Raw genomic sequence first — 56,287 nt, forward strand, 5'->3', positions numbered from 1 at the left:
TCAGGACGAGGAGACCCGCTGGCAGGCGGAGCTGCGCGAGCAGTTCCCCATCCTCACGGCCCACCCGGACCTCGCCTACCTCGACAGCGCCGCCACCTCCCAGAAACCGCGCGCCGTCCTGGACGCCGTACAGACCTACCTCACCACGTCCAACGCCAACGCGGGCCGTGGCACCTACCCCTGGGCCAACCGCACCACGGAACTCATGGAGGCCACCCGGCAGCGGGTCAAGGAGTTCCTGCACGACCCCGGACCCGACCGCTCCGCCGTCCACTTCACCGGCGGCACCACCGAGGGCCTGCGCACGGTCGCCCGGGACTGGCTCACCGCGTACCTGCGCGACGGCGACGAGATCCTCGTACCGTTCACCGACCACCGGGCCAACCTCGACCCCTGGCTGGAGGCACGGCAACTGCTCGCCGAACGCGGCGTCGACGTCCGTGTCCGCGCCCTGCCGACGCAGGCGGCCTCGGGCGACTACGACCACCGCGCCCTCGCGTGGGCCGTCGGCCCCCGGACCCGGTTCGTCGCCGCCACCCATGTCCACCACGTCTACGGCGGCGACATGAACGTGCACCGCCTGCGCGCCGCGGTCGGCCCGGACGTACCGATCTGCCTGGACGCCGCGCAGAGCGTCGGTCATCTGCCGGTCCGCGTGGACGACCCGGCGCTGGACGTCGACTTCGTGGTCTTCTCGGGGCACAAGGCGATGGCCCTGCCCGGCTCGGGAGCGGTCTGGGCGCGCAACGCCCGTGGCCCCGTGCTGCGGCCGGGCGGCTGGCAGGGCACCCCCAACACGGTGGGCATCGTGTCCCTGCGGGCCGCGCTGGACTGGCTGGACACGGTCGGCCCGGACCGGATCGCGCGCTGGACCGCCGCCCTGACCACCCGGCTCACCGACCGGCTCCGGCATCTGGCGCCCTACGAGGTCCTCGGCTGCCGGGACAGTCTGGCCGCCGACTCGGCGTTGCCCGCCGCCCAGCGCCGCCACGGCATCGTCACCTTCCGGCACCGCGACATCCCCTCCGACGACCTGGGGTTCATCCTCTACAGCCACGGCTTCATGGTGCGGGCGGACAGCCTCTGCCAGGCGGGCGCCGCCGAGAAGGACGGCTCCGTCCGGGTGAGTCTGCACGTGTACAACACGGTGTCGGAGATCGATCGGCTGTCGACCGTTCTGGCATCACTTGTGTGAAGCGCCGCCGCCGCTGGGCAAGTGATAACCGTTTCCACCTGTAGATTCGGCCCTGTCGACGGACGACACAGCCGAGACGGAAGAGGTGGCGCGACCAGATGGGCCTGAGCATGGCGGCGGCCAAGGAGTGGGTGGACCGCTGGGAGAGGCAGCAGCGGCGGTACGCGGTCGACCGCGAGGAACGCTTCACCGTGATCGCCGACGTCGTGGAGTGCGGCACGGCCGGCCGTGCCCGGCCCCTCCTCCTCGACCTCGGCTGCGGCCCCGGCTCCCTGGCCGCCCGGCTCGCCACCCGCCTGCCGGACGCGGAGATCGTCGCCGTCGACATGGACCCCCTGCTGCTGGAACTGGGGCGCACCCACCACGCCGACGCCGCCCGCTACGTCGACGCCGTGATCGGCGCCGAGGGCTGGACCGACGCCCTCGGCCTGCGACGCCCCGTGGACGCGGCCGTGTCGACGACCGCCCTGCACTACCTCCCCGAACCGGCGCTGGAGCACACCTACCGGGGGCTCGCGGCCCTGCTGCGCCCCGGCGGCGTGCTCGTCAACGGCGACCACTTCCCGCCGGACGCGGGACCGTGCGCGAAGCTCACCGCCCACGTCGGCCGCCGCCGCGCCGAGCGGACCGGCGGCCACGCCCACGAGGACTGGGGCGCCTGGTGGACCGCCGCCGCCCGGGACCCCGAACTGGCCGACCTGGTCGACGAACGCGAGCGCCGACTGGCGGCCTTCGAGAACGGTGGGAGCGGTGGGAGCGGCGGGGGAGGCGGGGGGCTGACGGTGCGCCACCATGCGCGGCTGCTGCGCCGGGCGGGTTTCGGCCACGTCGCGCCGGTCTGGCAGTTCGGGGACAGTGTGGTCCTGGTGGCGGTGAAGGGTGACGCCGGGCGACCGTGAGCGCATCGCGGACGGTCGACGTCGTTGACATGTGCATAACCGGTCAGGATGCTGAGGAGGAACCCCCTCCATCGATGTAAAACCCGTCCGTGTGACGCGCGCGGCACTCCACGGCCAAGCCGCCCCCGCGCTGCCACCCTGACGGCATGCCGGCTCCTCACCCGCGCCCCTCCGCCACCGGCGGAGACCGACCATGGAACGAGGACCATGAAGCCCTCCCGCCCGCTGCCCCGCGCCCTCGCCACCAGGCTCTCCGGCGCCCTCGCCGTCGTGCTCTCCGGCATTCTCGCCGCCGTCCTCTCCCTGACGTCCGCCGAGCCCGCCCGGGCGGAGCAGACGAGTCTCCGCGCGGCCGACCCGAGCGTCATCCGGGTCGGCGGCACCTACGTGGCGGTGCAGTCGACCGGCGGCGGCATCGCCGTACGCCAGGCCTCCTCCACGGCCGGGCTGGCCGCGGCGCCCGCCCGGCAGGTCTGGTCCGACACCGCGGGCCGCGGCGAGGTCTGGGCCCCGGAGATCGTGATGGACGGCGGCCGTTACTACATCTACTTCACGGCCGGAACCGGACCGGCCCACCGGATGTACGTGATCAGCTCGGCGAGCCCGGACAGCGGCTACACCGCCGAGACGAAACTCGCCCTGCCCGACGACAAGTGGGCCATCGACGGCACCCTGTTCACCTTCAACGGGCAGCGCTGGTTCGTCTGGTCCGGCTGGGCCGGGGACACCAACGTCGAGCAGAACCTGTACATCGCCCGGATGAGCAGCCCCACCACGCCGACCGGCGCGCGGTACGTCATCTCGCAGCCCCGGGAGAGCTGGGAGCGGGTGGTGGGCAACCCGTTCATCAACGAGTCCCCGGAGGCCGTCAAGGACCCCAACGGGCAACTGCACATCGTGTACTCCGCCAACGGCAGCTGGAGCGACCAGTACTGTCTGGCAGACCTGCGGCTGCGGGCCGGGGGCGACCCGACGTACGTGTGGGACTGGTACAAGTCCAACGGCTGTCTGTTCGGCTCGAACCGGGCCACGATGATGCCCGGCTGGGACCCCACCCTGTACGTCGACGGCCCCGGTCACCACAGCTTCGTCCTGCTGCGCGGCGACATCGGCACCAGCCCGCCCGCCGGGCCGCGGTTCCCGCTGATGTTCCACGCGGTGCCGAAGGGGACGCCGTACTCCTGGGCGAACCGGTACTGGTACACCGGTACGTTCTGCTGGTGGGGGAACACCACCTACGGCCGCGCCAACGTTCCCGGGCCGAACACGGACACCGGGTGGGGGCTGAAGTTCTTCGAGTGACGCCGGGTGACGCCGCGTGGCAGCGGTGACTTGTCAGTGCGGCGCAACGAATGTATAACGTTGTAAAAAATGGCGCGTGCCAGAGGTCAGAAAGGGATTGACGTGCGAGTCAGCCTCAAGGACGTCGCCGCCCATGCGGGGGTCTCCATCAAGACCGTCTCCAACGTGGTGAACAACTACCAGCACGTCACCCCCGCGATGCGCGAACGCGTCCAGCGCTCCATCGACGCGCTCGGCTACCGGCCCAACCTGGCCGCGCGGCACCTGCGCAAGGGGCGCACGGGCATCATCGCGCTCGCCCTGCCCGAGCTGGGCAACCCCTACTTCGCCGAACTCGCCGCCGCCGTCATCGACGCCGCCGCCGAGCACGACTACATCGTGCTGCTCGACCACACCGGTGGCCGCCGCGAACAGGAGATCCTGGTCAGCCAGGGCTTCAGGGCGCGGGTCATCGACGGGCTGATCCTCAGCCCCATCGAGCTGGAGACCGAGGACCTGCGCGACCGCGCCGACGTGCCGCTGGTGCTGATCGGCGAGCGGGACTACGACCTGCCCTACGACCACATCGCCATCGACAACGTCGCCGCGGCCCGGGACGCCGTACGGCATCTGATCGACCTGGGGCGCCGGGAGGTGGCGTTCATCGGCGCCCGGCGCGGGCGCAGCGAACCCGCGCAGCTGCGGGTGCGCGGCTGGCGCGAGGAGCTGACCGCCGCCGGACTGCCCGCCGACGAGGGGCTGGTGGCCGCCACCGACGGCTGGGGGCACGCCGACGGCGCGGCGGCCATGTCCCGCCTCCTGGACGCGGGGCGCCGCCCCGACGCCGTGTTCGCCTACAACGACCCCATGGCCATCGGCGCGATGCGCGTCCTGCACGAACGCGGGCTCAGGGTGCCCGAGGACATCGCGGTGGTCGGTTTCGACGACGTCATCGAGGGCCGTTTCGGCGCGGTGACGCTGACCTCCGTGTCCCCGGACAAGGAGGCCATCGGCCGTCTCGCGGTGGCGTCCGTGCTGGCCAGACTGGGTGGCACGGCCCCCGAGCCGCGCCGTGTCCGGGCCGACTACCGGCTGGTAGAACGCGAGAGCACACTGGGCCGCCGCCCGGCCCGCTGACCCCCGCGGCTTTCGGCATCCCGAACAGACCTCGTGCAGAAGGGGTTTACAGCATCCTTCCAACGATGTAAAAACCTCATGCGGCGGACCTGACAACGTTCGCACCGAGGGAGGAGCACCACCTCAGCACGGCCACCACCTCCCCAGTTCCCTGCCAGCGTCACCCGGATCGGGGTCACCATGCAGCGCAACCGCACTCACCGTCCTCAGCTCCTCGCCCGTCCCGTGGTGGTGGCACTCGCCGCCGCCGTGGCCCTGACCGCCACCGCCTGCGCCAAGTCCGAGGACGACGCCGCCGCGGACCAGCAGCCGTCCTCCACGGCCACCGCCGACACCGAGCAGAAGGTCCTCGACCCCAAGCCCGGCAGCGAGAACTGCACCATCGACGCCTACGGCGGCGAGAAGCTCGACCTCGCCAGTGCCACGGTCGGCTTCTCCCAGTCCGAGAAGGAAGCCAACCCCTTCCGCATCGCCGAGACCCAGTCGATCAAGGACGAGGCGAAGAAGAGAGGCGTCAAGCTCCTCACGGCCAACGCCCAGTCGCAGTTCTCCAAGCAGATCAGCGACGTCCAGGACCTGCTCGCCAAGGGCGCCGACCTGCTGGTCATCGCCCCGCTGAACTCCGACGGCTGGGACCCCGTCCTCAAGGCCGCCGCCGCCAAGAAGGTCCCCATCGTCACCATCGACCGCAAGATCAACGCCGAGGCCTGCAAGGACTACGTCTCCTTCATCGCCTCCGACTTCGTCGAGCAGGGCCGCCGCGCCGCCGACCAGATGATCGAGGCCACCGGCGGCAAGGGCGAGGTCGCCATCCTGCTCGGCTCCGCCGGGAACAACGTCACCACCGAGCGCACCCAGGGCTTCAAGGAGCGCATCGCCGAGAAGGCCCCCGACCTCAAGGTGGTCTTCGAGCAGACCGGTGACTTCGCCCGCGAGAAGGGCCAGCAGGTCACCGAGCAGCTCATCCAGTCCCAGCCCGGCATCAAGGGCATCTACGCCGAGAACGACGAGATGGGCCTCGGTGCCGTCGCCGCCCTCAAGGGCGCCGGGAAGAAGGCGGGCGACGTCAAGATCGTCACCGTCGACGGCACCCGCAACGCCGTCCAGGGCATCGTCGACGGCTGGATCAGCGGCGTCATCGAGTCCAACCCGCGCTTCGGACCGCTGGCCTTCCAGACCCTGGACACCTTCACCCGGGGCGAGGCGGTCCCGCAGGACGTCATCATCGAGGACGGTGCCTACACCGCCGACAACGCCGAACAGGACCTCGGCAAGGCCTACTGAGCCGCGTACCCCTGACTGACCTTCACTTTCCCTTCGAGGAGGCACAGTTGGCTCCGACGGCCGAAGTCCTCGCCGTCCGCGGACTGAGCAAGACCTTCCCCGGCGTCCGGGCCCTGGACGACGTGGACCTCACCCTGCACGCCGGTGAGGTCCACGCCCTGATCGGCGAGAACGGCGCCGGCAAGTCCACCCTCATCAAACTGCTCACCGGCGTCCACCGCCCCGACCACGGCACCGTCACCTTCCAGGGCCGCGAGGTCTCCTTCGGCACCCCGCTGGAGGCCCAGAAGGCCGGGATCTCCACCATCTACCAGGAGGTCAACCTCATCCCGCTGCTGAGCGTGGCCCGCAACCTGTTCCTGGGCCGCGAGCCACGCACCCGCCTCGGGCTGCTCGACTTCACCCGCATGCACCGCGAGGCCGAACAGACCCTTGGGACCTACGGCGTCCAGGTCGACGTCCGGCAGCCGCTGCGCACCCTCGGCGTCGGCGCCCAGCAGATGGTCGCCCTCGCCCGCGCGGTGGCGACCGACGCCCGCGTCGTCGTCATGGACGAACCGACCTCCTCCCTCGAACCGCGGGAGGTGGAGACCCTGTTCTCGGTGATCCGCCGCCTGCGCGACGACGGCATCGCCGTCATCTACGTCAGCCACCGCCTCGACGAGCTGTACGCCGTGTGCGACACGGTCACCGTGCTGCGCGACGGCCGCCGCGTCCACCACGGCCGCCTCGCCGACCTCGACCGGCTCGCCCTGGTCTCCACCATGCTGGGCCGGGAACTGGGCGAGGTCCGCCGGGAGGGCCTGACCAAGTTCAGCGGCGGCCATCACGACACCGGGGACCGACCGGTGCTGGAGGCCACCGATCTGACCGTCCCCCACCAACTGCACGGCGTCTCCCTGCGCATCCGCCCCGGCGAGGTCGTCGGCCTCGGCGGGCTCCTCGGCTCCGGCCGCACCGAGACCGCCAAGGCCGTCTCCGGCGCCCTGCCCCTGCGGTCCGGCCGGGTCACCGTCGCCGGTGTCCCGCTGCGCGGCGGCTCCACCCCCGCCGCCATCCGGGCGGGCATCAGCCTGCTGCCCGAGGACCGCAAGAGCGAGGGCATCGTCCCCGGCCTCTCGGTCCGCGAGAACATCGCCCTCGCCGTGCTGCCCCGGCTCTCCCGGTTCGGACTGGTCTCCGAGACCCGCGTCGACAGCGTCGTGGACACCTTCGTCAAGAGGCTGCGCATCAAGGCCTCCTCACCCCACCAGAAGGTCGGCGAACTCTCCGGCGGCAACCAGCAGAAGGTGCTCCTCGCCCGCTGGCTGGCCATGAACCCCAAGGTCCTGCTGCTCGACGAACCCACCCGGGGCATCGACGTCGGCGCCAAGGCCGAGGTGCAAAAGCTCGTGGACGAACTCGCCGCCGACGGCCTGGGCGTCCTGCTCATCTCCTCCGACCTGGAGGAACTGATCGAAGGGTCCGACCGCGTGGTCGTACTGAAGGACGGTGCGGTCGTCGGCGAACTCACCGGCGACGACGTCACCGAGGACAACCTGATGCGCACCATCGCCGGGGACGACACGACGGAGCCCGTCAAGGAGGTGGCCGCCGATGGCTGAAGCCACCCTGCGCACCGCCCCGCTGGACAAGACCCGGGTCCTGAACTGGCTCCAGACCTACGGCGTCTACGCGGGCGTCGCCGCCCTGCTGATCGTCAACACCGTCATCACCCCGCACTTCCTGTCCACCGAGAACTTCCGCACCCAGGCCGTCCAGGTCGCCCCCGTCATCATCGTCGCCCTGGGCATGGCCCTGGTCATCGGCACCGAGGGCGTCGACCTGTCGGTGGGCGCGGTGATGGCGCTCGCGGCCTCCGTGACCGCCCTCTACCTCGGCTACGGGCTGCTGCCCGCCCTGCTGGTGGTGGCCCTCTTCGCGGCCGGTGTGGGCCTCGCCAACGGGGCGCTGGTCGCGTTCATCGGCGTACAGCCCATCGTCGCCACCCTCGCCCTGATGGTCGGCGGCCGGGGCCTCGCCCTGGTGCTCCTGCCGCAGTTGGAGGACCTGCGCAACCCGGCGCTCGCCTCCCTGGGCTCCGGCGACGTCCTCGGCATCCCCTACCTGATCCTGATCGCCGCCGCCCTCGCCCTGCTGGTGGCCTTCGTGGTCCGCCGCACCACCTTCGGCCGCCAGCTCCTCGCCATCGGCGACAGCCGCCCGGCCGCCCAGCTCGCGGGCCTGCCGGTGCGCCGCGTACTGATCATCGTCTACGTCGTCTGCGCGCTGCTCGCCGCGGTCGCCGGGGTGCTCGCCACCGCCCGGCTCCAGGCCAGCGACCCGACCTCGCTCGGCAACCTCATGGAACTGTCCGCGATCACCGCGGTCGTCGTCGGCGGCACCCCGCTGACCGGCGGCCGGGTCAACATCGCGGGCACGGTGGCGGGTGCCGTCCTCATCCAACTGCTCACCGCCACCCTCATCAAGCACGATCTGCCGCCCTCATGGACCCAGATCGCCCAGGCCGTAGTGATCGTGTGCGCCGTCTACGCCGCACGGGGACGGGGGAAGCGATGACCGTGACCGAACCGGACACCCCCGTGACCACCGCCGGCAAGACGGCCGAGGACACCGCGCCGGTCGGCTCGGCCCGCACCGAGCGGATCAGCGCGCTCGTCCAGCAGCACGGCGCGCTCGCCGTCCTGCTGATCGTGTCGGTCGTCGCCTCGTTCACCTTCGACTCCTTCGCCACCGGCGACAACGTCACCAACATGGCGACCAGTTCGGCGTTCCTCGCGATCGTCGCGCTCGGCATGACCTTCGTCATCATCACCGGCGGCATCGACCTGTCCGTGGGCTCCCTGTTCGCCCTCGGCGGGGTGCTGGCCGCCTGGGGCTCCCGGCACGGCACCCTGGTGGCTCTGCTGCTGCCGCTGGTGGTCTGCGGGGCGATCGGCGTCGTCAACGGACTCCTCGTCGCCCGCTCCCGGCTCGCCCCCTTCATCGTCACCCTCGCCGCCATGCTCGGCGCCCGCGGCCTGATGCTCGCCCTCACCGACGAGGGCGCCGAAACCTACCTCGTCGCCAAGGGCTCCCTCCTCGCCGAACTCGGCCAGGGCACCACCCTCGGCCTCGGCAACCCCGTGTGGATCACGCTGGCGCTGTTCGTCGCGGGCGCCGTCGTGCTGCGCCGCACCCGCTTCGGCCAGCACGTGTACGCGGTCGGCGGCAACGAGGACGCCGCGGCGCTGATGGGCGCCCCGGTGGCCCGCACGAAGATCCTGGTCTACACCCTCTCCGGTGTCCTCGCCGGACTCGCCGGGGCGCTCAACGCCGCCTGGCTCGCCTCCGGCGTGACGATCCTGGGCAACGGCATGGAACTGGAGGCGATCTCCGCCGTGGTCATCGGCGGCACCCTGCTCACCGGCGGGCTCGGCTACGTCAGCGGCTCACTGGTCGGCGTCCTGCTGCTGAAGGTGATCCAGAACGTCATCAACCAGATCGGCTCCCTGGACTCCTCCTACCAGCAGGTCGTCAGCGGCGCCTTCCTGGCCCTCGTCGTCATCGCCCAGACCTGGCTGGGCAGAAGACGGCAGCTCATGTAGCGGGGCGAGGGCCCGGCGCCGCACGCACACGCACGTCTCCCACCCCCCTCTCCTAGGAGGCACGATGCGTAGCTCACCCGCACGGCAACCCTTACGGGCCCTCGGACGGCTCATCCGCCCCCTGGCCGTACTGGCGCTCCTCGCCGGTACGGCCCTCGGCGCGTCCGGCGTCCCCGCGCACGCCGAGCCCCAGGCGTGGACGCCCAAGCCCGCGCCCATGACCACCCCGTGGACCAACCAGGTCCCCGTCGACAACCCCCACCCCGAGTACCCGCGGCCCCAGCTCACCCGCGCCGACTGGGCCAACCTCAACGGCATATGGGACTTCGCGGTCACCCCGGCCGACGCCGGTCAGCCCGCGTCGTTCACCGAACAGATCCGCGTCCCCTTCCCCGCCGAGTCCGCGCTCTCCGGCGTACAGCGCCGCATCACCCAGAACGACAAGCTCTGGTACAAGCGCACCTTCACCGTGCCGTCGAACTGGAACGGCCGCCGCGTCCAGCTCAACTTCGGCGCCAGTGACTGGCGTACCACGGTGTGGGTCAACGGCCGCCAGGCCGGGGCCGCCCACTCCGGCGGCTACGACGCCTTCTCCTACGACATCACCGACCTGCTGGCCGGCGGCGGCACTCACACGATCGTCGTCTCCGTGTGGGATCCCACCGAGACCGGCAGCCAGGCCGTCGGCAAACAGCGCATCCGCGACGTCGCTCCGCACCCCGGCGGCGGCATCTTCTACACCGCCGCGTCCGGCATCTGGCAGACCGTCTGGCTGGAACCGGTGAACGCCGCGCACATCGGCCGCCTCGACCTGGTGCCCGACCCGGCGAACAACCGGCTCAGGGTCACCGTCCGGGGCAGCGGCACCAGCGGTCACCAGGCCCGCGTCACCGTCTCCACCGGCGGCACCACCATCGGCACCGCCACCGGCCCCGTCGGCACCGAGTTCAGCGTGCCGGTGCCGAACCCACGCCTGTGGACCCCCGACGACCCGTTCCTCTACGACGTCCGCGCCGACCTGCTCTCCGGCACGTCGACCGTCGACTCCGCCGACAGCTACACCGGCATGCGCACCGTCGGCCTCGCCCGCGTCGACGGCGTGCTGCGCCCCGTCCTCAACGGGCGGTTCGTCTTCCAGACCGGCACCCTCGACCAGGGCTACTGGCCGGACGGCATCTACACCGCGCCCACCGACGCCGCCCTGCGCCACGACCTCCAGAAGCACAAGGACCTCGGCTTCAACATGGTCCGCAAGCACATCAAGGTCGAACCGCAGCGCTGGTTCTACTGGGCCGACCGGCTCGGCCTGCTGGTCTGGCAGGACATGCCGTCGATGGACCTGCGTACCCCCGACGCCGCGGCCCGGGTGCAGTGGGAGGCCGAGTACGACCGCGTCATCGACCAGCACCGCAGCTCCCCGTCGGTGATCATGTGGGTCAACCAGAACGAGGGCTGGGGCCAGTACGACCAGGCCCGCATCGCCAACGAGGTCAAGGCCTACGACCCCACCCGCCTCGTCAACAACATGAGCGGCGTCAACTGCTGCGGCGCCGTCGACGGCGGCAACGGCGACGTCGTCGACCACCATGTCTACGTCGGCCCCGGCACCACCGTGCCCAGCGCCACCCGCGCCGCCGTCCTCGGCGAGTACGGCGGCCTCGGCTACAAGGTCCCCGGCCACGAGTGGTACCCCGGCGGCGGCTTCAGCTACGAGGACCAGCCCACCCTCACCCACCTGAACAACCGCTTCGTCGGTCTGCTCGACGGCATCCGCGAGGTCCGGATGCCCAGGGGCCTGTCCGCCGCCGTCTACACCGAGATCACCGACGTCGAGAACGAGGCCAACGGCCTGCTCACCTACGACCGGCAGGTCGTCAAGGTCGACGAGGCCCGGGTCCGGGCCGCCAACCGGGCCCTCATCGACGCCTCACGCTCCCCGCAGACACCCGTCACCCTGCCCACCGGGCAGTACCGCTCCCTGCGGGTGACCACCCCCGGCCACACCGACCGCTACCTCCGGCACCGGGACGGCGCCGCCTTCACGGACATCGTCACCAGCGGCAGCCCCGCGCTGCTGAAGAACGACGCGACCTGGCGGATCGTTCCCGGACTCGCCGAAGCCTCCTGCTACTCCTTCGAGTCGCGCAACTACCCCGGCGAGTACCTGCGCCACCGCGACTACCGCGTGTACAAGGAAGGCGGCAGCGGCGACCTGTTCCGCGCCGACGCCACCTTCTGTCCCGTCCGGGGCGCGAACGGCGGGGTGCGGCTGTCGGCGTACAACTTCCCCGAGCAGTACCTGCGGCACTACAACGCCGAGTTGTGGCTGGCCACCCCGGGCGGCACCCACACCTGGGACAACCCCGCCCTGTTCACGGAGGACACCACCTGGGCGGTGGAGGCGCCGTGGGCTCCCTGAGATGACGGCGACAGCGGGCGGCGCCTGAGCGCCGCCCGCCGCGAACCACCGGGGGCGTCTACGGCCGTTCCCCGGCGTGCAGGGCGCTCACCTCCTCTGCGGTGAGCGCCTTGTCGTAGGCGTGCACCTCGTCGACGGCGCCGTTCCAGAAGTCGGTGTCGTTGCCCTCCCACTGGGCGCGGCCCACGGCCAGCGGGCCGGTGCTCACATAGTTGGGGCCGCTGGTGGCGGTCGCCGCGAGCTTTCCGTCGACGTACAGCTTGATCTGGTGGGTGGCGTCGTCGCGCACACCGACCAGGTGGTACCAGCGGCCCGTCTCCGGGGTGGTGACCAGCCGGGCCCGCTGTCCGCCGGGCAGGCTGAAGGCGAAGGCGCCCTGGCCGTACTGGAGGTAGAACGGGCTCGCCTGGCGGCGGCCGTCCTGGCTGACCGCGGTGGCGTAGTTGCCGGGGAGCGCGTCCAGACGCACCCACGCGGCCACCGAGTAACTGCCGGTGGTGTCGAGCACCGGCCCGTCGGTGGCGGCGTACTGCCCCCGGCCGTCGAACTTCAGCGCGCTGCCGCTGACTCCGGGGGTCCAGGCGGTGCCCTCGGACAGGGTGAGCGGCCGGTCGTTCGGGCCCTCGTCCGCGGCGGTGGTGCCGGTGCCCTCGTCGAGGGTCCAGTGGCCGCCGCCGGTCAGCGGCTCGCGGTCACCGGCGGCGGCTCCGGCCGCGATGACCTCACGGTTGATCTCCCGCACCGCGGCCGGGTCGACCTTGATGTCCCGGCGGTCGTAGGTGTAGAGGCCGTTGAGTTCGTTCTCCAGGTCGGTGATCTGGGTGTACACCGAGCCGGACAGCTCGGCCCTGGCCTGGTCGAGGTAGTACCGCTCGGTGTTCTCGACGTACCGGCGGGTCAGCTCCTCCTTGGTGTTCACCCCGCTGTAGATCACCGTCGGGGCGCCCGGCCACATGTGACCCGGGGTGCGCAGGGTGAAGCCGCCGTGCTCACCGTCCATCGCGGCGCGGGTGGCGTCCGGGAAGGGCGGGTCGGTGTTGTTGTAGTCGTGGTGGTCGATGATGTCGCCCTTGCCCGAGTCGCCCTTGGAGTTGCAGCAGTTGACCCCGCTGTGGGCGTTGACGATCCGGGACGGGTCGGCCGCCTGGACGGCCTCGGTGATCTGGCCGGTCTCCTCGCGGTCCCACTCGCCCCAGCCCTCGTTGAAGACGATCCAGCCGATCACCGAGGGGGAGTTGTGGTGCTCACGGGTGATCTCCATGCCCTGGTCGACGAAGGCCTGGTGGCCGGTGTCGGTGCGCAGGTCACCGGAGACGAAGTCCTGCCAGACCAGCAGCCCGAGCCGGTCGGCGTGGTAGAACCACCGCGCGGGCTCCACCTTGATGTGCTTGCGCACGGCGTTGAAGCCCAGTTCCTTGTGCGCCTCGAGGTCGAAGGCGAGGGCCGCGTCGCTGGGCGCGGTGTAGAGCCCGTCGGGCCAGAAGCCCTGGTCGAGCGTGGCGAGGGAGAAGACCGGCTCCCCGTTGAGGACGAGCTTCTGGTAGCCGCCCACCTCCTCGATGCCGACCTCGCGCATCCCGAAGTAGCTGCCGATCCGGTCGGTGGACTTCCCGTCGGTGAGGCGGACGTCGAGGTCGTACAGGTAGGGGTCGTCCGGGGTCCACAGGTGCTGCCTGGCCACCGGCAGCCGCAGTTCGCGGCCCGCGGGTCCGCTGACCCTGCCGACGATCCGGCCCCGGGTGTCGCGGGCGACGGCCTCCACCCGGGCCCGCGCGGAGGCGGTGCCGGACTCCACGGTGACGGCGAGGCTGCTCGAGTCGATGTCGGGCGTCATGACGACGTTGTCAACGGAGACGTCGGCGACGGGCTCCATCCACACCGTCTGCCAGATGCCCGACGACTGGGTGTAGAAGATGCCGCCCGGGTTCCGGGACTGCTTGCCCGTCGGCTGGTCGGCGCCACCGGTGTCGGTGACCGCGACCACGATCTCCTGGGGCCCGCGTCGCTTCAGCGCGTCGGTGATGTCGGCGCTGAACGCGTCGTAACCGCCGGTGTGTTCGGCCACCTTCTTGCCGTTGACCCAGACCCGGGCCTGGTAGTCCACGGCGCCGAAGTTGAGCTTCAGCCGGTTGCCCTTGCCGACGTTCCAGTTCTTCGGCACGTCGACGAGCCTGCGGTAGAACATGTGGTCCTCGTGCCGTTCGAGGCCCGACAGCTGGGACTCGACCGGGAACGGCACGATGATCTTCTCGTCCAGGTCCTTGCCGAAGACGGGCTGTTCACCCGCGGCGGCACCGCTGAACTGCCAGGGACCGTTGAGGTTCTTCCACTTGTCGCGCACCTGCTGCGGACGCGGGTACTCCGGCAGCGGGTTCTTGGTGTCGACCTTGTCGCCCCACGGGGTGGTGAGCCGGTGCGCGGAGTCGTTCCGCGCCCAGCGGGCGATCTTCGGCACGCTCTCGCCGCCGGAGGTGAGGCCGCCCTCGCCGTCGTAGCCGAACCGGACCTGCTGGCCCCGCTGGACGGGCTCGGCGAGCGTGATCAGCAGGGTGTCGGGCGCGCCGGGGTCGACGACGGCCGACTCCACGGGCATCGCGGTGGTGTCGGCCTCGACCTTCAGATGGCCAGCGACCGACCCGGAGCCGCCGACGGGTCCCTCGAACCGGGCCCGCACCCGCCGTCCGTCCTCGCCGACGGTCGGCTCCACCGGGTACACCTCGAAACCGGCGGGCGGGGTGAACGCCGACATCGGCACGATCTGCTTGGGCAGCGTCGGCGTGGACCAGCGCAGGAACATGTTCGCCCCGCCGAAGTCCTGGAACATCTCCAGGCGGAAGTCGTGCTTCTCCCCGGCGTTCAGCCTGACCGGCGCGCTGGTCTGCTCGCGGTCCCAGTCCGGTTCCCAGTGGTCGATGACCGGCTCGCCGTCGATGAACAGCCGGAAGCCGTTGTCGCCGATGGCGTAGAACGTGTAGTCACCGGTCTCCGGCGCCTCGATCTGCCCCGTCCAGCGGGCGGTGGTGTGCTCCGTCCGCCCGGTCAGCTCCTCGAAGGTACTGGTCAGACCGGAGAAGTTGATCTGCGGGTCGAGCAGGGTGCCGCCGAGTTCGGCGAAGTCCCGCGCACCCGGCGCCGACATGCGGAAGTACTCGCCCTTCAGGCCGTTCACCTGGACGGGCCCCTGCTCGGCCGAGAGCGCGGACGCGCCCACGACGGCGGTCTCGGCGGCCGACGCGGCGGGCGTCAGCGCGGTGGTGGGCAGCACCAGGGCTGCGGCGGTCAGCAGGGCCCACGCTCCGGCGCGTGGGCGGCTCGGTCGTCCGGTTCTCGTCGCTGTCGTTCCTGGCCTTGCTGTTCTTGTCCTTCTCATGACCCTTCCTCGCGCAGAGGGCTTGGACCGGGACCGGGATCAATCGGCGGACAGCACCGACACGGGTACGGGGGTACGGCTCGTCCAGCGGCTATTCCAACGTTGGAAACCCGGTGCCAGCGGAATGACAACACGCCCCCCGGCGACTGTCCAGACCTCCTGCACGGCCGAGTTGATCCGCCATCAGCGCGCCACGCCCGGTCTCGGCCCACCCGGGTGACACCCGACGGCGCCGACGGGCGGCTCCCGCGGGCCGCCCCTACCGTGGGACCCGCGGGCTGTCCGCCGCCTCCCGTCGGCGCAGCCGCGCCCGTCCGCGAAGGCGAAGGAACGATGGCCGTCCCAGCACAGCAGACGCCCGCCCCGGGGCCGGGCCCGGCGACGCGACTGCTGCTCACCACCGCCGCGGGCGGGGTGAACGCCATCGGGTACCTGGCACTCGGCGGGGTCTTCACGAGTGTGATGACCGCGAACCTCGCACTCCTCGGACTGGCCCTCGGCGGCGGCTCGCTCACCGTCGCCCGGCTCGCGGCCGTCGCGATCGCCGCGTACCTGGCGGGCGCGGCCGTGGGCGGCAGGGTGGCCGTGCGGGGGCTGTGGGCCGCGCTGGCCGTGGAGAGCGTGGCGCTGTGGGCGTCGTGGGTGCTCTGGCTGACGGCCGACGGCACACCGGGCGCGGCACGGCAGGCCGTGCTGCTCGCCGCCGGGGCCCTGGCCATGGGATGCCAGAGCGGGGGCGTCCAGGCGGCCTCCGGGGGCACCGCGACGACGACCGCCTATCTGACCGGCGCCCTCACCGGGGTGGTCGTGCACGCGGTGACGGCCGGGCGGCTCCAACGGCGTACCCTCGCGGCGCTCGTGCTGCTGCCGCTGGGCGCGGCGGCGGGCGGCCTGGCGGTGGAGTACGTACGCCTGGCGGCTCCGGCGCTGCCCGCGCTGCTGGTGACGGGGGCGCTGGGGGTGGCGTGGGCGGGGCGGGGGAAGGGCTGAAGGGCCGCCCTTTGTTCGCGTGCAGCGCTCCGCATGGACGCGCGCTCAAGAAACCGGGACGGCCGCGCATGTTCACCCTCCGGTCCCGTCCATAGGCTCGAACTCCCGGCGCGCGGACTCCCGTAGCGCTCGCCTCCGCCACCATGCCGCAGGGTTCCCCATGCCCAGTAAGGGTTCTTCATGTCCCGTGCAGACAGCAGCAGGTCCACGATCCTCCTCGTCCACGGCGCCTGGCACGGCGCCTGGGCCTGGGAGAAGTTCGTCCCCGAGCTGACGGCGCTCGGCCGGCGGGTGGAGACCGTCGACCTGCCGAGCGCCTCGGCCGACGAGAACAACACCGCCGGGATGTACGACGACGCGCGCGTCGTCCGCGAGCGGCTCGCCGCCCTCGACGGTCCCGTGACCGTCCTGGCCCACTCCTACGGCGGCATCCCGGCCACGGAGGCCGTCATCGGCGCGGCCAACGTCTCCCGGCTCATCTACGTCGCCGCCTTCATGCTCGACGCGGGCGAGTCCATCGACACCCTGAGCGGCGGGCAGATCTCCGGCAGCGGCGCCGTGACCCTGTCCGCGTACGGGCAGTACGAGGACCCCAGGGCCGCCTTCTACCCGGACGCCGCGCCCGAGGACGCCGACCGTGCCGCCGAGCGGCTGGTCCTCCAGTCGGCGAGGTCGTTCTGCGAACCGCTCACCGAGGCCGCCTGGAAGACCGTCCCGGCCAGCTATGTCATCGCCGAGCACGACACCGCGCTGGTCACGGACCTCCAGGTCGGCATGGCCGGCCGGGCGGAGCGCACCTATCGGGTGGCTTCCGGGCACTCCCCGTTCCTGTCGGTGCCCGCCGAACTGGCCCGGCTGGTCGACGGCGACGCGAAGGAGTGAGGGCCCGGCGGGACGGGCGGCGCGGGGCGCGCCGTCAGGGGTGCGTCAAGGCCGGATGAGCCGCCGTAAGGGGACCGCTAAGGGCGTGGGAAGGCGGTCGGACGGCGGGTTCCCTGGACTGGTCCGATCCGTTCTCGAACCTTCAGGGAGCTTGCGATGGCCGACGTGGCCTTCGTTGTCGCCACCGTCGCGGTGTTCGCGCTGGTGGCCCTCATCGCCCGAGGGGTGAGCCGGCTGTGAGCGGCGAGTACGTCGCCGGGCTCGTGGTGGCCGTCGCCCTGCTGGGCTACCTCGTGGCCGCCCTCGTCTTCCCCGAGAGGTTCTGAGCCCCGAGATGAGCCCCGTCCTTGCTGATGTGCTCCTCGTGACCGCGCTGATCGGCGCGCTCGCCCTGGCGCACCGTCCCTTCGGCGACTACATGGCCGCCGTCTTCTCCTCCCGGAGACATCTGCGGGTGGAGAAGTGGATCTACCGCTGTGTCGGCGCCGACCCGGACACGGAGATGCGCTGGCCCGCCTATCTGCGGGCGGTGCTGGCCTTCTCCGCGGTCGGCGTGCTGTTCCTGTACCTGCTGACGCGGGTGCAGGACAGGCTGCCGCTCTCCCTCGGGTTCGCGCCCATCACCCCCGACCAGGCGTTCAACACGGCCGCGTCGTTCGTGTCCAACACCAACTGGCAGTCGTACTCGGGTGAGTCGGCGATGAGCCATGTCACCCAGACCATGGGCCTGGCCGTGCAGAACTTCGTCTCCGCGGCCGTCGGTATCGCCGTCGCGGTGGCGCTCGTCCGCGGCTTCGCCCGCTCCCGCACCGGGGAGCTGGGGAACTTCTGGGCCGACCTGGTGCGTGGCGTCGTACGCGTCCTCATCCCGGTCTCGGTCGTCGCCGCCCTGGTCCTGATCGCCTGCGGCGCCGTCCAGAACTTCGGCGACATCCACACGGTCACCACGCTGACCGGAGACAAGCAGGCGATCAGCCCCGGCGCGGTGGCCTCGCAGGAGGCCATCAAGGACCTGGGCACGAACGGGGGCGGCTACTTCAACGCCAACTCCTCCCATCCGTTCGAGAACCCGAACGGCTTCACCAACTGGCTGGAGATCTTCCTGCTGCTGGTGATCCCCTTCTCGCTGCCGCGCACCTTCGGGAAGATGGTCGGCTCGGTGCGGCAGGGCTGTGCGATCGTCGGCGCGATGGCGGCCATCTGGTTCCTCGGCGTGATCGCCGTGACCTGGATCGAGTACGCCCACCCCGGTACCGCCTCGCAGCTGGCGGGCGGCGCGATGGAGGGCAAGGAGCAGCGCTTCGGCGAGGGCCCGTCCTCGCTGTTCGCGGTGTCGACGACGATGACCTCGACCGGGTCGGTGAACTCCTTCCACGACTCCTACAGCGGTCTGTCGGGCGGTGTGCTGCTGCTGGGCATGATGCTCGGCGAGATCGCGCCCGGCGGGGTCGGCTCCGGTCTCTACGGCATGCTCGTCATGGCGGTCATCGCGGTGTTCCTCGCCGGTCTGATGGTCGGCCGCACCCCGGAGTACCTGGGCAAGAAGATCGGCGGCCGTGAGATCAAGCTGGCCGCCTGCTCCATCCTCGTCACCCCGGCGCTGGTCCTGGTCGGCACCGCGCTGGCGATGGCGCTGGGCAGGGGCGAGCCGTCGATGACCAACGCCGACGCGCACGGCTTCTCCGAGGTGCTCTACGCCTACACCTCGGCCGGCAACAACAACGGCTCGGCGTTCGCCGGGTTCGGTGCGGACACCGAGTACCACAACACCATGCTCGGGCTGTGCATGCTGCTGGGCCGCTTCCTGCCGATGGTGTTCGTCCTGGCACTGGCCGGTTCGCTCGCCGGGCAGCAGCCGGTCCCCGCGACCGCGGGCACCCTGCGCACCGAGAAACCGCTGTTCACCGGTCTGCTGGTCGGGGCGATCCTGATCATCACCGGTCTGACGTTCTTCCCGGCGCTCGCGCTGGGCCCGCTCGCCGAGGGGCTGGCGGCATGACCCCTCACACGAAGAAGCACGAGGACTCGATGTCCACTCCCGCTCTCGCGCCCCACCAGGAGGCACCGACCGGGCACAAGGCGCACGAGGGCCGGGTCGGCGCGGGCCTGTTCGACCCGAAGCAGCTGGTCAGGTCGTTGCCGGACGCGCTGCGCAAGCTCGACCCACGGGTCATGGTCAAGTCGCCGGTGATGTTCGTGGTGTGGGTCGGGTCCGTCCTGACCACCGTCTTCGCCGTCACCGACCCCGGCGACCGGTTCGGCTGGACCATCGCCGTCTGGCTGTGGCTGACGGTGGTCTTCGCCAACCTCGCGGAGGCGGTCGCCGAGGGCCGTGGCAAGGCGCAGGCCGACACCCTGCGCAGGGCCAGGACCGACACGGTGGCCCGCAGGGCCGACGGGACCGTGGTCCCCGGCACCGAGCTGAAGGTCGGCGACCTGGTCGTCTGCGAGGCGGGCGACATCATCCCCGGCGACGGGGACGTGGTCGAGGGCGTCGCCTCCGTCGACGAGTCGGCGATCACCGGCGAGTCGGCCCCGGTCATCCGGGAGTCCGGCGGCGACCGGTCCGCGGTGACGGGCGGTACGAAGGTGCTGTCCGACCGGGTCGTCGTCCGGATCACCACCAGGCCGGGCGAGACGTTCATCGACCGCATGATCGGCCTGGTCGAGGGCGCGGCGCGGCAGCGGACGCCGAACGAGATCGCGCTGAACATCCTGCTCGCCTCGCTGACGGTCGTCTTCCTGCTGGCGGTGGCGACGCTGCCGCCGTTCGCCCACTACGCGGGCACCGAGCTGACGATGATCGTGCTGGTGGCGCTGCTGGTCTGTCTGATCCCGACCACGATCGGCGCGCTGCTGTCCGCGATCGGCATCGCGGGCATGGACCGGCTGGTGCAGCGCAACGTCCTGGCGATGTCCGGGCGCGCCGTCGAGGCGGCCGGTGACGTCTCCACGCTGCTGCTGGACAAGACCGGCACCATCACCCTGGGCAACCGGCGGGCCGCCGAGTTCGTCCCCGTGCGCGGCACCACCGAGGCCGAGGTCGCGGACGCCGCGCAGCTCTCCTCACTGGCGGACGAGACCCCGGAGGGCCGGTCCGTCGTCGTCCTGGCCAAGGAGGCGTACGGGCTGCGGGAGCGGCACCAGGGGGAGCTGGACCACGCCGAGTGGATCACCTTCACCGCGCAGACCCGGATGTCGGGTGTGGACGTGGACGGGCGCAGGGTCCGCAAGGGCGCGGCCGGTTCGGTCGTCGCATGGGTACGTGAGCAGCGCGGCGAGGTCGCCCCGGACGCGCACCGGATCGCCGACCGGATCTCCGAGGCGGGCGGCACCCCGCTGCTGGTCGCCGTCCAGGACGGCCGCGGCGCCCGGATCCTCGGGGTCGTCCACCTCAAGGACGTCGTCAAGGACGGCATGCGCGAACGGTTCGGGGAACTGCGCCGCATGGGCATCCGGACGATCATGATCACGGGGGACAACCCGCTCACCGCCAAGGCGATCGCGGACGAGGCCGGGGTCGACGACTTCCTCGCGGAGGCCACCCCCGAGGACAAGATGGCGCTGATCAAACGGGAGCAGGCGGGCGGCAAGCTGGTCGCCATGACCGGCGACGGCACCAACGACGCCCCGGCCCTCGCCCAGGCGGACGTCGGCGTCGCGATGAACACCGGCACCTCGGCCGCGAAAGAGGCCGGGAACATGGTCGACCTCGACTCCGACCCGACCAAGCTGATCGAGATCGTCGAGATCGGCAAGCAACTCCTCATCACCCGGGGCGCGTTGACGACGTTCTCCATCGCCAACGACGTCGCGAAGTATTTCGCGATCATCCCGGCGCTGTTCGCCGCCGCCTACCCGTCGCTGGACCGGCTCAACATCATGCAGCTGTCCTCGCCGCAGTCCGCGATCCTCTCGGCCGTCGTCTTCAACGCGCTGATCATCGTCGCGCTGGTCCCGCTGTCCCTGAAGGGCGTGCGCTACCGGCCCGGCGGCGCCGACCAGATGCTGCGCCGCAACCTCACCGTCTACGGACTGGGCGGGCTGATCGCCCCGTTCCTCGGCATCAAGACCATCGACCTGCTGCTCTCCCTCGTTCCCGGAATCGGCTGATCGGCATGAACACCTCTCTCGCCACCACCGGCCGCATGGCCTGGGCCGCACTGCGCATGCTGCTCGTCCTGACCGTCGTGACCGGCGTCCTCTACCCGCTCGCCGTGACCGGCGTCGGCCAGGCCCTCTTCCGTGACCAGGCCAATGGCTCGGTCGTCAAGGCCGACGGCAGGGAAGTCGGCTCGAAGCTGATCGGGCAGAGCTGGTACCTGCCCGGGACCGACCAGCCGGACCCGAAGTGGTTCCAGGGACGGCCCTCCAACAGCGGCTACGACCCCCTGTCCACCGGCTCCGGCCAGCTCGGCGCCAGCGACCCCACCCTCGTCGAGGACGTCCGGGCGGCGCTGAAGCAGGTCGCCGCCTTCAACGGCGTACCGGAGTCCGAGGTGCCCAAGGACGCCGTCACCGGCTCCGCCTCCGCCATCGACCCGCACATCTCGCCGCAGTATGCGGACATCCAGGTCAAGCGGGTCGCCGAGGCCAACAACCTGAGCGTCGCCCAGGTCCGGAAGCTGGTCGACGACCACACCGACGGCCGCACCCTCGGCTTCATGGGCGAACCGCACGTCAACGTCCTCGAACTCAACATCGCGGTGAGGGGCCTCGCGGCGACATCGCGGTGAGGGGCCTCGCGGCGACATCGCGGTGAGGGGCCTCGCGGCGACACGCTGACGCCCCCGCCAGGCGCCCAGTGGACCACCCCACCGGGTGCCGAGCGCGTTGTGGGCGGCCCGCCTAGCATGGACGGAGCGATCGAGGAGGGCCCCCATGACCGCACCTGACGACACCACCGGGCAGGACGCGGACAGGACGGCCCCGCCGACGGACGTGAGCGCCGCACGCGCCTCCGTCACCCTGCTGGAACGCATGGCCGACAAGCTCGGCGCACGGGCCTCGGTGACCGCCGTCTTCGGTGAGCCGGTGACCCGGGGGAACGTCACGGTCATCCCGGTCGCCGAGGTCGCCTTCGGCTTCGGCGGCGGCACCGGACGCGAAACCGGCACCGCCAGGTCCGGCGACGGCGGGGGAGGCGGCGGGGGAGCCGGGGCCCGGCCCCGAGGCTTCATCGAGATCACGGACGACACGGCCACGTACAAGCCCATCCGGGACCCGTGGGTGGACGTCGTCGCCCCCCTCGCCACTCTCCTGACGGGCATCCTGGTCCCGCGGCTGGTTCGCCGCCTCTCCAGGTCCCGCTCCCACTGAGCGAACTTCCCCCACCGCGCCCCGGCGCCCCGCGCCGTCGGCGGGACTCCCTGCCGCCGACTTTGCCGACGAGCCCTGGGTCACCACCATTGCCGACGGCTACGCACGTCGCTATGTTAATCGGAAATCACATCCGCGCGACGCGGAGCGGCACGTCATCGTCGTACAACTGGCAAGTCTGCAAGGGCACCTGGAACCGTCTGGCTGAATCAGGGAAGCAGGTAAGTCAATGGAGAACCTCAGCAGGCGAAAGGCTCTGTCACTCGGTGTGGCGCTCGGCCTCGTGGGCGTCACGAGCCCGGCATGGGCGTCGGCGAACGCCGTGCCCGGAGCCGCCGCCGGGACCGGTCCGGAGTGGATCTGGGACGACGCGGCGGATCCGCTGATGGCCTCGATGCTCGACAACGGACACGTCCCGGCGATCAACAAGGCGTGGGCGTCCTGGGTGAACAACAACGACCCGCTGCCCAGCGGCCTGCCGACCGAGTTCGCCGCGTACCTGCGGCAGGTCAACCGACTGCCCTCCTGGGCGGACCAGGCCAAACTGGACCGTGCCGCCGACTTCAACCGGCGCCGGGACACCTACCTCTTCATGCTGTACGGCCTCGGCAGCGGCATCATGAGCACCGTCATCCCGCGCGAGGCCAAGAGCGTCTACTGGTCCGCGGGCGGCGCCGACATGCAGGACCGCGCGGCCAAGACCTTCACGTTCGGCTACGACCTGTCCGAGCTGGGCGCCTTCGAGCCGACGGGGCAGTTCGTCGTCACCGCCAACAAGACGCGCGTGGTGCACGCCGCCGTACGCCATCTGCTGCCGCAGTCGCCGCACTGGCGGGCCGTCGCCGACGAGACCATCCCGATCAGCGCCGCCGACATCCTGGTCACCTTCCACAGCCTGGGCACCTATGTGCACCGCAAGCTGCTCGACTGGAAGATCCCCTACCCCGCCGCCGACCAGGAGGCGTTCCTGCACTCGTGGCAGGTCGCCGTCCACCTGCTCGGTGTGCCGTACGAGCACATCCCCAGGACCTGGGCGGAGGCCGAGGCGCAGTCGGCACGGGTGCTCACCCCGATCCTCACCCCGTCCACCGAGGGCATCGCGCTGGCCGAGGACCTGCTCGGCCTGACCGCGCAGATCGACCTCGGCGTCACCCGCGGGTTCCTCAACGAGTTCGTGCGCTACGTCCTCAGCAACGAGGTCGGCGACTGGCTGGGCCTGAAGCGCGACTACGCGGCGGCGGCCCTGGTCCGTACGGCATGGCCCGCGTTCATCCTCTTCCGCGAGGGGCTGTCGCCCGTCATGCCCGGCACCTTCTACATGTTCGACCAGTTCGTGCGGGCGCTGGCCATGCTCTTCCTCAACAAGGGCTCCTCCGGTACGACCACCCCCATCACGATCCCCACCGGCAACAGGCCCGCCTGAGCCGCCGATCCCCTCCCTCCCCCGCCCGCCCCCGCAGCCGTAGGGGGCGGGCCTCAGGTCGTCTGCGGAGGCAGTCCCAGCGCGCCCACGACCAGGGCGGTCACGGCCTCACGATGCCCCGGCCTGTCCTGCCACCGCAGCCTGCGCCCCGCCTCGACCACCACACCGAACCCGGCGTGCACCAGCACCCGCGCCTGACGCGGGTCCAGTTCGGGACGGGCCAGCCGCAACTGCTGCTCCCACACAGCGATGTGCTCCCGCTGCGCGAGGACCACGGGCTGCCGCAGACCGGGCGGCAGACCGACCAGCTCGGCCTCGGCGACGCTGTTCAGCTCGGTGTACTCGAAGCTGTAGGCCACGTACGTCGCCGCCAGCGCGTGGACGGCGGTGTGCGGGTCGGCCACCTCGTGCAGACCCCGCTCCACCCCCTGGGCCAGCAGCCCCGCCGCCTGGAGGCAGGCCGCCGCGAGAATGTCGATCTTGCCGGGGTAGTGGCGGTACAGCGCGGAGGGAGTCAGCCCCACCGCCCGGGCGATCTGCCCGTTGGTGACGTTGGCGAACCCGTCCCGGGCGAACAGCGGGATGGCGGCCGCAAGGATCTCCGCGCGCCGGGTGCGCGGCACCGGCCGCGCGGGCAGCTCCACGGCGGGGCGCGCGCCCGGTCGGCCCGCCGCCGGATCGGTACCGGCCACCCGCAGGGCGGACGCCGACAGCAGGTCCTCCGCGCGGCGTTGGGCGATGGAGATGTGGTGCATGGTGATCGACCCGATCGCCCCGAGCGCCGCCATCGCCCGCAACCGCCGGTCGGGCAACGGGCGCTCACGCTGGACGGCCTCGTCGACCCGCTCGACGAGACGGGCGAACTTCACCCCGAGACGCCGACGGTCCTCGCCCTCCAGGTACCGGGCCTCCCACCGGTACACACCGCCCGACGCGCGATGCGCGACGGTGACCCGGGTGAGGGCGGCCAGCAGCTCCGCCAGGGGCGCCTCGCGCGGCACCTCGTCGAGCACGGCGACCAGCCGGTCCACCGTCACCTGGGCGCACTCGGCGAACAGCGCGTACTTGTTCGGGAAGTGCCGGTACAGGGCGGCCGCGGTGATCCCCACCCCCGCGGCGACCTCCTCCATGGACGCCTTGTGGTAGCCGCGCTCGCTGAACACCCGCCCGGCCGCGTCGACGATGAGCTGCTTGCGGTTACGGGGCCGGGTCGCCGCGGTCGGGTCCGCGGTCGTGGTCGAACGGGCGGGCGGGGAGGCGGGAGCCATGCGGATTAGTCAATCACAGCCCGCGAGGGGGGCCGGGGTCCCTCCGTGGCGTGGGGGCGGTGGCCGTGGGAGGTGCGGGGCGGGCGGTGGCCGTGTGTGCGTGAGTGTGCGTGTGTGTGGGCGTACGGCCGCTCCCGGTGCCGGAACGGTGCCGTCAGGCGAAGATGAGCACCGGCTTTACCACACCACCGTCCGCCATCGCGGCCACGGCCGCGCCGATGTCCTCGAACGCGAACGTGGAGACCAGCCGGTCCAGCGGGAAGAGGCCACGCCGGTGCAGGGCGATCAGCTCGGGGACGAAACGGCGGGGATCCGAGTCCCCCTCGATCACCCCGTGGATGCGAACACCCTTGGCGAGCAGACCCATCACGTCGAACGCCACCTCGTCCCCCATACCGAGGAGGGCGAGTTCGCCGCGCGGGCGCAGCGCGCCGACGGCCCGGCGGGCCATCTCCGGACGGCCGGTGGTCTCGACGACATGGTGCGCGCCACCGCCGGTGAGGTCGCGCAGCGTCGCCACCAGACCGTCCCCCGGGGGCAGGGCCGCCTTGGCGCCGAGATCGGTGGCGAGGGCACGGCGGGAGCCGACCGGATCGACGGCGATGACCGGATCGCAGCCCACGGCCACCGCGGCCATCAGCGCGCTCAGCCCCACCCCGCCCGCGCCCACCACCACCAGCGAGGAGCCCGGTTCGGGGCGCAGCCGGTTGAGCACGGTGCCCGCGCCCGTCTGACCGCTGCACCCCAACGGCGCGACGACCTCCGCCGACAGGTCGGAGGGCACCTTCACCACGCCGCGTTCGTCGACGACGGCGTACGTCGCGAAGCTGGACTGGCCGAAGAAACCGGCGTGGAGCGGTCGGCCGTCGAGGGAGAGCGGAGTGGAGCCGTCGGCGCGTCCACCGGAGAGGTTGCGGGCCCGGGCGTCATGGCAGTAGGCCGGGTGGCCCGCGGCGCACTGCGCGCAGGCACCGCAACTGGCGAAGGTCAGACAGACGGTGTCCTCCGGCACGACGCCGGTCACCTCCGACCCCACGGCCTCGACCGTCCCGGCCCCCTCGTGGCCGAAGACCATGGGCGTGAGCTGCCGGGGCCAGGCGTCCCGCATCCCCAGGTCGGTGTGGCAGATGCCGACGGCGGTCATCCGCACCAGCACCTCGCACGGCCGTGGCTCCTCCAGGACGACGTCCCGGACGGTGAACGGGGCGCCCGGCGCCTCGGTGACCGCGGCGCGAACGCGCCTCACGAGCCCTCTCCGTCAGGGACGCGCTCCAGGAAGAAGTAGTAGAACGGCCCCTCTGCGGGCGTCCCCTTGGCGTTCATGATCCCCATAAGCGTGGAGTCGTCCACCTGCTTGAAGTGATCGAGGACCGGCTGCCCGTCGTAGACCATGGTGGCCGTGGTCTCCCCACGGAACTCCACGCTCCACAGACTGGCCTCCCCCTTCCCCAGCTCCACGTTGGAGTACAGCCCGCCTTCCGCGTCACGGCACATCAGCGGCTTGGCGTCGTGCACGGAGACGAACGTCTTGCCGTACCAGTTGGCCCTGGCCAGCATCCCGTTGAGGGGGTGCCCGGTGTCGAACTCGCCGCCCTTCCACTCGCCGAGGATCGCCTCGGGCCGCACGGTGGCCAACGCCGCCCAGATCGCGTCGAGTTCGGAAGTGTCGACCCGCCCGTCCCTCTCCCGGAGCTGCCGGAACCGGTCACGGGCCTGGAGCGCATCCATGCGGTGTCCTCTCTTCGGAAAGGAAGTTGACTGACCATCACCGCACTCTCTCACTTTAGCGAGCGCTAAGTAAGTCTCCGTGGGAAGGTCATCCGTCTCATGGAAGCAACTGCCGTACGAGCGAGTCCGCGGCCCACCGCTCCCAGCGCGCCGCGGACCACCCGCGGCCGGTCACCAGCAGGCCGAAGGTCTCCGGCCCGAGGACGGCCAGGGCGATGTCGGCGGCCGACGCGGCGTCGTGGCCGTCCCGCAGCGCACCGCCGGTCTTCGCCACCAGCGCCTCGGCGAAGTGGAGCTGGACCGTGTGCCGCTGCTCCTGGTTGGCCCGCCACAGCGCGGCCACCTCGGAGTCGGCCGCCGCCGCGCCGCGCACGACTTCCAGGACCGGGGCGGCGCGCTGGAGGACGCGGCGGGCGCCGGCGGCCTGGAGGGCGAGCTGGGCGGCCGGATCGGGAGCGTCGACGACCTCGCGGGCCCAGGGGCGTTCCAGGGTGGCCACGGGGTCGAGGTCTCCGGCGATCGCGGTGTCGAGGAGTTCCTTGAGCAGGGCGCGCTTGTTCCGGAACGTGAAGTACACGGTCTGCACGCCGACTTCGGCGCTCCGCGCGATGTCCTCGACGGTCGTGCCCGCCCAGCCGCGCTCGACGAACAGCTTCCCGGCGGCGTCCAGCATCCGCTGCCGGGTGCGACGGGCCTTCTCGGCGCGGGTGAGGGCGGCGGCCACGGATGTCTCCTTGCTCGACGGTCTTTGACTGTAGTGAGACTACAGTGTAAGTCAGTGGAGTATGACTACAGCGAGATCCGAGAACGCCTCCCCCGGACGCGTCCTGGTCGTCGGCGGCTACGGAGCCGTGGGCGCCGTCGTGACCACCACGCTCACCGACTGGTTCCCGGGCCGGGTCGTACCCGCCGGACGCGACGAGGCGAGGGCACGCCGACTGGGCGGGGTACGAGCGGACGTGACCCGTCCCGAGGAGTTCGCGCGGACACTGGACACGCTCGCCGACGTGTCCGTGGTCGTCCTCTGTGTGGAACCCCAGGACGCGGAGATCGCCCGGATCTGCCTGCGACGCGGCGTCCACCTGGTCGACATCGGCGCCACCCCCCGGCTGCTGACCGCCGTGGCCGACCTGCACGACGAGGCGGTGGCCGCCGGTGCCACGGCCGTGCTCAGCGTCGGCGTCGCGCCCGGCCTGACCAACCTGCTCGCGCGTCGCGTCCACGAGGCCGTCGGCGGCGCGGAACGCCTCGACATCACCGTCCTGCTCGGCTCAGGCGAACGGCACGGCGGCGACGCGGTCCGCTGGACGGTGGCGGGTCTGACCGAGCCGGTCGAGGCCCGCCCCCGACGGACGGCACTGCCCGGCTACGGCACCCGGACCGCCCACCCGTTCCCCTTCTCCGACCAGCACACCCTGCCGAACACCCTCGGCGTACCCGAGGTGACCACCCGGCTGTGCCTGGACTCCCGGTCCCTGACGTCGATGCTCTTCGCCCTCCGCCGTACGGGCCTGCTGCACACGGCTCGCCACCCGGCCGTACGCCGCACCCTGACCGCCGTCTTCCGCCGCGTCCACATCGGCGGCGACGGTTTCGCCGTACGAGCCGACGCCCGGCGCGGCGACCACCACGCGGCCCTCGCCCTCACCGGCCACGGCCAGAGCCGCATCACCGGCCTGGTCGCCGCTCACGTCACCCGCGAACTCCTGACCGGCACCCCACCCACGGGCGTCCACCACATCGAACAACTACCGCCCCTGACAACCCTCCCGAACACCCTGTCCACCGCCCACGACATCACCCTGCACCACTACGACGACCGCCCCGGCCCCGCCGCGCGTTGAAGGCGATCACAGACCCGCTGCTGACCTGCATGTGAGCCCGCCGGGCATCCCTCAGGATGTGCCCCGGCTCTCCCAGCGGTCCCGGAACCACGTCAGCGTCTCGGTGAGCAGCTCCCGGTTGCGCTCCTTCTCCAGCAGGGACAGGCGGATGTTGGGGCGCAGCTCCAGCTTGCCCTCCGGGAGGTCGACGCCGTCCAGGGCGTTGAGACGTGTGAGGAGGTCGGCGCGCAGCGCGCGGTCGGTGAAGGGTTCCCGCGCGGCCATGTACTGGAACACCACCTCCGCCGTGCCTCCGCGCCCGGCGCCCGGGTAGAGCGTCATCGGCCAGATGCCGCGGCCGGGCCCGCCCGTCTCGCCGAGCATGAGGTACGCGCTCGTGATGACGTGTCCGGCGCCGTGGCCGATCCATCCGCCCAGCGTCTCCCAGTGGGCGAAGAGCGTGCGGACCGCCTCGACCGTCTCGGGGGAGTCGTCCGCGGCGAGCTGGCGGAAGAACCGTTCGGCGCGAGTCTCCTCTCCCGGCGTACCCGAGGTCCTGTCCTGCGCAGTGTCCTCGCCGTTCGTCCGGTCGTCGTCCGTGCCGGCGAGCAGTGCCGCCAGGTCGTCGGCGGTGAGTCGCTGGGCCGGGTCGGCGGCCCCGGTCGCCGTGAAGCGGACGCCGTCGGCGGCCAGCCGGGCGCGGACGTCGTCGCTTCCCGCGTCCTGGGGCGTCACCCACCGGAAGCCGTCGGAGACCTTGCCCTCGGAGGTGAGGACGCGGTACGCGTTGACCACTCCGGGGGTGTTGGCCATGTGGTTGCCCACGGCCTGGGGGCCGGAGCCGAGAAAGGCGGCGAGGTCGCCGTACGAGGTCCAGGTGCCGCGGGGGAGCGCGGCGAGGACCTGGTGGGCGAGCTGCCAGTCGCGGCTGCGTTCCGCGCGGCCGACTCCGCGCAGCGGGGCGGGCCACAACGCGATCGCGCGGTCGGCGAGTTCGTCGGCGCGGGCGAGGATCTCACGCACACCCCAGCGCTCGGTGGCGGCGATGCGGCGGTTCATCTCCAGATGGCTGCCTCGCAGCAGGTCCTGTTTGCGCTCGAAGGGATGGTTGGACAGCTCCGCGTTGACCGCGGTGAGCGTCAGGTTGCCGAGGGTGTGCTGGAACCGGGCGTGCAACTCCTCCGGGGTCTCGCCGTCGCCGGCCTCCTCGGCCAGCGTGCGCAGCCACTCGTCGCCGGGCGACTGGGGCATGACGTGCTCGACGGTGAGCCGCGCGGCGGCGAAATCGACCGGTTCGGGATGCCCGTAGCTCTCCTCGAGCCGCTGCAACACCAGTTTGCGCTGCTGCCACCGGCCGTACTGGTAGAACGGCGCCGTCCTGATCTTCTCGCGCAACTCGGCGTCGCCGGGCCAGAAGCGGTTCTCGGCGGAGAGGAGCCGGTGCAGCCCCTCGGTGACGGGCACGTCGAGCGGGAGCTGTCCCGGCACGGCCTGGAAGATCCGGTTGAGGTTGTTGGTCGGAACCCGGCAGATCATTCGGCGTACCAGGAAGCTCTCGACGTACGCCAGGGCGCGGGCCATCTCGGAGGAGTCCAGCTCCCCACGCTCACGCCGGTCGAACAGCAGCATCAGGGCGGGGTGGGTGACGGCGGCCTGCCAGGCCTCCAGGCGGCGGAGCGCGGCCCGGACCCCGGGGTCGTGCTCCTCCCCGGGGTGCAGCAGCCGACGGAAGTGGGTGCTGCGGCGGTGGAGTTCCCTGATGTACTCCTCGATCTCCGCATCGCCGGCCCTGCCGTCCTCCAAGCGCCGCTGCTGGGCCGCGTACAGGTCCTGACGGCGGACCCGGTCATCGCCGTCGAGCACCAGCTGGAGCCACATGAGCTGCTCCAGCTCGTCGTTGCTCAGACTCTTCTGCAACGGGAGCCAGTAGGTCTCGTAGACGTGTTCGCCGCGCGCTCGGAGCTTCATGAAGAGGTAGTTGCGCAACAGGTCGGCCTGGCTCAGCTTGAGGCCGGTGTTGTTGAGCGACTCGAAGATTCGGTGGACGTTGTCACCGCGCTCGGCGGTCACGGCCACGAGCGCGAGCCGGGAGGTGATCGCCTGCTCGATGCGGAACACGTCCTGCGCGGCAGCCGGATCGTCCGCCTCGACCAGCTTCCTGCGGAAGAAGGCGTAGGCGGTGGCGACACCGCTGCCGGTGCCCTGATCGGTGAGGGGGCCGCGGATGTGGGCGGCGAACTGCTTCCGGTCCGCCTGGGTCGGCAGCAGACGGAGGTGGTCGTCGCCGCTTTTCCACTTGTTGATCAGGTACTGCTCGTCGATGCGTTGGGCCTCGACCGGCGAGGTGTCCGCGACATGATCGCGGATGGCGGCCAGAGCCAGGGACAGCGTCGTCAGCCGCTGCTGGCCGTCGACGACGAGCCAGCGGGGAAACGTCGCGTCGTTCTGCGGTGAGGGCGCGAGCACCACCGAACCGAGGAAGTGGGTGCTCCCCTTCTCCTCCGCCGACTCGAGCAGCCTGGCCTGTTCCAGGACATCGCTCCACAGCTGATTGAGGTGCTTCTCGGTCCAGGAGTACGTCCGCTGGTACAGCGGCACCTGGAACTGCTGCGCCCGGCCCTGCACCAGATCGGCGAACAACGTCTCCTTGGCCTGCATATGGCCCCCTTGGTCCTCGGTCGTCCGCCGCCGATTACACCAGCTCCGGCAGGTCCCCGTACCGGAAAGCCCCTGAGTGCGCACAACAGGGGGGACCACACCGCAGTCCGTGAGCCGAGTGGCCAGTGTGAGTCCTCCGACAGCTGGCGACGGCTGACCGGACGCGCCGGCACGGCCGAGGACTACCGACTGGTGACCACGCTGCTCGATGCCCGCCGCTATCCCGCCCGCCAACTGGCCGCGCTCTACCAGGAACGCTGGGAGGTGGAGGCCGTCTTCGCCGAGTTCAAGACCCATCAGCGCGGTGCCCGCACCGTGCTGAGCAGCAAGACCCCCGACGGCGTTCTGCAGTAGATCTGGGCGCACATGCTGCCAGGCCGTTCCTGCGGAATGTGGTGAGGCTGACGTGCTTGCCGGCGGCGATGCGGTCGAGGGTCTGCGTGAATTCGCTGAAGGGTGTTCGGCCGCGGCGCGCGTCTCGTGGCCGACGTTCAGTAGGCCCTGCATAGAAAGACGGCCAGGCCGTGGGCGGCCGCCGCGGTCAGCACGATGAGCTCGAAGGCGGCGGCTTCGTCGGAGGTGAGCCGTAGCGTGACGGGCATCAGGAGGTCGCGCAGCGCGGTCCCTGCCTCCGTGAGTCCCGGATGCTCGCCGTGGTCCAGTCCGGCCCCGAAGGCAAGGTCGAACAGCGCCCTCTCGTCGGCGGCGAAGCGGACGTAGGCCACGGCGAAGGCTGCCAGTTGTTCCTCCGCGTCGTTGGTGGAGGCGATCGCCTCGCTGTACCGCGTGTGCTGTTCCCGGAAGGAGCGCGCCGCGAGTGACGCGAGGAGGGCGTCCCGGTCGGCGAAGTGCTAGTGGCCGGCAGGGAGTACTACGGCCCCAGCGGCTTCCTGGAGAGCAAAGGTCACCCGACACGGTGCGTTCCATAGCTGAGACCTACGACGAGGCCGCACAACGCCAACTGTGGGACCTCTCGGAGGAACTGACCGGGGTCCGGTACCCGGTCTAGTGCTGCGACCGGTCAGACACACCATCTCGTCCGTCGGGGTGGTGACGGCCGTGCCGCTGGAGTCAAAGACGCCCGGTCCGTTCGACAAGGCGGACCGACCGGGGCTGCTCAGCCATCAGTCACGCTTGGAGGTGGCGGAGCAGGCACCGGCCGGCCGGGGGTCAGCCCTGGACGGTGGGGCGCACCACGATCTCGTTGATGTCCACGCTGGCTGGCTGATCGAGGGCGAAGCCGATCGCCTCGGCGACGGCGGATGCCGGGATGGCGAGTTGCCGTGCGGCGGCGCGCGCCGCCGCCTGTGCCTCGACGGCGCCGCCCCGGTCCAGCAGCTCACTCTCGGTGAACCCGGGACTGATGACCGTGACGCGGATGTCGCGGCTCTCCTGGCGCAGCCCTTCCGAGAGGGCCCGCACGGCGTACTTGGTGGCGCAGTACACGGCCGCGGTCGGGTCCACGCGGTGACCGGCCACCGAGGCGATGTTGACGATGTGCCCGCCACGCTGTTCACGCATCCTCGGCAGTACCGCGGCGATGCCGTACAGCGTGCCGCGCACATTGACGTCGATCATTCGGTCCCACTCCTCGACGTGGAGGTCCGCCATCGGTGCCAGCGGCATCACGCCGGCGTTGTTCACCAGCACGTCGATCCGGCCGTACCGGTCGAGTGCCGCGTCGACGAACGACTCGACACTGTCGCGGCGCGTGACATCGAGCGCGCAGTGGTCCAGTGCACCGGTCGCCCTGCGCACCTCTCGGGCCAGCTCCGCCAGCCGGTCCGTACGACGTGCCCCAGCCATGACCTGATGGCCCGCGGCGGCCAGGTGACGGGCCGTGGCCTCGCCGATGCCGCTGCTGGCCCCGGTGATCAGGACGACCTTCTTCTCCAAGGGGGTGGACGCAAACATGATGGTGATCTCCTTCGTGTGCACAAGGTGGCCCGTGGCGACGGCCACCGGCATCAGTCCACCCGCCGGGCACGTGCTCAGGAAGGCCGCAGCACCCTGGGTGCGCGACACCCAGGCTGCCGCGGCAGCTGCGCAGTACTGTCGGTCTCATGCACCGTGCGTCTGCCCAGTCACTCGGAGACTTCCTCCGGGCAAGCCGCGCCCGCCTGGAGCCGTCCGACGTCGGGCTCCCCGCCGGCAGTGGCACCCGCAGGGTCAAGGGCCTGCGCAGGGAAGAGGTCGCCGTACTGGCCGGGGTGAGCGCCGACTACTACGTACGCCTGGAACAGGGCCGGGAGACCAACCCCTCGCCGCAAGTCGTCGGCGCGCTGGGCAGGGCACTGCGGCTGAACGCCGACGCGCGTACCCACCTGCACCGGCTCGCAGGGCTGAGCCCCCTGGCCGAGGTCGGCAGCCTGCGCCACCAGGTGCACCCCGACCTGCTGCGCCTGCTCGACGCCTTCCCCGACGCCGCGGCCTACGTCCTGGGACCCGCGTTCGACATCCTGGCCACCAACGTGATCGCCGACGCCCTCCTCGAGCCCTTCGACGGGGAGACCAACATGCCGCGGATTCTCTTCACCCACCCGCGGGCCCGCGACGTCTTCCCAGACCGGCGGCTGGTCACCAGCGCGACCGTGTACGCACTCCGCCTGAACGCGGCCCGCTTCAGCGACGTCCCGGAGATCGACGAACTGGTCCAGGAACTGCTGGAGGCGTCGGCGGAGTTCCGTGCCCTGTGGGACGACCAGAAGGCCGGTGGTCTCGCCCGGGCGTTCAAGGCGTTCGTACATCCCGAAGCCGGACGCATCGAGCTGACCTACGAGAGCTTCGACGTGCGGGCCGCGCCCGGCCAGGAACTGCTGGTGGGGTCGGCGGAACGGGGCAGCCGCAGCGCGCAGGCCCTCACCTACCTCGCGTCCATGGCCGCGCCCCGCGGCTGACATGGCCTGGTCCCCTGCGTGAGGGGGACCGGCGCCACCCGCTCGCGTCGTGACACGACCCCGCGGAGCGGACGTGGGGGGCGATGCAGGACGAGGTCACGGCTCGATGTCGACCACGACCTTTCCGTTCGCCGTGCCGTTCACCACGGACCGATGGGCGTCCGCCACGTCGGCGAGGGTATAGCGCGTCCCGTCCAGCACGGGACGCAGTTTGCCGTCGTCCACCAGTGCAGCGGCTTCACGCAGCGAAGCGTTCATTGACGGTCTCCCAGGGGCTGTAACGTTCGGGCACGTCACGCCGGGGTGCCCAGGTTCGCAACCGCCAGAGCACGCCGTTCACCACTTGGCGATGATCTCGCCATGGCCGCCCACGACCATCAACCGGTGCAGCAGCGGGTCTATCTGCTCCCAGGCCACATCTGTCAACTCACTCCGGCCAAACAGAGACAATGATCGGCCACGACTGGTCACCTGGACTGCAATATCTGCCCGGCGTTGGCTGCCAGTGACGGGCCTTCAGGTGTGATCATGCGGTTGCGCGGCCGTGAGGCGAATGCCGGCAAGGATCATGTCAAGCCCTCGGTCGAACTCACGGCCGGCGAGCGCGGCGCCGATGGGGGCGAGCTTGGCAAGGGTCGGAAGGCCGTCCTCAGCTAGGGCGCCCATGCGCTGCGCTGCGGAATCGCGAGTGGCTTCGCGTGTTATCGGGCCCGCCAGTTCCGCTTGAGCGATCCCCATGACGAAGCTCATCACGGTGCGGAAAGCGACCATAAGGTCGTCGTCGCGCAGTCCCCCGCGAGCCAGGGCCGAGGCGAGTGCCTCCGCTGGTACGAGGCTGGCCGGTGAGGACGTGCGGCGGGTGAGTACGAGCGGAATGGCGGCCGGGTGGGCTCTCACGGCCCGCCACAAGGCGGTGGCTGCGGCCCGGGTGTCGGCCGTCCAGTCTCCCGTGGGCTCGGGCACCTCCACGCGTGCCGAGACCGCGTCCACCACGAGTTCTTCCAGCGCGTCGCGTCCATCCACGTAGTTGTAGAGCGTCATGGGGCCTGTGCGCAGGGATGCTGCCAGTGAACGCATGGTCAGTGCGGACAGGCCGTCGCGGTCGACGATGTCCAGCGCATGCTGCTGGATCTCGGCAAGCGTGAACCGGGCTTTCATCGACAGGCACTCCCCACTTGACACGTACGTTGTACGTGTTTCAAGGTACTACACGTACGGTGTACGTATCGAGCGGAGCGAACCCTTCCATGCCTGAAACACACAGCACACACTTCACTTCCCAGGGTCAACGGTGCGCAGCCTGGATCACCTATCCGCACAGCGAGGGCCCCTACCCGGCTGTCGTGCTCGTCCACGGATTCGGGGCCACCCACGAGATGCGGCTCGATCAATACGAGCAGGCATTCGCCAACGCGGGCATCGCCGTCATTGCCTTCGACTTCCGGCACATCGGCGCCTCCGAAGGCACCCCGCGCCAGTTCATCTCGATCCCCCGCCAGAAGGCCGACCTCGACGCCGCACTGGCCTTCGCTGCCAGCGACCCTCGAATCGACCCCACCAGGATCGCCCTGTGGGGAACGTCGATGGGAGCCACCCACGTCCTGCTCGCGGCAGCCGAGCACCCACAACTCGCCGCGGCCGTGGTCCAGTGCCCGGTCCTGAACACCATGAACGCCGCACTCAGCTCCGGGTTCCGCGCGATCACCAGGCTGGCCGGGCCCATCACCAGCGACCTCATCCGCGGCGCGCTGGGCCTGCCCCGCCGATACGTCGCCATTGTCGACGAACCTGGCAGCACAGCGATTGTCACCGTCCCAGGAGCAAAAGAGGGCTGGTACGGAATGGTCCCGCCCGGGGCCGACTTCGACAACCGCGTCACCGCATCGATCGGCTTCGAACTGATCAAACTCAACGCTTCCCGCCGCGCCGGATCAATCCACGCGCCACTGCTCGTATGCGTCTCCGACCACGAAACCCTCATGGACCCACGCATCGCCGCCAAGACAGCCGATCGCGCACCCAAGGGCGTAGCCATCCGCTACCCCGCCGATCACTTCGAGGTCTACCACGCACCGCTCGTCGACGACATCCTCCACGACCAGGTCGCCTTCCTCACCCAGCACCTCACCCCCCGGCCCCTGGACGAGGCTCGCCGTGCCTGACTACGCCAAGCTCAGCAAGCTCCAGGACGACAACTTCTCCGCCTTCGCCCGTACCCTTACCGACGAGGAATGGCGTCGCCCCAGTCTGTGCACAGGATGGACGAACAAGGACGTGCTGGCCCATCTCGCACTCGGCCTGCAGCTCCCAGTGACCCGCCTGCTCCTGGCCATGGCCCGCCACCGCGGCTCCTTTGACGCGACCAACGAAGATGTCACCCGCCGCTACGCTCAGCACCGAACCGCACAGGAACTCATCGACGAGTTCGACCAGGCACGGACCCGGCCCCAAGGCATCGGGCGCCTCCTGCCCAACCCGCTGATGCTCGGCGACCACGTCGTCCACCATCTCGACATCGCTCTTCCCCTGGGAAGAACAGCCGACCTGCCGCCCGAGATCGCGGAGGCGGTCCTCACTGTCGAGACGACCATCCCAAACCCATTCGTGCCTGCCGTCACCAGAGCACGCGGCCTCGCCCTGCGCGCCACAGACGCTGACTGGAGTAGGCAGGGCAGCCCTGACCTGGAGATCATCGGCGCCGCCGAACACCTCATTTCCGTCCTCGCCGGCCGCGGCTACGCTATGCCCCACCTCACGGGCAGTGGGGCTTCCGAATTGGCTCGGCGTATCTGAAGCACGCCTGGTCAGTTGACGAACCACACCCAGTTCGAAGCGGTCATTGACAAGATTCCTGTCCCGGGTCGTCGCCGCCCCGCAAACCGGACCGGACTTTAACTCGCCGCGCTCGTCCCCTGACCCCTCGGACCCGGCAAGTATTTATCAGACAGGTCCTAACCAGCTCGTGCACGGTAAGCAGGGAGGCGTCGATAAACCGCGGCGGGGCTCGGCGTTGACATCGGTCGTGCTGATGTCAGGTCCGCGATCTGCTGGTGAGACAGCAGTCCCGCGTCGGCCTGGACGGTGTGGCTCATGTGCTCGCGGCGGCAGAGGTGGCGGGTCAGCGCCGTTCTTCTTGAACTTGCGGTGCGGCGGTGTGACTACACGTCCGCCTGTCTGGGCGCCCAGGCCCTGGTAGCCGGCATCGGCAAGGATCTCGACCGCGGGCCCGTCAGCCAGGAGTTCACCAGCCCGAGCTGGCGGGCGTGGGTGATGTCCGCGCAGCTTGTGGGCTCGGTCGGGCTGCAGAGCAGCATCCGCCCGTCGCTGTCCGTGACCACCATGGTCCTGACCGCGTTCTGCTTGTTCTTGCCGGAGATGAACGCCTCCCGGTCCGTGCGTCCGGCGGCCGGCCGCCGGACCCGGATCTCGGTGCCGTTGATCATCCCGGTCTTCCCGCTGACACCGAGGTGATCGATGACCCCGGCCAGAGTCCGTAGTCGAAGGCCAGGTTGCCAGAACCCATACCGGCCTGACCAAGCACTGCTAGGACGTAAACGGCAATCTGCCCGCTTCAAACGGGAGGTTTCACCAAGGTCTACCTAGCGGCGGATGGGCGCAGTCTGTCCCCGGTTGTCGTGGCCACGCCGGGCAGTGTCAATGACTCCACCGTGTTCGGCACGCCTCCGCACAAACCGGGCGCACCGTCGCGGCTTGTTCATCACGCGGCCTCACGCAGCCACGGTGGTCTGGCACTGGCCTGCCATCCGCGGCAGGGCCAGCAGCGGTCGATTGCCGCCCACGAATCATCGGTCGGCTCATGGCCTCGCACCACGAACAGGCCAGCGTCGCCAACGTTCTGTGGGCCAGCTCAGGGCCAACCGCGCCGCTCCGCGTCGAGACCGTTCTGTGTGATGAGGCACCGGCGAGGTTATGCGCTGATGCCGTGGGCGAGCAGGCTTTCGGCGGTGTCCGTGATCGTGTCCTCGATCGGACGCGCCTTCCAGCCGAGTAGTTTCTCCGCCTTCGCACCGGTCGCGTCGAGGTCGCGGCCCAGCTGGTGCTTGAGCAGGCGCAGTTCGGGGTTGACGGTGGCCAGGGCCCGGGTGAGCCAGACGGGCAGTTCGCGGGTCGGGGCCTTGGCGGCGCGTTCGCCCAGGCGGTCGTGCAGGATGCGGGCGATGTCGACGACGCGCAGGCTGTGGCCCGCGACGGCGAGGAAGCGTTCGCCGGCGGCGGCGGGGTCGGTCATGGCGCGCACGTGCAGGTCGGCGACGTCGCGGACGTCGACGTAGCCCATGCCGAAGGGCGGGCAGGCGGGGACGCGTCCCTCCAGCATCCTGCGGATCAGGCGCAGGGAGGGCGGGTCGTCGGGGCCGAGGAGGGGACCGAAGACGCCCACGGGGTGTACGGCGGTCAGTTCCATACCGCCGCCTTCCTCCCGGATGAACCGCCAGGCGGCACGCTCGGCGAGGGTCTTGGAACGCTGGTAGGGCGGGATGTCGGCGTCGGTATTGGTCCAGTCCTCCTCGGTGAACGGGGTGGAGCGTGGCGGGTGTCCGATGCCGACGGCGCCGAAGGCACTGGTCAGCACGGTACGGCGGACGCCTGCGTCACGGGCGGCGCGCAGGACGCGCAGGACCCCTTCGCGGGCCGGGACGACCAGGTCGTCGTCGCTTGCGGGGGTGTGACGCAAGGTGGGTGAAGCGACGTGGAGGACGTGCTCACAGTCGGCTACGGCGGCGTCCCAGCCGTCGGAGTGCTGGAGGTCGGCGCGTACGACGGTGAGCCGGTCGTCGTCGAAGACGGCGGCCTCGTGCAGCCAGGAGCGCAGGGCCGGTTCGCGCTGTGGGTCGCGGACGGTGGTGCGGACGGTGTGGCCGGATTCGAGCAGGGCGAGGATGCACCAGCTTCCGATGAATCCGGTCCCTCCGGTGACCAGTACGGGTGTCATGGGTGTCTCCTCAGCTGGTGGCGTGGATGGGAAGGGGGATGGGTGGGGGTGTCACGGGCAGTCGTCGGGCGGCGATACTGCTGGCGAGGAGGGCGTGGCTGATCATGATCGGGTAGATGACGGCGCGTTCGAGCAGGCCGATGTTCCACATCCAGCCGGTGAGGGCGTCGGCCATGAAGAGCGGGAAGGCGATCAGGCCCGCGGTGCCCAGGGCGATGCTCACGGTCGAGCGGCGGCGGCTGAGGCCGATGCGTGCGCCGTTGGCTCCGACGGCGATCGCCATGACGTTGCCGGCGAGCATGACGGTCTGCGCGCCGAGCGTGTGGAGGGCGATCAGGCCGTTGTCGACGTTGGCGTTGGAGCCTTGGAAGATGCCGACGAGGCCGACTCCGGCGCCGGCCAGGACGGCGAGGATCACGATGATGGTCGGGCGGACGCCCTTGCGCGGGTCGAACACGAGGAACGCGCCGACAGCCAGGAGGATGCCGTAGACCACCCAGCCGGTGTTCATGACGGCGCCGAGGGGTGAGTTGGCGACTTGCCCGAACGCGGTCTGGGGCGGGCCGGTCAGGCCGAGGTGACTGACCCAGTTGTGGAAGGGCGAGTAGGGCGGGTCCTGCCAAGCGGCGGCGGTGACGAACTCGGCCAGCCAGGACACGAGCGGGCCGAGCAGGATGAGGAGGGCCCCGGCGCGGGCGGCCGGGCCGGAGCGGACGATGGGGTTCATGACAGGGCCATTCCGGGGATGCGCCGGCGGATGGCCTCCAGCTCGGCTTCGTCGGAGACGCCCTGCCAGTCGTAGCGCGGGGTGTACGGGGCTTCCAGGGCGCGCACCTCGTCGTCGGTGAGGTCGATGTCGAGGGAGGCCACGGCCTGGTCGATCTGGTGGGTGGAGCCGGCGCCGACCAGGGGCGCGGTGACCACCGGCTGGCGGCGCAGCCAGGCGAGCGCGACCTGGGCGCGGCTCACGCCGTGCGCGTCCGCCACCTGGCCGACCGCGTCGATGATCGCCTTGTTGGACGCTTCCTGCGCGGGTGAGTAGAGCAGATCGGCGTAGGCCGCGTCGGTTTCGGAGCGCGGGGTGGAGCGGGCGTCGTCCCAGGCCCGGGCCAGGCGGCCGCGGGCCAGGGGGGACCAGATGAGGGTGCCGACGCCTTCGTCCAGACACAGCGGGATCATTTCCCGTTCCTCTTCGCGGGCGAGGAGGTTGTAGTGGTTCTGCATCGACACGAACCGCGCCCAGCCGTACTGCTTCTGCAGGTGGAGGGCCTTGGCGAACTCCCAGGCGTGCATGGAGGAGGCGCCGAGGTAGCGGACCTTGCCGCCCTGCACCAGGTCGCTGAGGGCCTGGAGTGTCTCTTCCCAGGGGGTGGAGTGGTCGTTGCGGTGGATCTGGTAGAGGTCGATGTAGTCCGTGCCGAGGCGGCGAAGGGAGTGGTCGACCTCGGTCATGATCGCCTTGCGTGACAGTCCGCGTCCGTTCGGGCCCGGGCGCATCGGGTGACGCAGTTTCGTGGCGATGACCACGGCGTCGCGGTCGGCGTAGTCCTTCAGTGCGCGGCCGAGGATCTCCTCGCTGGAGCCGTTGGAGTACATGTTCGCGGTGTCGAAGAAGTTGATGCCCGCCTCCAGCGCGTGTCGGATGAGCGGGCGGGCCTCCTCCTCGCCCTTCGACCAGACGGGGTGCCCGCGGTCGGGTTCGCCGTAGGTCATGGCGCCGATGGCGATCGGTGACACGTCCAGGCCGGTGGTGCCGAGCTTGATGTAGTGCATGGTGCCCCTCTAAAGTAAGTGGAGAACTCTCCGAATAACGTAGTGGAGAGTTCTCCACTTAGCAAGGGGAGAACTCGTGGTCCGATCCGACGCCCGTGAGAACAGGGCGCGCATTCTCGCTGCCGCCCGCGAGGCGCTGGGCGAGGACGGCGGCACGTCGATGAACCAGATCGCCCAGCGCGCCGGCGTCGGCCCGGGCACGCTGTACCGCAACTTCCCCACCCGCGAGGCGCTGGTCCTGGCCGTCTATCAGGACGAGGTCACCCGCATCACCGGCACCGTGCCCGACCTGCTCGCGCGCATGTCGCCCCTGGAGGCGCTGCGTGCCTGGACGCTCGATCTGGTCGAGGCCATGCGCAGGAAGCACGGCCTGGGCGAGGCCCTCAGCCCCAGCGCGCACCAGGCGATGAGCGAACAGAGCTACGGCCCGGTCATCACCGCGATCACCGGGCTGCTCGACGCCGGCAAGGAGGACGGGAGCATCCGCGCGGACGCGGACCCCGGTGACTTCCTCCAGCTCACCGGCGCGCTCTGGCGTGCCGCCGCCGTCCCCGAGGACCGCGCTCCGCGCATGCTCGCGCTCATCCTCGACGGGCTGCGCGCGCAGCCGCAGCTCTGAAGGCCGGTCGAAGACCGGCTGAGGACCGTGTGGCGACGGTGGTCGGCGGTCGTGTCCGGCAGAGGTGCCTAGCGGGCCTGTGCGAGGAGTTCCTGCGACAGGTCCCACAGGCGCCCGGCGTTGTCCGGGTCGACGGCATAGCGGGCGACCCCGTGCAAAGTACCGGTGCGGCGGTCGACGACATCGCTTTCGTTGCAGTCGACGAAGTAGCGGCCGCCCACGCCGTCGAGGAGTGGTGAGGCGGCGAGCAGGACGGAGGTCGCCGCTCCCTGCTCGACCGTCTTGATCAGATGGTCGGGGACCAGCCCGCTGCCGCGTCCGGCGGTGTGCCGTTGCAGGTTCGTGTGGATGGCGCCGGGCATGCACGCGTTGACGGTGATGCCGTCCGCGGTCCAGCGGCGGGTCGCCTCGACCGCGAAGAGGATGTTCGCGGTCTTGGACTGGCCGTAGGCGAGCCACGGATCGTAGGGGCGGAAGGCGAAGTTGACGTCGTCCCACACGATCGGGGAGCGCTGGTGACCGGAGGAACTCACCGCGACCACACGCGCGTTGCCGTCGGCGGCCAGCGCCCGGTGCAGGCCGGTGGCGAGAGCGAAGTGCCCCAGGTGGTTGGTGGCGAACTGCCATTCCCAGCCCTGCTCGGTGTACTGCTCGGGGCAGGCCATGACGCCCGCGTTGTTCACCAGGACGTGCAGCGGGCCGCGCCAGGCGGCGGTGAAGGCGGTGACGGACGCGGGATCGGACAGGTCCAGGTGCGCCACGTGCACCTCGTGACATCCGGTGGAGGCGGTGATGTTCTTGGCTACGCGTTCGCCGGAGGCGACGTCCCGCACGGCGAGGGTGACTTCCGCGCCTGCGACGGCCAGAGCCCGGGCCGTCTCGGCGCCGAGCCCCGACGAGGCACCGGTGATCACCGCGCGACGGCCGGTGAGGTCGACGCCCCGCGTCACCTCGTCCGTCGTGCTTGAGAAATCGAAGGGGGTGGTGATGAGGTCCACGAGCGAACTCCCTGCTGTGTTCTCAGAGCCGGCTGTGTCTTCGAAGCCAGCACGACGACTCGGCGTGTTCAGGGGGTGAGCATCCGGTCCTGTTCCACGGGTGGTGTGCCGTCGTGCCAGGGCAGGACCTTTCCGAACCGCACCAGTTCGCCGTACAGGGCGGGGTCCACGTGCTCGGCGAAGACCAGGTCGAGCACGGCTTCGGCGGCCCTGGCGGGTGTCTGGGCCCGGCTGTGGTCGCTGAACCAGGGCCGCGAGGTGCCGGTGTCGACCAGGCCCGGGCACACGGCCGCAATCAGGGTGCCGTCGGCGAGGTCGCGTGCGCGGCGCTCGGCGGCGACGGCGCGGACGGCGGCGACCTGAGCCACCTTGGACGGCACGTTCAGCCACAGGGGCCAGCCCGCCTCCTGCGCCGTCCTGCTGTGGACGGCGCTGCGCCAGGACTCCACGGCGTACTCGACCTGATCGAGGCTCGCACCGTCGAAGAGGTGGTGCAGCCGGGTATCGAGATGACCGAGGGTGCCCAGGCTGCTGGCGACCACCAGGAGCCGGCCGCCCGGACGCAGGACGGGGCCGAAGGCGCGCAGGACCGCGTGGGTGGCGGTGTTCGAGACGTCGATGAACTCATCCGCCCGCTCGGCCTGGGACTCCTCTGGCAGAACGCGGGCGACCGCGTTGGACACGACGACGTCGACCCCGCCGTGCCGTGCCCCGAGTTCCCCGGCGAGACGGGTGATGGCATCGGTGTCGGTGACGTCCAGGACACGACCCTCGACACGCGCACGAGTGCCGGGCAACCGGCCCACCTCATGGGCAGCCTTCCCCACCCGTTGTCGGTCGCGACCGGTGAGCAGGATGAGATCGTCCTCGTTCATGCGGGCCGCCAGTCCCTCGGCCAGGGCGCGGCCCAACCCTTGGTTGGCGCCGGTGACAAGAGCGATGCGAGAGGCGTTCATGCCTGCCACGCTAGGAACGCCGCCAGCCATGCGTCCAACGAGAGTTTGGTACATGTGGTATGCGTGATCGTCATGGACTTCGAGGACGTCTCCCTCACCGCGCTGCGTGTCTTCCGCGCCGTCGCCGAGCACCGGACCTTCACCGCGGCCGCCACCTCGCTGGGCTACACCCAGTCCGCCGTGTCCCGGCAGGTGGCAGCGATCGAACGGGCGGCGGGCACGCAGCTGTTGCAGCGCCGGCGCGAGGGAGTACGGCTGACCGCGGCCGGCCACACCGTCCTGCGCCACGCGACGGTCGTGCTCGACGAGATCGAAGCGACCGCCAGGGAACTGTCCGGCCTGCCCACGGCGGCCGGCACCGTACGATTGGGATGGATCCCCAGCGCAGGAGCCGTCCTCCTCACCCGGGCCCTCACCGAGCTCAGCCACACCGACCCCGGCCTGCGGGTCGTCAGCCGCGAGGGCACCACCCCCGTCCTGGTACGCGCCCTGCGCGCCGGCAGCCTGGACCTGGCCCTGCTCGGCTCGGCGCCCCCCTTCCGCCCGCCGGACACCGAGACACCTCCGCTCGTGGTGGAGACACTCGCCGAACGCGCCCTGTGCCTGGCGGTACCCGCCACCCATCCGCTCGCCCGCGGCGACTACGTCGACGTGGCCGACCTCCGGGGACAGCGCTGGGTCGCGGGCCCTTCCTCCGGCGAGGACCGCTTGATGGGCGTATGGCCGGGCTTGGACGAACGGCCCGAGATCGCACACACCGCACGGGACTGGTGCGCCAAACTTCACCTTGTCGCCGCCGGCTTCGGGCTGACCACCGTGCCCGCCGCCCTCGCCCCGGCCGCACCCGAAGGCGTCCGCGTCCTCCCTGTACGCGGCGGCCCTCAGGAACAACGGCGACTGCTCCTGGCCAGCCTCGGACGCCGTTCCACGCCGTCCGTCGACCGCGTAGCGGCCGCCCTCCGCGCCGCCGCCCTCACCGTCACCTGACAGCACCCACCGGGCGCGGCCGGTCTTGTACCCCCCGGTGACGCCCACGGCTTGGCATCACCCGAGGGGGAAGGACGTGGCCGTGAGGCGTTCGGACAGCTCCCATAGCCGGGCTGCGAGGTCAGTGTCCTGGGCGGCGGCGCTGCGGGCGACCAGCGTGGGCCGGCCGCGCTGCCCGCCCCGGCCGTCAGGGCCGACGTAGCTCGCCCCGGGCAGGTCGCGGACGGCCGCGAACAGGGTCGGTTGAGCCCCGTCGGCCCCGCTCTGCATGACGAACCGGCCGGCGATCGCCGCGACCGCCTTCATGGCCGGGCCGAGGTGACGGTTCAGGCCGGTCGTCGCCGCCCCGGGATGTGCGGCCAGGGCCCGCACCCTGGAGCCCGCCGCGGTCAGTCGCCTTTGCAGTTCCAGGGTGAACAGCAGGTTGGCGAGCTTGGACTGGCCGTACGCGGCCGAGGGGCGGTAGTTCCTGCGCTCCCAGTTGGGATCGTGCAGGTCCAGGGAGGCGCCCTTGTGGGCGTTGGAGGCGATGGTGATCACCCGGTCGGTGATCCTCGGCAGCAGCAGGTTGGTGAGGGCGAAGTGACCGAGGTGGTTGGTGCCGAAGTGGGTCTCGAAGCCGTCCGCGGTCCGGCGCAGCGGCACGTTCGCCACACCCGCGTTGTTGATCAGGATGTCGCAGGGGTGGTCGACGGAGGCCGCGAAGGCGCGGACGGATGCGAGGTCGGCGAGGTCGAGCGGCCGCGGTTCGATGGCATCGGGCAGGTGCGGAGCGAGGGCACGGGCGCGTTCGACGTCCCGCACGGCCATGATCACGTGAGCTCCGGCCCGAGCGAGGGCGCGGGTCGTTTCGAGGCCTATGCCGCTGTTCGCGCCGGTAATGATCAACGTACGCCCGTCCTGCCGCGGCAGCCGGCCGGCCGTCCAGGGTGCCGGGGAGAGTGAGTTGGTCATGAGCCCAATGTATTCATCGAATACATTGTAGTCAATGAATACATTGGGCTAAGGTGGCCCCATGACCGCGGTACGGCCCTACCATCACGGCAACCTGCGCAGTGCCCTGCTGCGGGAGGCGGAGAGCGTCCTCGGCGAACGTGGCGTGGAGGGTCTGTCCCTGCGCGAACTGGCGCGGGTGGCGGGAGTGAGCAACAGTGCGCCCCGCCGCCACTTCGCCGACAAGACGGCACTGCTGGACGCGCTCGCGGAAGAGGGCTACGAGCGGCTGGGGCGCAGACTCGACGCGGCCCTGAAGACCGCCGAGGGCGACGTCTCCGCTCGACTCGTGGTCTTCGCCCGCACCTACGTCGAGTTCGCCGTCGAGCACCGCGCGTTGCTGCCCCTGATGCACCGACCGAAGAGCGAGGCGCGCGATGATGCCCTTTCGGCTGCCAACGACCGGGCCTTCGCCGCGCCGTTGCGACTGCTGCGAGAGGCCCGCGAACTCGGTGTCATCGACCCGGACACCAGCGGCCGGGTCGACATGACCCTCCTGGCGCTCCTCCAGGGCCTGACCGTGCTCGTCGCCACGGGCATGAACGGCGATCTCCCGCTCGACACGCTCGTCACCGGCTGCGTCGAAACGCTGATGTCGGGCCTGCGGCCACGCTGAGCCGACCTCAAAGCCTCTTTGACCACGGAGCCGGGCGGGTCGGCCAGACGGTTGGTCCGGCGCTAAAGGGTGTTGCTGAAGGGTGTGATCAGGGCATTTCCCTTGTATGGGTGGGGTGTTGCGGGCTGAGCCGTTGTGGGTGGAGACGTTCACGGGCTTGCGTGTGGACCGGTTCCTGAAGCTGGTGAGGGTGGTGCGGGAGCGGGGAGGGAACGGGCCCGGTGGTGGCCGTCCGTGGTGCCTGCCGCTGGCTGACCGGGTCCTGCTGGTCGCCGTCTCTTGCCGAACCAACCTCACCATGCGGCAGCTCGCCCCGCTCTTCGGTGTCTCCCCGGCGACGGTCTGCCGGGTCATCCAGCGGCTGCGGCCGTTGCTGGCGCTGGAGCCCGCGCCACGGCCGGTGGCTGGCGTGGACCAGTTGTGGATGGTGGACGGCACCCTGATCCCGGTGCGCGACCGCAGCGTGGGGGCCTCGAGCCGTAACTACCGGTTCTCGGCGAACGTGCAGGTCATCATTGATGCCGACACGCGCCTGGTCATCGCCTCGGCGCGGTCGAAGAACTGGAAGATCCTCCGCGACTGCCGTCAAAAGGGCGACGGCCTTCACCACGCCGTCCAGGCCGTCGCCACCATGCACAACCTCGCACTCGCAGGGTGAAACACCAGGTCAAGCACCACCTTGACCTGCCCGAGAGGAACCTACAGCAACACCCTTTAGTAGTCGCTCACCGATGCGTTCAACCGCCATCGCGACATGTCTGCCAGCGACGCCGACACCGAACAGCAGTCCCAGCACCGCGTGCGGCAGGTCGTGCCGCAGATGGATCAGCGTGGCCACCAGCCGGTCGACGAAGACCAGTTGCTGGCGGGCACCGGCTCCCGCGGCCCGCTTCCTGACCCCACCTCGTGCAGCATGGCGTCGACCCTCCACCCTGGCCTGTCATGGCACCGCCAACTCCTGTGTCAGCAGCGCGAGATGCTGTCGAGTGATCCCCGTGAACAGCCGATGCGCCAGCACCACCCGATTGACCATGACCGCCACAGTCGGATCATGCCACCGGCCAGGCACGACGCCTCACCCGTTATCACGCACCAACTCGTCAACACCTCTGCCCATGCCGAGCGCTTCATCGACCTCGGCGGCGTTGAGGATGCTGGACGAGTCCTCCAGGCAGCCGACGCCCCGACCGACCACACCCGCATGGGGCGGCGCCTACTCCACCGAACCACCGTTCTGACAGCTCGGGCTGGTACGGGCCACGTCTCCCAAGTACGTGACGGGCCGGTTCAGCCAGGGAGGCGTAACCGACCTCTCGCGGCGAGTGGCCACGGCTGAGGCGTCGGCTTGAGGCGGCGCCAGTCGTAGGGGGTGATCGAGCTGGAGGTGTCTGCGATTGTAGATGTGGGCCAGGACCCAACGCCGCCATCTCCCGGCTGCACGCCCACCCGTCAGGCGGTGGCGAGAACTGGTCACCGGCCGCCGCGAATATCTGTGGCGTGGTCCGCGGCCTTCGACAGTGCCGCGGACCAGGAGCAGCCCGGAGTGGAACACGGTGTGGACGACTCGCTCGTGGCTGTTGCAATCGGCGGAGTCTGAGTGGAGCCCATACGCCGGCCGCGAGCACCTTCTGTCCCGGGATCATCGTGCGCAGGTGTGCGGCGTCGGTGGCGCCGAGCTCACGCAGCAGCCGGTTGCGGACCACCACGGTCATCGCGCTGCGCGGCGAGCGCATCGGGGCATCCGCTTGACGGCCTAGGGGGCGTTTTGGCGGGGCGGGATACTCAAAGTGGCAGTGCGCTTCGGGGCTCACCGCCACGGGGACGTCTTGTTCGAGGCGGGAGGCAGGTCGAACGCGGCCGGTCAGGGTGGCCGAGAACCTCGATGAATTCTGCCGCCATTGTCGGATCCACGGACTTGATCAGTTCGTTCCTGTCCAGGCTGACGGGCCCCCGTAACGGTGGCACGTTACGTCCCGAAGCTCTCATGCGGAACGTGGCATCCGGACCTCGGCGATCAGACCGCCGTCCGGCCGGGGCAGCAGGTGAAGCCGCCATCCGTGCCGGGTGACGACGGCGGCCACCAGAGCTGCGCCCAGTCCGCCGCCGCTCCTTCCCAGGCGCCCGGCGCCGCGGTGGAAGGGTTCGGTGATCCTCGTTACCTCCTCGGGAGTCATGGCGGCGCCGGTGTTGGCGACACGGAGCAGGATTCCAGGGGATTCGTCGCACAGATGCAGTTCGACCTCGCCGCCTCGGTAGTTGTGGCGTACGGCGTTGTCGAGGAGGTTGCGTACCATGAGCTGGATCATGGGTGCCTCGCCGTCGACCACGGCAGGGCCAAGGTTCTCACTCATTGTCACGCCGTTCGCCAGGGCGGTTGCCCGTTGTGCCTCTGCTTCCCGACGGACGACGAGCGTCAGATCGACCCTGTCCAAGGGGCCCCTACTCGCTTGGGTTTCCGCCAGGTCCAGCAGCGTGCGCACGGTATGGACACTACGGCTGTTCAGGGTGCGCAGGTCCCGCAGAAGGTCGCGTGTCGACCCGTGCGGCATGTGGGCCAGCGCGTCGTCGATGACCGCTTGTGTCGTGGCGAGTGGTGTGCGGAGTTCGTGGGAGGCGTTCGCCGCGAACCGGCGCTGTGCCTCGAATGCGTCGTCCAGCCTCGCGAGCATGATGTTGAAGGTCACGGCGAGGTCGGTGATCTCGTCCTGGGTCCGGCCCAGCGGCACCCGGGCTCGCAGGTCCGTGGTGGCGGCCTGGCGTGCCGCGTCGGTCATCGCGCCGAGCGGTGCGAGGGAGCGTCGTACGATCCGGCGCACGACGAAGGCTCCGGACACGACCCCGCCGGCGAGCGCGACTGCTGAGAACACCAGCAGACGATCGACCTCACGCCGTGGCAGGAGCGGACCCGAGGCACTCGTGGAGGGTGGAGGACCACCGCTTGTCCTGCCGGGCGCGACCGCCGGCGCACCTCCGACGATATTTGTGGGAACGTAGGCCATCAACAGCGCGATGGTGGCTACCATGACCAGCGCCAGCACGGCGAAAACGGCGACCAGGCTACCGATGACCCGGGTACTTAGGGACCGGCGTTGGGCCGTTCGCCGCTCAGCCGTTCGCATCCTCGTCTCCTCGTCAGGTGGGGACAACGCGGTACCCCACACCGGGAACGGTTTCGATCGGCCAGGGCCTGCCCAACTTCTTGCGCAGCGTGGAGATCACTACGCGGGGGGAGTTGGTGAAGGGGTCGGCGTGCTCGTCCCACGCTCGCCGCAGAAGCGTCTCCGCGCTGAGCACGCCGCCTTCCGCGCGCATCAGCTGCTCCAGGATGCGGAACTCCTTAGGGCTGAGCGACAGGAGTCGGCCGCCACGGAACGCCTGGTGCGTGAACGGGTCGAGACGGAGTTCGCCGAAGCGGAGCTCCGGCGGTGTCCGGGGACCGGACCGGCGCTGCAACGCCCGCAGCCGCGCGATGAGTTCGGGAAACTCGAAGGGTTTGGTGAGGTAATCATCAGCTCCCAGACGGAGTCCTGTGACCCGGTCGATGAGTGTGGCCGACGCGGTCAGCATCAGCACCCCCGTCGACGCGTGGTGGGAGACGATGTACCTGCACACTTCGTCGCCGGAGAGCAGGGGCAGGTCCCGATCGAGGATGACGGCTTCATACTCCTGCGACCGCAGCATGTCCACCGCGCTCCGACCGTCGTGAACGACGTCGACCGTCAGCCCCGCCCGGTGCAGCTCGTTGCGGACAGCTCGGGCGAGGAGCTGTTCATCCTCCGCCAGTAACACCTTCACACCGCGCCCTTCCGACATCCGTTGCCCCGGCCCGCATCTCACCACATCGCAGCGCACCGCTTCCGGCCGGGATGAGGCGGGCCGGGCTACCGCACCCCCCGGCCCGCCGGTGGCACTGCTAGCCGACCCAGACCCCGGCCTCCGCCTTGTGGACCGTCACTCCCGGCCCGGGCCGGTCGGCCGTCTGGCCCGTCTTACCGATCTCCGGAGCGTCGTCCGCTCCCTGCGTCTGGCCCTGCGGGGCCGTCGGGGCCGACGTGTCGGCCTGGGCCAGGGAGGCCGCGACCGCAACCCCGCCACCGGACAGGGTGAGGACGAGTGCGAGCCCGGCAACCGTAGTCTTCTTGATCTTCATGGCACAGCTCCTTCCGCCAAGCCGTCCTTCGGCGTCGGCGTGCGCCAGTCAATGCGGTCCGCTGTTGCGGAGTCGTAAAGAGCGGCGCGCGAACCGCCGCGACGCCGCACAGGATGAAGGCGGAAGAGGGACACCCGGTCCTGTACCGGGCGGGCACCAGCCTCCTGAACGCTGGCCTGGCCGCCTCCGGCGCCGCCTATTGGCAGCACATGACCGCCAGCAGCGAGCGGCTGCTGGGTGGTGAGCACCCCGACGCGCTGACCGCCCGCGGCAACCTCGCCTTCTTGCATCAGCAGGCGGGCGGCGCGGGCGAGCCACCAAATAGAGGAGCGCCATGCGCGTATTTCAGGGGGTCGGATATGCATCACACGACGAGGTGTTCAACACCTCGGACCCGGGCCCGGTTACGCCCGGGGGGCGTCGGAGGAGTCGGGCAGAGCACCGACGTAGGACGTCCGGCAGCTCGCGGGAGCACGCGGCCGGGACGAGGAGGAAGCCGACCATGCCCGGCCCTGTGGCCGCGAGGGCCAGCAGCCCGACGGACACCTCGGCGGGACCGGCCACCTTGTCCAACTACTGACTCCTCTTGCTACGGACTCCTCTTGGCCGTCGACTACGACAACGGTGACGAGTTCACTGCGGCCGCCGACGATGTGGAGTACGTACGGCTCCTTACCCTTTTGCCCCGGCCCCGTGAAGTTGGAGCGCCTTCCGATGTTCGCTGGCGAACGCACCGAACCTTGGTACGGCTCAGACCGCGGCATGTGAGAGGCCGCCGCTCCAGTCACAGCAGCCACCTAATGAGGTCACTTCTATGCACCGATACGGTGACGTCCGCCACGGATCCTGTGCCGGCATCAACGGTGAAGTCGTCGACCGTAAACCGGCTGAGGATTCCGTCCAGTTCGCCGGACCGATTCAGATGCCATCGCGGTGCTTCGGGCTCGCTGTCGTGGCGTTGGACCAGTCGCTGGCGGATGACCGACAACTCAGCCCGGAGCCGGCAGACCGTGAGGTCAACACCTACGGCGTCGGCCAGTAGCTACCGCTCGTCCTGGTCCTCAATCACACCAGCGAGGACGAGGCGCGTTGCGAAGCTGAACCGGTCACCAAGAGGCGCGGGCCACGACTTGCGTAGCCAGTCGAGACCGATGACGGCGTGAGGGACCCCGACGTCGGCGAGAAGGTCACCCACGGCCTCGGCAACGGTTGCCTTGCCCACACCGACAGTGCCATTGAGGAGGAGGGCATGGGCGTCCCGAGGGCCGTCTGCGTGCATCTCGGCCTCGTACGTCGAGTAGCTCGGGCCTCGGAGTCACGCTTGTCACTGCCGCGGTCAGGGACATGGTCGCGGAGTGCGGCAGCAGCTGGGCTGGTTGCAGCGTCGTCGGTGATCAGCTCGGTGAGGAGCGGAGACAGGCGGTCGGGCCGGTGCAGGCGCTGCTGGCCTTCAGTGACCTTCCGTCGTATCGGGTTGAGGAGTAGGCCGGTCGGGGACGGCAGAAGTCTTCCCCCTCGGTGGGCATTGTCTGGGCGGGTTGGGCTAGCGGCACGAAGGCATCGGTCGCAGTGCCCAGCTCCCTCGGTATGGGTCCCGGGTTGGGGGGGGTGTCGGCGAGGCGTTTCGCGAGGGCGGTGTCCGCTTCGTGGTCGCCTTCGAAGGCTTCGCGTTCGTCATCTGTGAGGTCCAGCTGTTCGAGCATCTGGTCGATGCCGTCCTTGACGGCCAGGAGTTGGCCGCGGGTGGACTCTTTGGGAACGTAGAAGGGGCAACGGACGCAGGCCAGACGGTGGGGGCACTTGGCGAAGAAGTCGTAGCCGCAGTAGCCGCTGCCCAGGTCGTAGTACTTCTGCTGGCCGGGTGCTTGTGGCCAAGCCAGGGCTGCAGGTTGTGGGCGGTCAACGGGTCGCGCGCGTTGGGGAGTTGGGTGGCGATGGTGGCGCGGGCCCGGTGGCTGGTCAGCGCGCCATGCGAGTCTTCCTGCGGGACGCCGGACTTTTGGCAGAGGGCCGGGAGGATGGTCTCGTTGAGGTAGTCCTTGCCGACGAGCTGGCCTCGGTGGCAGAACAGGTGCTGGCGCTTCTCGCCGGTCTTGCGGTCGATAGGGTCGCGTTGCGGCGGACGGATGAGCTTCCAGGTGTCGATGAGCCGGCCGACGGCGGGATCGACCGGCTTGTTGAAAGGGCGGGAAGTACGAGCCTACCCTTCCTCAACACTCATTTCCTCAGGAGTTCTTACTGGTGCGCGGGTCGCGGTTGCGGCGCACTTCCCGGCTGATCGTCGCCGGGTACGGACCTACCTGGCGGGTGCCACGCGGATCGCCTTGCCTGTCATGGCGTCACCGCAGGCCTAGAGTTGGGCGAAACGAACTGCGGCGACGGCCACCGCGAGCGCAAAAAGCACGGCATTGACGGCCACTTGGGACCATTCGGCACGCCGACCGTGGACGCTCATCGCACCCACCATGGTGACGGCCAGGCCCGCAGCGGCAATCGGTGCAACTACCTTAGCCGTGTCGAAGGCCCAGGGGACGACGACGCCAACGGCTCCGAGTACCTCGAGGACCGCGATGGCCTTGACCTGCCAAGCCGTGAAGTCCACCGCCCAACCCATGCTGGGGTTCTCCATGAGTTTGGTGTACGGCGTCACGGTTTTTACCAGGCCGGTCGTGAGGAAGAAGAGCGCCAGCAGGCTGGTCAGGATCCAGGCGAAAACGTCCATCAGAATCAACTCCCGATCTCGCCCCGAGGGCGGCTGGATCCCGTGACGATCGCTGGGGTCGCCTCAGGAAACCTCTGTGAGTGACTGGTCATGGAGCACCTCATACGTCAGCTGCCTCCGTGTTGCGCACACTCTGGGGCCGCCGGTCCACAGGACCAGATCCTCGAGCATCCGGTTGCGCGCATCGATCTGCGGCTGGGAGGGGGTGAGTCGACGCAACTCCTCGAAGTCGTAGTACATCGAGAGAGTCACGGTGATCTTCACATCGGCCATGTTCGGTTCGCCGACGACCGGCCGCAGGCGTTCTACAGCGCGGACACCGCCCACCGCACCGGAGACGAAACCGAGTTGGTCCTCCCCTCAAGGATGTTGCCCGTCATGCAAACGCATGGTGAAGCACGAATGATTGGTAACTCACCATACAGTTTCCCAATGTGACGGACAACTCTCACCCCGCACCGAAGGCGAGACGAGGGAACCGAGCGGACCAGCGCACTTGCTCAGGCGGATGCCGGCCCACTTGCTCCGCCGCTGACGTCGGAGCTCGTCCCTACAGGGCTCCTCGCCCAGGGGCGTGCCCTGCCCGCGACTCGTCTTCGTTGGCACCGGCAACTGCCGGCTCCAGCCAGCCCGGTCCAGCGCGGCGTACAGGGCTCCGTGCCCGCGCCGGTGCTCGGCTGCCAAAGACAGCTCGACCAGCGTCTTCACCGGCCCGTCCGCACACAGCACCGCGTCGGTGAGCTCGAAGAACGCATCCGCCCGTTTGTAGAGGCACTCGTAGAACTCGACCCGAAAGCGGGACAGTAGACCCAACGCCTCGCTTCCGGGCGCATCGACAGGCAGACTCATGCGCAGCGGCCGTTCTCTCGCACTGCGTTACTCGACATCTCGAGGCGTCAAGAACGGCCGCCTCCGCTGCCCCGGAAAGAACCGCAGGTCAGCAGGACGGGTGACCCTCGATGTTAAACGCCAAGCTCAGGTATCGTTGGCACATGACCGAGAAAGCGGCGCAGGTCGATGCCGCCGAGTCGCAGAGCATGCTCCCGCTGCTTGAGCACTTGGCACGCGCAGGCCGCCGCGCGTATCTCAACGAGATGGCACCGGGGGGCCTGCGGCCACGACACCTGATCGCGCTGCGCCTGCTGGCGGACCTGGGCCCGCAGAGTCAGCTGGGTTTGGCGGAGGCGCTGAGCCTGGATCCGAGCAACGTGGTTGCCCTGCTCAAGGAACTCGAGGAGCGCGACCTGGTTCTACGGCGCCGTGACCCGCAGGACCGACGTCGGCACATCATTGAGCTCTCATTCAAGGGCCAGGACGAGGTGGTGCGGTCCCTGGCTCGTGGCGTCGCCGTGGAAGATCATTTGTTCGCCGCGCTCGACAGTGATGAGCGCGCGACCCTGTTTGAACTGCTCCGGCGGGCGGTGGGCACAGCGTCGCCGGCATGTTCCAGCGACGACACTCCAGCCGCAGATTGATCCGGAGGCTGCCCCCAGCCCGGCCTCGACATGTCCCGCTCGGCCGACCCTGCCGCTTCGGTCTCTCCGCCGGGGTGTGCCGAGCCTCTTCCTGCCGAGCCTCTTCCCGAAGGCTTGGGCAGCGCGGGATTCACTGAGCCATTTTCAGCGTTGCCGTTCCAGGGTGAGCACCGCCTTGGCGATTCACGGCATGTGGTTGGGGCCCGCAGCGGGCCAGGGTGCCGTTCAGCAGGACGAACTCGTGATCTGCTTCGGGCGGCCTGCGGGGGTGCCCCTACGCATTTCGTCAAGCGAGGCGGGGGGTTCGGGGTTCGTAGAAGGTGCCGTCGCGGAGCAGCGCGAAGAGCGCGTTGATCCGTTGTCGGGCGAGCCGGAGGAGGGCTGGATCGAGGTCCCGGAAGACTTGGTGGTCGGGGCGAGTCCGGAAGAGGAGGCGAGGCGGGCGGCCGTGGGAAAGCCGGTGCCGTCGCCGACGGTGACCAGCAGGGTGGCGGTGGTCCTGACGCCGACGCTGGGCAGCGATGTCAGGACCTTGGAAAGAGGGTGTGCCCTCAGCAGGGCTGTGATCTGGGCTTCTGTGGCTCGGCGCTGTTCGTGGACGGCGCTGAGGGGGCGGGCCAGCGACGGGATGACGATGTCGAGGGTGCCGGTTCCGGGGACGACGACGGTCTGTTCGTCGAGTGCTTCGAAGACGTCGTCGATCACCCGAGTGGCCATGCGCGGGGACCTGGGCCGGAGCACTTCGACGAGTTTGCGGCGTCCGGCTCTTCGCAGGGCGGCCGGTGTCGGCGTACTCGCTTATGTGGCCCTGGCAAGGTTTCCGTGAAGCTGGGGTGCGCCACCGTGCGCTGGTGACGTTCCGTCATCGGTGGTGACGTCGGAGCTGGGCCATGAGAATGACGCGGTGGCGGAGCAGCGGAACTCCGGCGCGGCCGGCCATGATCTGTTTTGGAGGTTCAGGTCGGTGATGCGGCCTTCGTTGACGCCGGAGTTGAACGGGGTGCTGATGCCCTGCACGACTGCGGGCTGGTCCTCGCGGATGGCGTTGGCCAGGCTGGCCAGGGCTGGGAGGCCGGCGGTCGTGAGTTGCTCGAGCCAGTCCGCCAGCGGGGCGGCGTCGCGGGTGTCGAGCATGGCGGCGAACTGACGCACGAGGTCGTGGGTTCGGCCCAGTGCCGGGCAGTGCTCGAGCAGCCGCCTGAGTGCCTCCACGCCGTGCAGGCTGCGCCGGGACGGCGCGGTGGTGATCCAGCGGGCAGCCTGACGGGGCGAGGGTGGTCGCTCTCGCGGCGTATCGATCGGCAGGCCGGGGGCAGTGGCGCGGTGGCCATCTTGACCCGCTGGTAGTGACCGCGGTAACCCAAGGATCGGCGGACCCGACGAGCCGGACGGCCTGTCCCTGGCTCCGGTCACCCAGGTGTGGCCCGCGGTTGCTGAGGACCCGGCCGCCATGGTCGGCGGGCAGCACTTCTACCACCAGCGCTTGCGCTCGGTCCCCGCGGACGCCCGCTCCCGGTCGGTCCAGGAAACGCTGCTCGACTACTGCGCCCAGCTCATACGAGCCCGCCGTCTATCTGCCGCTGACCACGTCGGCTCCGCCGCCTCAGCCTCTGCGCGCGACGGTTCCTTCAGCACCTGTGGGACAAAGACACTGGCGTACGATGCCGCCGGCATAGGGCGCACCCCGTGGGCCCAGTCAGACAAGAGAGGGCTATTCGTGACTGCGTCGAGATTGCTTTCGGTGGTCGAGGCTTCCGAGGCTGAGGCTCTGTTCAGGTTCGAGACGGGTGCGCCCGAGACTGTGCGCTCCGCGCTCGGCATGAGCGCCACCCGTGTCGGAGACGCTGTCGTGCTGTCCGTGCGGAACGACCCGACGCGGTTCTGGAG

The 56,287-nt window shown here is 70.2% G+C and carries 51 protein-coding genes and 6 pseudogenes (2 of these 57 cut by a window edge); 29 read left to right on the forward strand and 28 right to left on the reverse strand.

The features are described from left to right. From KBY47_RS12945 to KBY47_RS12985, 9 genes are all read left to right on the forward strand, one after another. Positions 1-1,195: the 3' portion of an aminotransferase class V-fold PLP-dependent enzyme gene (locus KBY47_RS12945; protein WP_210921202.1), read on the forward strand. 32 nt of this gene lie to the left of the window's left edge; 1,195 of the gene's 1,227 nt are visible here — the last part of the coding sequence; its start codon lies beyond the left edge, outside the window; the stop codon is at positions 1,193-1,195. 98 nt (positions 1,196-1,293) lie between these two features. Then, positions 1,294-2,094: a trans-aconitate 2-methyltransferase gene (locus KBY47_RS12950; RefSeq protein WP_210921203.1), complete on the forward strand. Its 801-nt coding sequence runs from the start codon at positions 1,294-1,296 to the stop codon at positions 2,092-2,094. Positions 2,095-2,301: 207 nt separating this feature from the next. Further along, the gene (locus KBY47_RS12955; protein WP_210921204.1) at positions 2,302-3,396 is read left to right on the forward strand and encodes a glycoside hydrolase family 43 protein; all 1,095 of its coding nucleotides are present in this window, start codon (positions 2,302-2,304) and stop codon (positions 3,394-3,396) included. 102 nt (positions 3,397-3,498) lie between these two features. After that, positions 3,499-4,512, forward strand: coding sequence for a LacI family DNA-binding transcriptional regulator (locus KBY47_RS12960; protein ID WP_210921205.1), 1,014 nt, complete (start codon positions 3,499-3,501; stop codon positions 4,510-4,512). Between the two features lie 180 nt (positions 4,513-4,692). Further along, positions 4,693-5,796 (forward strand): ABC transporter substrate-binding protein, encoded by a 1,104-nt coding sequence (locus KBY47_RS12965; RefSeq protein WP_210921206.1) that lies wholly within the window; start codon positions 4,693-4,695, stop codon positions 5,794-5,796. 47 nt (positions 5,797-5,843) lie between these two features. After that, positions 5,844-7,400, forward strand: a complete 1,557-nt coding sequence (locus KBY47_RS12970) for a sugar ABC transporter ATP-binding protein (RefSeq protein WP_210921207.1) — start codon at positions 5,844-5,846, stop codon at positions 7,398-7,400. Further along, positions 7,393-8,355: an ABC transporter permease gene (locus tag KBY47_RS12975; RefSeq protein ID WP_210921208.1), complete on the forward strand. Its 963-nt coding sequence runs from the start codon at positions 7,393-7,395 to the stop codon at positions 8,353-8,355. Before KBY47_RS12970 ends, KBY47_RS12975 begins: the two co-directional genes overlap by 8 nt. Then, the gene (locus KBY47_RS12980) at positions 8,352-9,383 is read left to right on the forward strand and encodes an ABC transporter permease (RefSeq protein WP_210921209.1); all 1,032 of its coding nucleotides are present in this window, start codon (positions 8,352-8,354) and stop codon (positions 9,381-9,383) included. The genes KBY47_RS12975 and KBY47_RS12980 overlap by 4 nt, the downstream gene beginning before the upstream one ends. 64 nt (positions 9,384-9,447) lie before the next feature. Further along, entirely contained in the window at positions 9,448-11,802 is a 2,355-nt protein-coding gene (locus tag KBY47_RS12985; protein WP_210921210.1) for an AbfB domain-containing protein, read from the forward strand. Between the two features lie 58 nt (positions 11,803-11,860). On the opposite strand, the gene KBY47_RS12990 is transcribed toward KBY47_RS12985, so the two are convergent. Continuing rightward, positions 11,861-15,172, reverse strand: a complete 3,312-nt coding sequence (locus KBY47_RS12990; protein WP_210921211.1) for a LamG-like jellyroll fold domain-containing protein — start codon at positions 15,170-15,172, stop codon at positions 11,861-11,863. A 333-nt stretch (positions 15,173-15,505) separates the two neighbouring features. On the opposite strand from KBY47_RS12990, the gene KBY47_RS12995 reads away from it, so the two are divergent. The 8 genes from KBY47_RS12995 (at position 15,506) to KBY47_RS13030 (ending at position 23,786) form a co-directional block, all read left to right on the forward strand. Further along, entirely contained in the window at positions 15,506-16,162 is a 657-nt protein-coding gene (locus KBY47_RS12995; RefSeq protein WP_210921212.1) for a DUF1275 family protein, read from the forward strand. A 180-nt stretch (positions 16,163-16,342) separates the two neighbouring features. Then, positions 16,343-17,044 carry an alpha/beta hydrolase gene (locus KBY47_RS13000; RefSeq protein ID WP_210921213.1) on the forward strand — a complete coding sequence of 234 codons (702 nt, stop codon included), beginning with the start codon at positions 16,343-16,345 and terminating at the stop codon, positions 17,042-17,044. Between the two features lie 236 nt (positions 17,045-17,280). Further along, the gene (kdpF, locus tag KBY47_RS37205; RefSeq protein ID WP_210921214.1) at positions 17,281-17,370 is read left to right on the forward strand and encodes a K(+)-transporting ATPase subunit F; all 90 of its coding nucleotides are present in this window, start codon (positions 17,281-17,283) and stop codon (positions 17,368-17,370) included. An 8-nt stretch (positions 17,371-17,378) separates the two neighbouring features. Continuing rightward, a complete protein-coding gene (gene kdpA, locus KBY47_RS13010) occupies positions 17,379-19,043 on the forward strand; it encodes a potassium-transporting ATPase subunit KdpA (protein ID WP_210921215.1) in 1,665 nt (554 codons plus the stop codon). Then, the gene (gene kdpB / locus KBY47_RS13015; RefSeq protein WP_210921216.1) at positions 19,040-21,157 is read left to right on the forward strand and encodes a potassium-transporting ATPase subunit KdpB; all 2,118 of its coding nucleotides are present in this window, start codon (positions 19,040-19,042) and stop codon (positions 21,155-21,157) included. Before kdpA ends, kdpB begins: the two co-directional genes overlap by 4 nt. A gap of 5 nt (positions 21,158-21,162) precedes the next feature. Next, on the forward strand, positions 21,163-21,780 hold the full coding sequence (gene kdpC / locus KBY47_RS13020; RefSeq protein ID WP_210921217.1) for a potassium-transporting ATPase subunit KdpC: 618 nt from the start codon (positions 21,163-21,165) through the stop codon (positions 21,778-21,780). 145 nt (positions 21,781-21,925) lie between these two features. Continuing rightward, positions 21,926-22,363 carry a spore germination protein GerW family protein gene (locus KBY47_RS13025; protein ID WP_210921218.1) on the forward strand — a complete coding sequence of 146 codons (438 nt, stop codon included), beginning with the start codon at positions 21,926-21,928 and terminating at the stop codon, positions 22,361-22,363. Positions 22,364-22,592: 229 nt separating this feature from the next. Further along, entirely contained in the window at positions 22,593-23,786 is a 1,194-nt protein-coding gene (locus KBY47_RS13030) for an oxygenase MpaB family protein (RefSeq protein ID WP_210921219.1), read from the forward strand. Positions 23,787-23,839: 53 nt separating this feature from the next. Here KBY47_RS13030 and KBY47_RS13035 read toward each other — a convergent pair whose 3' ends face one another. The 4 genes from KBY47_RS13035 to KBY47_RS13050 form a co-directional block, all read right to left on the reverse strand. Continuing rightward, positions 23,840-25,054: a TetR/AcrR family transcriptional regulator gene (locus tag KBY47_RS13035; RefSeq protein WP_210921220.1), complete on the reverse strand. Its 1,215-nt coding sequence runs from the start codon at positions 25,052-25,054 to the stop codon at positions 23,840-23,842. A 154-nt stretch (positions 25,055-25,208) separates the two neighbouring features. Next, positions 25,209-26,300, reverse strand: coding sequence for an NAD(P)-dependent alcohol dehydrogenase (locus KBY47_RS13040; RefSeq protein ID WP_210921221.1), 1,092 nt, complete (start codon positions 26,298-26,300; stop codon positions 25,209-25,211). Then, positions 26,297-26,782 carry a DUF4334 domain-containing protein gene (locus KBY47_RS13045; RefSeq protein ID WP_210921222.1) on the reverse strand — a complete coding sequence of 162 codons (486 nt, stop codon included), beginning with the start codon at positions 26,780-26,782 and terminating at the stop codon, positions 26,297-26,299. The genes KBY47_RS13040 and KBY47_RS13045 overlap by 4 nt, the downstream gene beginning before the upstream one ends. A gap of 97 nt (positions 26,783-26,879) precedes the next feature. Further along, positions 26,880-27,506, reverse strand: coding sequence for a helix-turn-helix domain-containing protein (locus KBY47_RS13050; RefSeq protein ID WP_308405139.1), 627 nt, complete (start codon positions 27,504-27,506; stop codon positions 26,880-26,882). A gap of 61 nt (positions 27,507-27,567) precedes the next feature. Here KBY47_RS13050 and KBY47_RS37035 point away from each other — a divergent pair, with 61 nt between their 5' ends. Further along, positions 27,568-28,626, forward strand: a complete 1,059-nt coding sequence (locus KBY47_RS37035; protein ID WP_210921223.1) for a saccharopine dehydrogenase family protein — start codon at positions 27,568-27,570, stop codon at positions 28,624-28,626. A 51-nt stretch (positions 28,627-28,677) separates the two neighbouring features. Here the strand turns inward: KBY47_RS37035 and KBY47_RS13060 are convergent, their stop codons facing one another. Continuing rightward, positions 28,678-31,263 (reverse strand): DUF262 domain-containing protein, encoded by a 2,586-nt coding sequence (locus KBY47_RS13060; RefSeq protein WP_210921224.1) that lies wholly within the window; start codon positions 31,261-31,263, stop codon positions 28,678-28,680. Here KBY47_RS13060 and KBY47_RS37040 point away from each other — a divergent pair. Continuing rightward, a pseudogene (locus KBY47_RS37040) lies at positions 31,264-31,614 on the forward strand (transposase); the annotation flags it as partial. Positions 31,615-31,754: 140 nt separating this feature from the next. Here the strand turns inward: KBY47_RS37040 and KBY47_RS13070 are convergent. Next, positions 31,755-31,988 carry a WHG domain-containing protein gene (locus KBY47_RS13070; RefSeq protein ID WP_210921226.1) on the reverse strand — a complete coding sequence of 78 codons (234 nt, stop codon included), beginning with the start codon at positions 31,986-31,988 and terminating at the stop codon, positions 31,755-31,757. A gap of 445 nt (positions 31,989-32,433) precedes the next feature. Then, positions 32,434-33,177, reverse strand: coding sequence for an SDR family oxidoreductase (locus tag KBY47_RS13075; RefSeq protein WP_210921227.1), 744 nt, complete (start codon positions 33,175-33,177; stop codon positions 32,434-32,436). Positions 33,178-33,326: 149 nt separating this feature from the next. Here KBY47_RS13075 and KBY47_RS13080 point away from each other — a divergent pair, with 149 nt between their 5' ends. Further along, positions 33,327-34,160: a helix-turn-helix transcriptional regulator gene (locus KBY47_RS13080; RefSeq protein WP_210921228.1), complete on the forward strand. Its 834-nt coding sequence runs from the start codon at positions 33,327-33,329 to the stop codon at positions 34,158-34,160. Between the two features lie 96 nt (positions 34,161-34,256). Here KBY47_RS13080 and KBY47_RS13085 read toward each other — a convergent pair whose 3' ends face one another. The 3 genes and pseudogenes from KBY47_RS13085 to KBY47_RS13095 all read right to left on the reverse strand — a co-directional run bounded on the left by KBY47_RS13085 (position 34,257) and on the right by KBY47_RS13095 (position 35,318). Next, a complete protein-coding gene (locus KBY47_RS13085; RefSeq protein WP_210921229.1) occupies positions 34,257-34,418 on the reverse strand; it encodes a zinc-binding dehydrogenase in 162 nt (53 codons plus the stop codon). Further along, a pseudogene (locus KBY47_RS36490) lies at positions 34,405-34,604 on the reverse strand (transposase); the annotation flags it as partial. The pseudogene KBY47_RS36490 and the gene KBY47_RS13085, both read right to left, overlap by 14 nt. Before the next feature lie 72 nt (positions 34,605-34,676). Continuing rightward, positions 34,677-35,318, reverse strand: coding sequence for a TetR/AcrR family transcriptional regulator C-terminal domain-containing protein (locus KBY47_RS13095; RefSeq protein ID WP_210921231.1), 642 nt, complete (start codon positions 35,316-35,318; stop codon positions 34,677-34,679). Positions 35,319-35,407: 89 nt separating this feature from the next. On the opposite strand from KBY47_RS13095, the gene KBY47_RS13100 reads away from it, so the two are divergent. Together KBY47_RS13100 and KBY47_RS13105 are read left to right on the forward strand one after the other, a co-directional pair. Then, complete coding sequence (locus tag KBY47_RS13100; RefSeq protein WP_247694600.1) at positions 35,408-36,322, forward strand: alpha/beta hydrolase; 915 nt, start codon at positions 35,408-35,410, stop codon at positions 36,320-36,322. Continuing rightward, positions 36,315-36,953 (forward strand): maleylpyruvate isomerase family mycothiol-dependent enzyme, encoded by a 639-nt coding sequence (locus KBY47_RS13105; RefSeq protein ID WP_210921233.1) that lies wholly within the window; start codon positions 36,315-36,317, stop codon positions 36,951-36,953. Before KBY47_RS13100 ends, KBY47_RS13105 begins: the two co-directional genes overlap by 8 nt. A 365-nt stretch (positions 36,954-37,318) precedes the next feature. Here the strand turns inward: KBY47_RS13105 and KBY47_RS36495 are convergent, their stop codons facing one another. The 4 genes from KBY47_RS36495 to KBY47_RS13130 form a co-directional block, all read right to left on the reverse strand. Beyond that, positions 37,319-37,603: a transposase family protein gene (locus KBY47_RS36495; RefSeq protein WP_247694601.1), complete on the reverse strand. Its 285-nt coding sequence runs from the start codon at positions 37,601-37,603 to the stop codon at positions 37,319-37,321. Between the two features lie 485 nt (positions 37,604-38,088). Continuing rightward, positions 38,089-39,111 carry an aldehyde reductase gene (locus tag KBY47_RS13120; protein WP_210921234.1) on the reverse strand — a complete coding sequence of 341 codons (1,023 nt, stop codon included), beginning with the start codon at positions 39,109-39,111 and terminating at the stop codon, positions 38,089-38,091. A gap of 10 nt (positions 39,112-39,121) precedes the next feature. After that, complete coding sequence (locus tag KBY47_RS13125) at positions 39,122-39,838, reverse strand: DUF998 domain-containing protein (protein WP_210921235.1); 717 nt, start codon at positions 39,836-39,838, stop codon at positions 39,122-39,124. After that, the gene (locus KBY47_RS13130) at positions 39,835-40,884 is read right to left on the reverse strand and encodes an aldo/keto reductase (RefSeq protein WP_210921236.1); all 1,050 of its coding nucleotides are present in this window, start codon (positions 40,882-40,884) and stop codon (positions 39,835-39,837) included. The genes KBY47_RS13125 and KBY47_RS13130 overlap by 4 nt, the downstream gene beginning before the upstream one ends. Before the next feature lie 76 nt (positions 40,885-40,960). Between KBY47_RS13130 and KBY47_RS13135 the strand changes: the two genes are divergently transcribed. Beyond that, the gene (locus KBY47_RS13135; RefSeq protein ID WP_210921237.1) at positions 40,961-41,503 is read left to right on the forward strand and encodes a TetR/AcrR family transcriptional regulator; all 543 of its coding nucleotides are present in this window, start codon (positions 40,961-40,963) and stop codon (positions 41,501-41,503) included. 68 nt (positions 41,504-41,571) lie between these two features. Here KBY47_RS13135 and KBY47_RS13140 read toward each other — a convergent pair whose 3' ends face one another. Together KBY47_RS13140 and KBY47_RS13145 are read right to left on the reverse strand one after the other, a co-directional pair. Then, positions 41,572-42,501, reverse strand: a complete 930-nt coding sequence (locus tag KBY47_RS13140) for an SDR family NAD(P)-dependent oxidoreductase (RefSeq protein ID WP_210921238.1) — start codon at positions 42,499-42,501, stop codon at positions 41,572-41,574. A 68-nt stretch (positions 42,502-42,569) separates the two neighbouring features. Next, positions 42,570-43,457 carry an SDR family NAD(P)-dependent oxidoreductase gene (locus tag KBY47_RS13145; RefSeq protein WP_210921239.1) on the reverse strand — a complete coding sequence of 296 codons (888 nt, stop codon included), beginning with the start codon at positions 43,455-43,457 and terminating at the stop codon, positions 42,570-42,572. Between the two features lie 72 nt (positions 43,458-43,529). Between KBY47_RS13145 and KBY47_RS13150 the strand changes: the two genes are divergently transcribed. Next, entirely contained in the window at positions 43,530-44,444 is a 915-nt protein-coding gene (locus KBY47_RS13150; protein ID WP_210921279.1) for a LysR family transcriptional regulator, read from the forward strand. 57 nt (positions 44,445-44,501) lie between these two features. Here KBY47_RS13150 and KBY47_RS13155 read toward each other — a convergent pair whose 3' ends face one another. Further along, the gene (locus tag KBY47_RS13155; protein ID WP_210921240.1) at positions 44,502-45,398 is read right to left on the reverse strand and encodes an oxidoreductase; all 897 of its coding nucleotides are present in this window, start codon (positions 45,396-45,398) and stop codon (positions 44,502-44,504) included. Between the two features lie 61 nt (positions 45,399-45,459). On the opposite strand from KBY47_RS13155, the gene KBY47_RS13160 reads away from it, so the two are divergent. Beyond that, positions 45,460-46,053: a TetR/AcrR family transcriptional regulator gene (locus KBY47_RS13160; protein ID WP_210921241.1), complete on the forward strand. Its 594-nt coding sequence runs from the start codon at positions 45,460-45,462 to the stop codon at positions 46,051-46,053. Between the two features lie 106 nt (positions 46,054-46,159). After that, a complete protein-coding gene (locus KBY47_RS13165; RefSeq protein WP_210921242.1) occupies positions 46,160-46,711 on the forward strand; it encodes a transposase family protein in 552 nt (183 codons plus the stop codon). A gap of 114 nt (positions 46,712-46,825) precedes the next feature. On the opposite strand, the pseudogene KBY47_RS13170 reads toward KBY47_RS13165, so the two are convergent. From KBY47_RS13170 to KBY47_RS13185, 5 genes and pseudogenes are all read right to left on the reverse strand, one after another. After that, positions 46,826-47,086, reverse strand: a pseudogene (locus KBY47_RS13170) (IS5/IS1182 family transposase); the annotation flags it as partial. Between the two features lie 462 nt (positions 47,087-47,548). Then, positions 47,549-47,747: pseudogene (locus tag KBY47_RS36500) on the reverse strand (hypothetical protein); the annotation flags it as partial. 288 nt (positions 47,748-48,035) lie between these two features. Next, the gene (locus KBY47_RS13175; RefSeq protein WP_210921243.1) at positions 48,036-49,172 is read right to left on the reverse strand and encodes a HAMP domain-containing sensor histidine kinase; all 1,137 of its coding nucleotides are present in this window, start codon (positions 49,170-49,172) and stop codon (positions 48,036-48,038) included. Positions 49,173-49,185: 13 nt separating this feature from the next. Further along, positions 49,186-49,848, reverse strand: coding sequence for a response regulator transcription factor (locus KBY47_RS13180; protein WP_210921244.1), 663 nt, complete (start codon positions 49,846-49,848; stop codon positions 49,186-49,188). Positions 49,849-49,966: 118 nt separating this feature from the next. Beyond that, a complete protein-coding gene (locus KBY47_RS13185) occupies positions 49,967-50,203 on the reverse strand; it encodes a hypothetical protein (RefSeq protein WP_210921245.1) in 237 nt (78 codons plus the stop codon). A gap of 1,969 nt (positions 50,204-52,172) precedes the next feature. Between KBY47_RS13185 and KBY47_RS13190 the strand changes: the two genes are divergently transcribed. After that, complete coding sequence (locus KBY47_RS13190; protein WP_210921246.1) at positions 52,173-52,481, forward strand: hypothetical protein; 309 nt, start codon at positions 52,173-52,175, stop codon at positions 52,479-52,481. A gap of 72 nt (positions 52,482-52,553) precedes the next feature. On the opposite strand, the gene KBY47_RS13195 is transcribed toward KBY47_RS13190, so the two are convergent. The 3 genes and pseudogenes from KBY47_RS13195 to KBY47_RS13205 all read right to left on the reverse strand — a co-directional run. Then, positions 52,554-52,925: a DoxX family protein gene (locus tag KBY47_RS13195; protein WP_210921247.1), complete on the reverse strand. Its 372-nt coding sequence runs from the start codon at positions 52,923-52,925 to the stop codon at positions 52,554-52,556. Between the two features lie 63 nt (positions 52,926-52,988). Next, positions 52,989-53,252: a hypothetical protein gene (locus KBY47_RS13200; RefSeq protein WP_210921248.1), complete on the reverse strand. Its 264-nt coding sequence runs from the start codon at positions 53,250-53,252 to the stop codon at positions 52,989-52,991. A gap of 303 nt (positions 53,253-53,555) precedes the next feature. Continuing rightward, positions 53,556-53,774: pseudogene (locus tag KBY47_RS13205) on the reverse strand (transposase); the annotation flags it as partial. 143 nt (positions 53,775-53,917) lie between these two features. Between KBY47_RS13205 and KBY47_RS13210 the strand changes: the two are divergent. After that, complete coding sequence (locus KBY47_RS13210) at positions 53,918-54,400, forward strand: MarR family winged helix-turn-helix transcriptional regulator (protein WP_210921249.1); 483 nt, start codon at positions 53,918-53,920, stop codon at positions 54,398-54,400. Between the two features lie 286 nt (positions 54,401-54,686). On the opposite strand, the pseudogene KBY47_RS13215 reads toward KBY47_RS13210, so the two are convergent. Next, positions 54,687-55,186, reverse strand: a pseudogene (locus KBY47_RS13215) (transposase); the annotation flags it as partial. 12 nt (positions 55,187-55,198) lie between these two features. Beyond that, positions 55,199-55,612: a hypothetical protein gene (locus KBY47_RS13220; RefSeq protein WP_247694602.1), complete on the reverse strand. Its 414-nt coding sequence runs from the start codon at positions 55,610-55,612 to the stop codon at positions 55,199-55,201. A gap of 238 nt (positions 55,613-55,850) precedes the next feature. Between KBY47_RS13220 and KBY47_RS13225 the strand changes: the two genes are divergently transcribed. Next, positions 55,851-56,287: the 5' portion of a GNAT family N-acetyltransferase gene (locus KBY47_RS13225; protein WP_247694603.1), read on the forward strand. It continues 676 nt past the right edge of the window; only the first 437 of its 1,113 coding nucleotides appear in the window; it begins with the start codon at positions 55,851-55,853; the stop codon falls past the right edge of the window.

The sequence above is a fragment of the Streptomyces sp. B93 genome, from assembly GCF_018070565.1.
Taxonomy (GTDB): domain Bacteria; phylum Actinomycetota; class Actinomycetes; order Streptomycetales; family Streptomycetaceae; genus Streptomyces.

Coding starts and splice junctions, on each gene's coding strand:
- KBY47_RS12950 (WP_210921203.1), top strand. CDS start 1,294: ATGGGCCTGAGCATGGCGGCGGCCAAGGAGTGGGTGGACCGCTGGGAG.
- KBY47_RS12955 (WP_210921204.1), top strand. CDS start 2,302: ATGAAGCCCTCCCGCCCGCTGCCCCGCGCCCTCGCCACCAGGCTCTCC.
- KBY47_RS12965 (WP_210921206.1), top strand. CDS start 4,693: ATGCAGCGCAACCGCACTCACCGTCCTCAGCTCCTCGCCCGTCCCGTG.
- KBY47_RS12975 (WP_210921208.1), top strand. CDS start 7,393: ATGGCTGAAGCCACCCTGCGCACCGCCCCGCTGGACAAGACCCGGGTC.
- KBY47_RS12980 (WP_210921209.1), top strand. CDS start 8,352: ATGACCGTGACCGAACCGGACACCCCCGTGACCACCGCCGGCAAGACG.
- KBY47_RS12985 (WP_210921210.1), top strand. CDS start 9,448: ATGCGTAGCTCACCCGCACGGCAACCCTTACGGGCCCTCGGACGGCTC.
- KBY47_RS12990 (WP_210921211.1), bottom strand. CDS start 15,172: ATGAGAAGGACAAGAACAGCAAGGCCAGGAACGACAGCGACGAGAACC.
- KBY47_RS12995 (WP_210921212.1), top strand. CDS start 15,506: ATGGCCGTCCCAGCACAGCAGACGCCCGCCCCGGGGCCGGGCCCGGCG.
- KBY47_RS13000 (WP_210921213.1), top strand. CDS start 16,343: ATGTCCCGTGCAGACAGCAGCAGGTCCACGATCCTCCTCGTCCACGGC.
- kdpA (WP_210921215.1), top strand. CDS start 17,379: ATGAGCCCCGTCCTTGCTGATGTGCTCCTCGTGACCGCGCTGATCGGC.
- kdpB (WP_210921216.1), top strand. CDS start 19,040: ATGACCCCTCACACGAAGAAGCACGAGGACTCGATGTCCACTCCCGCT.
- kdpC (WP_210921217.1), top strand. CDS start 21,163: ATGAACACCTCTCTCGCCACCACCGGCCGCATGGCCTGGGCCGCACTG.
- KBY47_RS13025 (WP_210921218.1), top strand. CDS start 21,926: ATGACCGCACCTGACGACACCACCGGGCAGGACGCGGACAGGACGGCC.
- KBY47_RS13030 (WP_210921219.1), top strand. CDS start 22,593: ATGGAGAACCTCAGCAGGCGAAAGGCTCTGTCACTCGGTGTGGCGCTC.
- KBY47_RS13035 (WP_210921220.1), bottom strand. CDS start 25,054: ATGGCTCCCGCCTCCCCGCCCGCCCGTTCGACCACGACCGCGGACCCG.
- KBY47_RS13045 (WP_210921222.1), bottom strand. CDS start 26,782: ATGGATGCGCTCCAGGCCCGTGACCGGTTCCGGCAGCTCCGGGAGAGG.
- KBY47_RS37035 (WP_210921223.1), top strand. CDS start 27,568: ATGACTACAGCGAGATCCGAGAACGCCTCCCCCGGACGCGTCCTGGTC.
- KBY47_RS13060 (WP_210921224.1), bottom strand. CDS start 31,263: ATGCAGGCCAAGGAGACGTTGTTCGCCGATCTGGTGCAGGGCCGGGCG.
- KBY47_RS13075 (WP_210921227.1), bottom strand. CDS start 33,177: ATGTTTGCGTCCACCCCCTTGGAGAAGAAGGTCGTCCTGATCACCGGG.
- KBY47_RS13080 (WP_210921228.1), top strand. CDS start 33,327: ATGCACCGTGCGTCTGCCCAGTCACTCGGAGACTTCCTCCGGGCAAGC.
- KBY47_RS13085 (WP_210921229.1), bottom strand. CDS start 34,418: ATGAACGCTTCGCTGCGTGAAGCCGCTGCACTGGTGGACGACGGCAAA.
- KBY47_RS13095 (WP_210921231.1), bottom strand. CDS start 35,318: ATGAAAGCCCGGTTCACGCTTGCCGAGATCCAGCAGCATGCGCTGGAC.
- KBY47_RS13100 (WP_247694600.1), top strand. CDS start 35,408: ATGCCTGAAACACACAGCACACACTTCACTTCCCAGGGTCAACGGTGC.
- KBY47_RS36495 (WP_247694601.1), bottom strand. CDS start 37,603: ATGATCAACGGCACCGAGATCCGGGTCCGGCGGCCGGCCGCCGGACGC.
- KBY47_RS13120 (WP_210921234.1), bottom strand. CDS start 39,111: ATGACACCCGTACTGGTCACCGGAGGGACCGGATTCATCGGAAGCTGG.
- KBY47_RS13125 (WP_210921235.1), bottom strand. CDS start 39,838: ATGAACCCCATCGTCCGCTCCGGCCCGGCCGCCCGCGCCGGGGCCCTC.
- KBY47_RS13130 (WP_210921236.1), bottom strand. CDS start 40,884: ATGCACTACATCAAGCTCGGCACCACCGGCCTGGACGTGTCACCGATC.
- KBY47_RS13145 (WP_210921239.1), bottom strand. CDS start 43,457: ATGAACGCCTCTCGCATCGCTCTTGTCACCGGCGCCAACCAAGGGTTG.
- KBY47_RS13150 (WP_210921279.1), top strand. CDS start 43,530: ATGGACTTCGAGGACGTCTCCCTCACCGCGCTGCGTGTCTTCCGCGCC.
- KBY47_RS13155 (WP_210921240.1), bottom strand. CDS start 45,398: ATGACCAACTCACTCTCCCCGGCACCCTGGACGGCCGGCCGGCTGCCG.
- KBY47_RS13160 (WP_210921241.1), top strand. CDS start 45,460: ATGACCGCGGTACGGCCCTACCATCACGGCAACCTGCGCAGTGCCCTG.
- KBY47_RS13165 (WP_210921242.1), top strand. CDS start 46,160: ATGGGTGGGGTGTTGCGGGCTGAGCCGTTGTGGGTGGAGACGTTCACG.
- KBY47_RS13175 (WP_210921243.1), bottom strand. CDS start 49,172: ATGCGAACGGCTGAGCGGCGAACGGCCCAACGCCGGTCCCTAAGTACC.
- KBY47_RS13185 (WP_210921245.1), bottom strand. CDS start 50,203: ATGAAGATCAAGAAGACTACGGTTGCCGGGCTCGCACTCGTCCTCACC.
- KBY47_RS13190 (WP_210921246.1), top strand. CDS start 52,173: ATGCGAGTCTTCCTGCGGGACGCCGGACTTTTGGCAGAGGGCCGGGAG.
- KBY47_RS13195 (WP_210921247.1), bottom strand. CDS start 52,925: ATGGACGTTTTCGCCTGGATCCTGACCAGCCTGCTGGCGCTCTTCTTC.
- KBY47_RS13210 (WP_210921249.1), top strand. CDS start 53,918: ATGACCGAGAAAGCGGCGCAGGTCGATGCCGCCGAGTCGCAGAGCATG.